At 37.8% G+C, this 57,671-nt stretch carries 54 protein-coding genes and 1 pseudogene (1 of these 55 running past the window's edge); 9 read left to right on the top strand and 46 right to left on the bottom strand.

Features of this window, described 5'->3' with window-relative positions; translation table 11 throughout:
* Nucleotides 1-5: the end of a hypothetical protein gene (locus G343_RS0103115; protein ID WP_020006650.1), read on the top strand. It extends 112 nt beyond the left edge of the window; only the last 5 of its 117 coding nucleotides appear in the window; the start codon falls outside the window, past its left edge; its stop codon occupies nucleotides 3-5.
* Between the two features lie 66 nt (nucleotides 6-71).
* On the opposite strand, the gene arsB is transcribed toward G343_RS0103115, so the two are convergent.
* The 12 genes and pseudogenes from arsB to G343_RS0103055 form a co-directional block, all read right to left on the bottom strand.
* The gene (gene arsB / locus G343_RS0103110) at nucleotides 72-1,361 is read right to left on the bottom strand and encodes an arsenite efflux transporter membrane subunit ArsB (RefSeq protein ID WP_020006649.1); all 1,290 of its coding nucleotides are present in this window, start codon (nucleotides 1,359-1,361) and stop codon (nucleotides 72-74) included.
* A 2-nt stretch (nucleotides 1,362-1,363) separates the two neighbouring features.
* A complete protein-coding gene (locus G343_RS0103105; protein ID WP_033426511.1) occupies nucleotides 1,364-1,696 on the bottom strand; it encodes an ArsR/SmtB family transcription factor in 333 nt (110 codons plus the stop codon).
* Entirely contained in the window at nucleotides 1,680-3,338 is a 1,659-nt protein-coding gene (locus tag G343_RS0103100; RefSeq protein WP_020006647.1) for an FAD-dependent oxidoreductase, read from the bottom strand. Before G343_RS0103100 ends, G343_RS0103105 begins: the two co-directional genes overlap by 17 nt.
* A 1-nt stretch (nucleotide 3,339) precedes the next feature.
* Nucleotides 3,340-5,067 carry an arsenical pump-driving ATPase gene (gene arsA, locus G343_RS0103095; RefSeq protein ID WP_020006646.1) on the bottom strand — a complete coding sequence of 576 codons (1,728 nt, stop codon included), beginning with the start codon at nucleotides 5,065-5,067 and terminating at the stop codon, nucleotides 3,340-3,342.
* Nucleotides 5,048-5,395, bottom strand: a complete 348-nt coding sequence (gene arsD, locus G343_RS0103090) for an arsenite efflux transporter metallochaperone ArsD (protein WP_020006645.1) — start codon at nucleotides 5,393-5,395, stop codon at nucleotides 5,048-5,050. Before arsD ends, arsA begins: the two co-directional genes overlap by 20 nt.
* 210 nt (nucleotides 5,396-5,605) lie before the next feature.
* Nucleotides 5,606-6,226, bottom strand: a complete 621-nt coding sequence (locus tag G343_RS0103085) for a CadD family cadmium resistance transporter (protein ID WP_020006644.1) — start codon at nucleotides 6,224-6,226, stop codon at nucleotides 5,606-5,608.
* Complete coding sequence (locus tag G343_RS0103080; protein ID WP_020006643.1) at nucleotides 6,223-8,457, bottom strand: heavy metal translocating P-type ATPase; 2,235 nt, start codon at nucleotides 8,455-8,457, stop codon at nucleotides 6,223-6,225. The genes G343_RS0103085 and G343_RS0103080 overlap by 4 nt, the downstream gene beginning before the upstream one ends.
* Nucleotides 8,450-8,818, bottom strand: coding sequence for an ArsR/SmtB family transcription factor (locus tag G343_RS0103075; protein WP_020006642.1), 369 nt, complete (start codon nucleotides 8,816-8,818; stop codon nucleotides 8,450-8,452). The genes G343_RS0103080 and G343_RS0103075 overlap by 8 nt, the downstream gene beginning before the upstream one ends.
* A gap of 291 nt (nucleotides 8,819-9,109) precedes the next feature.
* Nucleotides 9,110-10,753, bottom strand: a complete 1,644-nt coding sequence (gene merA, locus G343_RS0103070) for a mercury(II) reductase (RefSeq protein WP_020006641.1) — start codon at nucleotides 10,751-10,753, stop codon at nucleotides 9,110-9,112.
* Nucleotides 10,754-10,812: 59 nt separating this feature from the next.
* Nucleotides 10,813-11,135 (bottom strand): annotated as a pseudogene (locus G343_RS14740) (mercury transporter).
* 16 nt (nucleotides 11,136-11,151) lie between these two features.
* Complete coding sequence (gene merR, locus G343_RS0103060; RefSeq protein ID WP_020006639.1) at nucleotides 11,152-11,559, bottom strand: Hg(II)-responsive transcriptional regulator MerR; 408 nt, start codon at nucleotides 11,557-11,559, stop codon at nucleotides 11,152-11,154.
* A 296-nt stretch (nucleotides 11,560-11,855) separates the two neighbouring features.
* Nucleotides 11,856-13,202 (bottom strand): dihydrolipoyl dehydrogenase family protein, encoded by a 1,347-nt coding sequence (locus G343_RS0103055; protein WP_020006638.1) that lies wholly within the window; start codon nucleotides 13,200-13,202, stop codon nucleotides 11,856-11,858.
* Nucleotides 13,203-13,959: 757 nt separating this feature from the next.
* Between G343_RS0103055 and G343_RS0103050 the strand changes: the two genes are divergently transcribed.
* Nucleotides 13,960-14,574: a recombinase family protein gene (locus G343_RS0103050; RefSeq protein ID WP_020006637.1), complete on the top strand. Its 615-nt coding sequence runs from the start codon at nucleotides 13,960-13,962 to the stop codon at nucleotides 14,572-14,574.
* A gap of 32 nt (nucleotides 14,575-14,606) precedes the next feature.
* A complete protein-coding gene (gene coaD / locus G343_RS0103045) occupies nucleotides 14,607-15,086 on the top strand; it encodes a pantetheine-phosphate adenylyltransferase (protein ID WP_020006636.1) in 480 nt (159 codons plus the stop codon).
* A gap of 328 nt (nucleotides 15,087-15,414) precedes the next feature.
* On the opposite strand, the gene G343_RS15330 is transcribed toward coaD, so the two are convergent.
* A complete protein-coding gene (locus G343_RS15330) occupies nucleotides 15,415-15,510 on the bottom strand; it encodes a type I toxin-antitoxin system Fst family toxin (RefSeq protein ID WP_020006635.1) in 96 nt (31 codons plus the stop codon).
* 138 nt (nucleotides 15,511-15,648) lie between these two features.
* Here G343_RS15330 and G343_RS14215 point away from each other — a divergent pair, with 138 nt between their 5' ends.
* The 3 genes from G343_RS14215 to G343_RS15325 all read left to right on the top strand — a co-directional run bounded on the left by G343_RS14215 (nucleotide 15,649) and on the right by G343_RS15325 (nucleotide 17,356).
* The gene (locus G343_RS14215; RefSeq protein ID WP_020006634.1) at nucleotides 15,649-16,137 is read left to right on the top strand and encodes a recombinase family protein; all 489 of its coding nucleotides are present in this window, start codon (nucleotides 15,649-15,651) and stop codon (nucleotides 16,135-16,137) included.
* Between the two features lie 239 nt (nucleotides 16,138-16,376).
* The gene (locus G343_RS0103030) at nucleotides 16,377-16,739 is read left to right on the top strand and encodes a DUF3021 family protein (protein ID WP_020006633.1); all 363 of its coding nucleotides are present in this window, start codon (nucleotides 16,377-16,379) and stop codon (nucleotides 16,737-16,739) included.
* A 521-nt stretch (nucleotides 16,740-17,260) separates the two neighbouring features.
* Nucleotides 17,261-17,356, top strand: a complete 96-nt coding sequence (locus tag G343_RS15325) for a type I toxin-antitoxin system Fst family toxin (RefSeq protein WP_020006632.1) — start codon at nucleotides 17,261-17,263, stop codon at nucleotides 17,354-17,356.
* Nucleotides 17,357-17,652: 296 nt separating this feature from the next.
* Here the strand turns inward: G343_RS15325 and G343_RS0103020 are convergent, their stop codons facing one another.
* From G343_RS0103020 to G343_RS0102870, 29 genes are all read right to left on the bottom strand, one after another.
* Nucleotides 17,653-18,903: a DUF3991 and TOPRIM domain-containing protein gene (locus G343_RS0103020; protein ID WP_020006631.1), complete on the bottom strand. Its 1,251-nt coding sequence runs from the start codon at nucleotides 18,901-18,903 to the stop codon at nucleotides 17,653-17,655.
* Nucleotides 18,904-18,984: 81 nt separating this feature from the next.
* Complete coding sequence (locus G343_RS14210; protein WP_051087875.1) at nucleotides 18,985-20,796, bottom strand: type IA DNA topoisomerase; 1,812 nt, start codon at nucleotides 20,794-20,796, stop codon at nucleotides 18,985-18,987.
* A gap of 863 nt (nucleotides 20,797-21,659) precedes the next feature.
* Nucleotides 21,660-22,016 (bottom strand): toprim domain-containing protein, encoded by a 357-nt coding sequence (locus G343_RS0103005; protein WP_245541927.1) that lies wholly within the window; start codon nucleotides 22,014-22,016, stop codon nucleotides 21,660-21,662.
* 23 nt (nucleotides 22,017-22,039) lie between these two features.
* Entirely contained in the window at nucleotides 22,040-22,651 is a 612-nt protein-coding gene (locus G343_RS0103000; protein WP_020006630.1) for a hypothetical protein, read from the bottom strand.
* A gap of 11 nt (nucleotides 22,652-22,662) precedes the next feature.
* Entirely contained in the window at nucleotides 22,663-24,123 is a 1,461-nt protein-coding gene (locus tag G343_RS0102995; RefSeq protein WP_020006629.1) for an ArdC-like ssDNA-binding domain-containing protein, read from the bottom strand.
* Nucleotides 24,124-24,161: 38 nt separating this feature from the next.
* Nucleotides 24,162-24,347 carry a hypothetical protein gene (locus G343_RS0102990; protein WP_020006628.1) on the bottom strand — a complete coding sequence of 62 codons (186 nt, stop codon included), beginning with the start codon at nucleotides 24,345-24,347 and terminating at the stop codon, nucleotides 24,162-24,164.
* A gap of 18 nt (nucleotides 24,348-24,365) precedes the next feature.
* Complete coding sequence (gene mobP2 / locus G343_RS0102985) at nucleotides 24,366-25,601, bottom strand: MobP2 family relaxase (protein WP_020006627.1); 1,236 nt, start codon at nucleotides 25,599-25,601, stop codon at nucleotides 24,366-24,368.
* 62 nt (nucleotides 25,602-25,663) lie between these two features.
* Entirely contained in the window at nucleotides 25,664-26,158 is a 495-nt protein-coding gene (locus G343_RS0102980; RefSeq protein WP_020006626.1) for a hypothetical protein, read from the bottom strand.
* Between the two features lie 12 nt (nucleotides 26,159-26,170).
* Nucleotides 26,171-26,485, bottom strand: coding sequence for a hypothetical protein (locus tag G343_RS0102975; RefSeq protein ID WP_020006625.1), 315 nt, complete (start codon nucleotides 26,483-26,485; stop codon nucleotides 26,171-26,173).
* Nucleotides 26,486-26,693: 208 nt separating this feature from the next.
* On the bottom strand, nucleotides 26,694-27,545 hold the full coding sequence (locus G343_RS0102970; protein ID WP_020006624.1) for a hypothetical protein: 852 nt from the start codon (nucleotides 27,543-27,545) through the stop codon (nucleotides 26,694-26,696).
* A gap of 28 nt (nucleotides 27,546-27,573) precedes the next feature.
* A complete protein-coding gene (locus G343_RS0102965) occupies nucleotides 27,574-28,278 on the bottom strand; it encodes a hypothetical protein (RefSeq protein WP_020006623.1) in 705 nt (234 codons plus the stop codon).
* A gap of 11 nt (nucleotides 28,279-28,289) precedes the next feature.
* Nucleotides 28,290-29,318, bottom strand: coding sequence for a lysozyme family protein (locus G343_RS14940; protein ID WP_281167416.1), 1,029 nt, complete (start codon nucleotides 29,316-29,318; stop codon nucleotides 28,290-28,292).
* Nucleotides 29,319-29,502: 184 nt separating this feature from the next.
* On the bottom strand, nucleotides 29,503-31,434 hold the full coding sequence (locus G343_RS0102955) for a VirB4 family type IV secretion system protein (protein WP_020006621.1): 1,932 nt from the start codon (nucleotides 31,432-31,434) through the stop codon (nucleotides 29,503-29,505).
* Between the two features lie 65 nt (nucleotides 31,435-31,499).
* Entirely contained in the window at nucleotides 31,500-32,093 is a 594-nt protein-coding gene (locus tag G343_RS0102950) for a hypothetical protein (protein WP_020006620.1), read from the bottom strand.
* Nucleotides 32,077-32,442: a DUF5592 family protein gene (locus G343_RS14200; protein ID WP_020006619.1), complete on the bottom strand. Its 366-nt coding sequence runs from the start codon at nucleotides 32,440-32,442 to the stop codon at nucleotides 32,077-32,079. Before G343_RS14200 ends, G343_RS0102950 begins: the two co-directional genes overlap by 17 nt.
* A 56-nt stretch (nucleotides 32,443-32,498) precedes the next feature.
* Complete coding sequence (locus G343_RS0102940) at nucleotides 32,499-35,285, bottom strand: pLS20_p028 family conjugation system transmembrane protein (protein WP_020006618.1); 2,787 nt, start codon at nucleotides 35,283-35,285, stop codon at nucleotides 32,499-32,501.
* Nucleotides 35,286-35,308: 23 nt separating this feature from the next.
* Entirely contained in the window at nucleotides 35,309-37,948 is a 2,640-nt protein-coding gene (locus G343_RS14935; RefSeq protein WP_169336661.1) for a VirD4-like conjugal transfer protein, CD1115 family, read from the bottom strand.
* Nucleotides 37,949-38,179: 231 nt separating this feature from the next.
* The gene (locus G343_RS0102930) at nucleotides 38,180-38,923 is read right to left on the bottom strand and encodes a hypothetical protein (protein WP_020006616.1); all 744 of its coding nucleotides are present in this window, start codon (nucleotides 38,921-38,923) and stop codon (nucleotides 38,180-38,182) included.
* Nucleotides 38,920-40,905 carry a hypothetical protein gene (locus G343_RS0102925; protein WP_020006615.1) on the bottom strand — a complete coding sequence of 662 codons (1,986 nt, stop codon included), beginning with the start codon at nucleotides 40,903-40,905 and terminating at the stop codon, nucleotides 38,920-38,922. Before G343_RS0102925 ends, G343_RS0102930 begins: the two co-directional genes overlap by 4 nt.
* A gap of 105 nt (nucleotides 40,906-41,010) precedes the next feature.
* The gene (locus G343_RS14190; RefSeq protein ID WP_020006614.1) at nucleotides 41,011-41,304 is read right to left on the bottom strand and encodes a TrbC/VirB2 family protein; all 294 of its coding nucleotides are present in this window, start codon (nucleotides 41,302-41,304) and stop codon (nucleotides 41,011-41,013) included.
* Entirely contained in the window at nucleotides 41,304-41,534 is a 231-nt protein-coding gene (locus tag G343_RS0102915) for a hypothetical protein (protein WP_020006613.1), read from the bottom strand. Before G343_RS0102915 ends, G343_RS14190 begins: the two co-directional genes overlap by 1 nt.
* A gap of 581 nt (nucleotides 41,535-42,115) precedes the next feature.
* Nucleotides 42,116-42,436, bottom strand: a complete 321-nt coding sequence (locus G343_RS0102905) for a hypothetical protein (RefSeq protein ID WP_020006611.1) — start codon at nucleotides 42,434-42,436, stop codon at nucleotides 42,116-42,118.
* Nucleotides 42,437-42,701: 265 nt separating this feature from the next.
* Nucleotides 42,702-43,145, bottom strand: coding sequence for a hypothetical protein (locus G343_RS0102900; protein WP_020006610.1), 444 nt, complete (start codon nucleotides 43,143-43,145; stop codon nucleotides 42,702-42,704).
* 53 nt (nucleotides 43,146-43,198) lie between these two features.
* Nucleotides 43,199-43,456, bottom strand: a complete 258-nt coding sequence (locus tag G343_RS0102895) for a hypothetical protein (RefSeq protein WP_020006609.1) — start codon at nucleotides 43,454-43,456, stop codon at nucleotides 43,199-43,201.
* A gap of 198 nt (nucleotides 43,457-43,654) precedes the next feature.
* Complete coding sequence (locus G343_RS14930; protein WP_051087874.1) at nucleotides 43,655-44,680, bottom strand: hypothetical protein; 1,026 nt, start codon at nucleotides 44,678-44,680, stop codon at nucleotides 43,655-43,657.
* Between the two features lie 378 nt (nucleotides 44,681-45,058).
* Nucleotides 45,059-45,277, bottom strand: a complete 219-nt coding sequence (locus tag G343_RS0102885) for a hypothetical protein (protein WP_020006607.1) — start codon at nucleotides 45,275-45,277, stop codon at nucleotides 45,059-45,061.
* 70 nt (nucleotides 45,278-45,347) lie between these two features.
* On the bottom strand, nucleotides 45,348-45,590 hold the full coding sequence (locus G343_RS0102880; RefSeq protein WP_020006606.1) for a hypothetical protein: 243 nt from the start codon (nucleotides 45,588-45,590) through the stop codon (nucleotides 45,348-45,350).
* Between the two features lie 73 nt (nucleotides 45,591-45,663).
* Complete coding sequence (locus G343_RS0102875) at nucleotides 45,664-46,449, bottom strand: ParA family protein (protein WP_020006605.1); 786 nt, start codon at nucleotides 46,447-46,449, stop codon at nucleotides 45,664-45,666.
* 269 nt (nucleotides 46,450-46,718) lie between these two features.
* A complete protein-coding gene (locus tag G343_RS0102870; protein WP_020006604.1) occupies nucleotides 46,719-47,129 on the bottom strand; it encodes a hypothetical protein in 411 nt (136 codons plus the stop codon).
* A 396-nt stretch (nucleotides 47,130-47,525) separates the two neighbouring features.
* Here G343_RS0102870 and G343_RS15320 point away from each other — a divergent pair, with 396 nt between their 5' ends.
* Both G343_RS15320 and G343_RS0102860 read left to right on the top strand, forming a co-directional pair.
* Nucleotides 47,526-47,621, top strand: coding sequence for a type I toxin-antitoxin system Fst family toxin (locus G343_RS15320; protein ID WP_020006603.1), 96 nt, complete (start codon nucleotides 47,526-47,528; stop codon nucleotides 47,619-47,621).
* 711 nt (nucleotides 47,622-48,332) lie between these two features.
* Complete coding sequence (locus G343_RS0102860) at nucleotides 48,333-49,595, top strand: Y-family DNA polymerase (RefSeq protein WP_020006602.1); 1,263 nt, start codon at nucleotides 48,333-48,335, stop codon at nucleotides 49,593-49,595.
* A 325-nt stretch (nucleotides 49,596-49,920) separates the two neighbouring features.
* On the opposite strand, the gene G343_RS0102855 is transcribed toward G343_RS0102860, so the two are convergent.
* The 4 genes from G343_RS0102855 to G343_RS0102840 all read right to left on the bottom strand — a co-directional run bounded on the left by G343_RS0102855 (nucleotide 49,921) and on the right by G343_RS0102840 (nucleotide 56,834).
* On the bottom strand, nucleotides 49,921-52,497 hold the full coding sequence (locus G343_RS0102855) for a DEAD/DEAH box helicase family protein (RefSeq protein ID WP_020006601.1): 2,577 nt from the start codon (nucleotides 52,495-52,497) through the stop codon (nucleotides 49,921-49,923).
* Complete coding sequence (locus G343_RS0102850; protein WP_020006600.1) at nucleotides 52,490-54,193, bottom strand: site-specific DNA-methyltransferase; 1,704 nt, start codon at nucleotides 54,191-54,193, stop codon at nucleotides 52,490-52,492. Before G343_RS0102850 ends, G343_RS0102855 begins: the two co-directional genes overlap by 8 nt.
* A 75-nt stretch (nucleotides 54,194-54,268) precedes the next feature.
* On the bottom strand, nucleotides 54,269-56,254 hold the full coding sequence (locus G343_RS0102845; protein WP_020006599.1) for a site-specific DNA-methyltransferase: 1,986 nt from the start codon (nucleotides 56,252-56,254) through the stop codon (nucleotides 54,269-54,271).
* A gap of 4 nt (nucleotides 56,255-56,258) precedes the next feature.
* Nucleotides 56,259-56,834, bottom strand: coding sequence for a recombinase family protein (locus G343_RS0102840; protein ID WP_020006598.1), 576 nt, complete (start codon nucleotides 56,832-56,834; stop codon nucleotides 56,259-56,261).
* Nucleotides 56,835-57,179: 345 nt separating this feature from the next.
* Here G343_RS0102840 and G343_RS14180 point away from each other — a divergent pair.
* Nucleotides 57,180-57,671 (top strand): multicopper oxidase domain-containing protein (locus G343_RS14180; RefSeq protein ID WP_020006597.1); only part of this gene is annotated, 492 nt, incomplete at its 3' end.

The raw sequence follows: 57,671 nt of genomic DNA, 5'->3' as shown, positions 1-57,671 counted from the left end.
AGTAATTCATGATAATAAAAGCGTATAGCCCCCGTCGGGCTATACGCTTTTTTGGAAAATCACTCACTCATTTAAAACATTATTAGAGTGAGATAGAGACCGAGTAATGTAATGAATAAAACAGGGGGCGTGATAATAATGCCGATTTTAAAATAGGTACCCCATGAAATTTTCATATCTTTTCTGGCTAACACATGGAGCCATAACAGTGTGGCTAAAGAGCCAATGGGGGTGATCTTCGGTCCTAAATCTGAACCAATAACATTGGCATAAATCATGCCTTCTTGGATCACTGTTGTAATGTTCGCATGATCGATGGCGATCGCATTAATCATCACAGTTGGCATATTGTTCATGATCGAAGATAAAATTGCGGCAATAAAGCCCATCCCCATCACTGAAGCAAACAGTCCATACTCCCCAATATCCATTAATACACTTGCTAGAGCATCGGTTAAACCGACGTTTCTCAATCCAAAGACGACAACATACATACCGATTGAGAACAATACGATGTTCCATGGTGCCCCCTTGATGACTGCTCTTGTATTTACAGCGTGAGATCGTTTGGCCAGTATCAAAAAGATAATCGCAATGCCCCCGGCAATGAATGAGACAGGGACGTTGATAAATTCACTCGCTAAGTAGCCGATGAGTAATATTAAAAGGACCACCCAGGAATAATTGAACATTTTTTTGTCTTTTATCGCAGATTCGGGCGTTTTTAAGTGCGTTTGGTCGATTGTTTTGGGAATGGATTTTCTAAATAATAACCAGAGAACAAGAATACTCGCAATTAATGAAAAAATATTCGGAATAAACATCCGGCTTAAATACTCTAGAAATCCGATATCGAAGTAATCTGCGGACACAATATTTACTAAGTTGCTGACCACCAATGGCAGGGATGTGGTATCCGCAATAAACCCAGTGGCAATTACAAATGGAAAAATAACCTTTTCTTCTAACTTTAAATTTCTGACCATGGCAAGCACAATGGGCGTCAGTATCAATGCTGCCCCATCGTTAGCGAAAAATGCTGCGATGATTGCACCTAATAGTGCGATATATATGAACATTTTCAGGCCATTTCCGTTTGATGCTCTAACCATATGTATTGCAGCCCATTCGAAAAAGCCAATTTCATCAAGAATCAATGAAATAAGAATGACTGCAACAAACGTTAACGTCGCATTCCAGACAATACCAGTGACTTCGATTACATCACCGAATGAAACCACTCCGGTAATGATTGCAAGCAATGCCCCCGCCAAGGCAGTAATGCCGATATCTAGGTTTCTGGGTTGCCATATCACAAATATCAGTGTGACTAAAAATATACCTAGCGCAAGTAATGTCATTATTAACAGGTGCCTTTCCTGATGTCTTCACAGATACAAGGGACAGTATCCGAACTTAAAAGGGACAGCCGATCTGTCAGATTGTTGATGACTTCTGTGTTTAAACGATACATATTTTTGTTTCCATCTTTTCTCATTAAAATCAGGTTATTGTCTCTCAGTGTTTTCATATGATGACTCAATGTGGGCTGAGAGAACTCGAAGTGCTCTAATAGATCACAGGCACAGAGTTCCCCACATGAGAGTAGGTCCAATATTTCCAAACGATTACTATCAGCGATGACCTTTAGATACTGAGAGAGTGTTTGATAACTGACTTTATTTTCTTCTTTTATCAATTGAATTCACATACCTTTGATAGTTTTTATTGCCCCCTGATAGATTATAGACATTTTCAAATCCGAGGTTGATCAGCACATTTTGTGCCGCATTGCCGGTCGTGCCCTTGTTGCAATAGGTGACGATCGTTTGATCTTTGTCTACTTCTTCTGCATAGTCTCTTAAGTTTTTCAGGGGAACGTTTACGGCATCTTTTACATGATTCACTTCATATTGCTTTGGAGAACGGACATCGATGACATGGATATCCTCCTGCGCTGCTCTTTCCGTGAGTGCTTTCGGCGTGATGATGTTTCTGCCTCTTTGAATATTATGGCCAATCATTCCTGTGTAGATAATCGGATCTTTTGTAGTAGAGAAAGTTGGTGCATAGGCAAGATCCAGGTGAAATAAATCTTCTATTTTTGCGCCGAAAGTAATTGCAGTCACAAGGACATCAATCCGTTTATCGACCCCTTCATAGCCTACAATTTGTGCGCCCACGATTCTGGACGTTTCTTTATCAATGATGGCTTTAATGACCATTTCTTTGCCTTTCATATACTCCGGCTGATTCGGTTTGATGTTGTGGATGACATCTACTTTCATATTCAGTTGGTTCGCATCTTTTTCAGTCAGACCTGTCTGGGCAATGGTCATATCGAAAACCCGTACAATACCGGTACCCAGAATCCCTTTATGCTCTAAGTCCCCACCGGTTAGACGATCACCGACAATTCTGCCCATTTTATTTGCTGTCGAACCGAGGGGTCTGTATAACGGCTGACCAGAAACGATACTAAAGCTTTCTGTCACATCGCCAATCGCATAGACATGCGGGATATTCGTCTCCAAATACTGATTGACTTGAATGGCCCCGGTGATGCCGATTTTAACGCCGATTTTTTCGGCCAATGATGTATTGGGTTGCACACCGACCGCCAATATCACCATATCAGCATCTATCCGCGTGCCACTTTGCAGCACGAGCTGTTCGATCGAATCTGCTCCGACAACATGCTCAATCGTCTCCCCTGTGATGACATTTGCTTTCTTTTGAAGATATTCTTCAATCATATAACTCATATCCGGATCCAGATTACTCATAAATGTACTTCTTTGAATAATCGTGGTCTGGTATTTAGCCAATTGTTCCAACATTTCCAAACCAATGAAGCCACCGCCGATAATCGCAATCTTTTCCACATGGTTGGCTTTAATGTATTGATGAATGGCTTTGGCATCATTGATGTTTTTAACTTGAAAGGCGTTTTTGTAATCTTTGGATTCCAGTTGCGGCAGTTCTTTCGGACGTGATCCTGTGGAGAGGACAAGTTCATCATATGCCTGATCAAATATTTCACCCGTCATCAAGTTCTTGACTGAAATGGTCTTATTCTCTTTATCTATATTTAACACTTCATGTTGGGTATGGATATCGATATTGAATCTATCTTTAAACCATTTGGCATCTCTTGGTGTTAATTCATCCACTTCCTCGACTTCTCCCCCGATAAAATAGGGGATGCCACAAACAGAATACGAAATATGAGTGTCTTTATCATAGACAGTAATTTCTACATTTTCATCATTTCTTCTCGCTTTTGCCGCTACACTTGTCCCTGCAGCGACTGAGCCGATAATCACAATTTTTTTCATTCTACTTCTCCTTATAAGGGATAAGATGATATTGATTTTCACTTCGGTTTTTAATCATCTCAATCCATTTCGATTCGTCTTTTTTCTTATTGCTGAATAATTTATCCTTCTTGTCCAGGGTAACCAAGGATTGATTGATCACCCACCACTTATGTCCAATGTCTGCCCGATCCAGATCGTCAGATAGACGACTGGCTTCGTAATATGGCGTGGCTTCAGGCAAAGTCACAATAATCATTTGTGTTAAATTTTGATCCTGAATTTTCGGCAGCAATGTTTGCACTGAGTCTGTCGCATGATTCCCCTGCTTCTTCAATTCTTCATGATAACTCTCACTTGAATCCAGAAGTAATAAGGTATGACCGGTCGGTGCCGTATCGACCACTATATAATCGGCTTCGTCATTATTCTCCATCACTTTACTGAAAGCTTTAAAGAAAGCTATTTCTTCGGTACACGGCGACCGTAGATCTTCTTCAATATAATCTATATCTGCTTGTGAAATATCTGACCCTAGAGCGGAAAGGACTTCTGCTTTATAAGTTTGTAAAGATGCCTCTTCATCGATGAATGAAGTGACCAGATTAGCAAGATTCTGCGTAGAAATAATTTCTTTCGTTGGATCTGTGGTGGCCAAATGAACGCTATATCCTTTAGAAGCGAGTGTTTCAGCCAGTAAAGTGGCAACTGTCGTTTTACCGACGCCGCCTTTCCCCATTGTGAAGAGATAACGGACACCACTGGTCTCAATCTCTTCTATCAGCCCTTCAATCATTGGGTGATGCTCTTTTACAAATGTATCTGCTTCAATGTCATTGGTGTCATCAAAAAGACCACCGACATCAGCAAGCGTGCGATTGATCCGCCCGCTATAGGGTACCTGATACACTTCATTCCCATTCAACCATTCAGAAAAGCTTTCAATAACAACATCCTGTTCATATTTTTTATGCCTGGAGATCTCACCATGAACAGAATCAATATAACCATTAATGATAATCTTAAAATGACGAATAGAGAGATCTTTCAATTCATCCTGCGCTCTTTGGAGTTCTTTCATTGCAGAATGCTCCGGACGGGTGACCAACATCATGGTTGTGCTTTTTTCATCCCGCAATCTTTCCAACGCCTGTTTATATTTTTGACGATTGTCATCCAAGCCGGAAAGTTGGCCCAGACAAGAGGCCTCATGACTCGTTGTATCCAGATAATCATTCCACGCCGTCGGTAATTCCAACATTCTTAACGTATGACCCGTCGGTGCTGTATCAAAGATAATATAATCATAATAAGACGCTATCTTTTCATCGGATAAAAAGTGGGTGAACTCGTTGAATGCAGCCACTTCGACTGTACATGACCCACTGAGCTGTTCCTTCATATTATTCAAGGTCTCTTCCGGCAATATGCCTTCATACGGCTTTACAACATTCTCTTTGTAGTCCGCCGCAGCTGTCAGCGGATCAAAATTGGCAATGGCCAAATTCTCGTAGTCTGGATGTTGAAGGAGTTTATTTGTCAATTCCATATTAAAGACATCCTGCAGATTACTCGCCGGGTCTGTACTAATCAGCGCCACTTTAAAGTTTGCTTTTGCCAAATTCAAGGCCAATGCACTGGATACAGTCGTTTTACCGACGCCGCCTTTACCCGTGAAAAAAAGATATTTGGTCAGCTCGATACTTTGGGGGGTTATCTTTTGCATGTCTTTAGCAACATCCGTCTCCACCACAACACCCTCCATTCCGCAACTGATTCACCATAATAATATCGTTCACTTCTTCTTCAGTCATATACTCTTTCATTTTAACAATTTGATCGTCAATGACAGTGATGGGTAGGATTTCTACGCCCTGTTCTTTGATTTTGGATATGATATTTTTATTCCCAATAAACTCGTTGGGAGAGCTGGTCAGATTAAAGCGTTCTACATTAATATTGTTACTTTTTAATGCTTCAACCAGTTGGTTCACTTTAATAAGTGTCTCATCCGGTGACGGCCCACACACGCCTGTAGAGCAGCACATTTCTTCTTCATAAAATTTTACTTCCAACATAATAGCACGCACCTTATTAATCGAATTAATTTCATATATAGATTAACATCTATATAGATATATGTATATATATTGATTTTAATTTTTTTAATATGTAATATCTCAATGTGACTTTTGACTTTATTTTGCACTTATTTAAGTGATATTTTGCACTAAAATTAAGCCGATATCTCACATTAAAAGAGAGATATCGGCTTATAAAATTTTCTATTAAAATAGGAATGAGAACAGAGCGTTGAATGTGCCATTTTCAAATAGGATATAAATTCCTAATCCTATAAAGACGATTGGAACGATCCAACGTTCATATTTTTCGATTTTATCTGAAATAAAATCCAAGGAAGCCAATCGATAGCTGATTAGACATAGAACACCAACCATGATCATGAAAACAATGATGGCAATAACGATTTCCATCATATTTAAAGTTGTAAAGTATGGTATATAGATAGAAAAATCATCCGCACTGGAAGCCAGTACAATGAAAGTGACCGTTATAAATAATTGATTAAATCTGCCTGAAGAGAAAAGGGAGAGAATGTTATCTTCATCTTCGTCCTCTTCCCCTTTGATCCATATTTTGATACCCAGGTAAAGTGGCAGCAATCCAAGCAGGCCGATCATCCATTGTTGAGGAATAAAATTGGCTACTCCCAATGCGACCAGAAGACTTGCGCCTATAATAATGACTGTCCCTATATATTGTCCAATCCAAATATGTTTTATTTGATTACTCTTTTTGATTTGCGAAAATAGAAGAATCAATATAACGAGGTAGTCGATTCCTGTCGCTACATAAACGGCAGCAGCTGTAAATGCCGTTACAATCATAGTTCCAACTCCAATTTTTCAGCATCAGTACTTTTATTTATCTGGGAAGAACCCAAGCTTAATTCATCTTCCTTCACACGCATAAGCCTCAAACCATTCATGGCCACCACTAAAGTGGCACCCATGTCCGAGAGAATCGCAATCCATAGTGTCAGCCATCCTGGGATGACCAACAATAGAGCAATCAGTTTGATTCCAATGGCAAAAGCGATATTCGCTTTGATGATGTTCAATGTTTTGCGGCTGAGCTTGATGGTAAAAGGCAGTTTCTTCAGGTCATCGCCCATTAAGGCGACATCTGCTGTTTCAAGAGCGGTATCTGTACCGGCGCCACCCATAGCGATACCCACGGTGGAAGCTGCCAATGCTGGCGCATCATTGACCCCATCACCGACCATGCCTACATGACGATAATCAGTTTTTAGTTGCTTGATTACGTCTAGTTTATCCTGCGGGAGTAATTCAGATTGAATATCTGTGACACCGACATGTGAACCAATCGCACTGGCGGTACTATGATTATCCCCCGTAAGCATGACTGTTTTTTCGATGCCTGCCTGATGCAGCTTCTGGATTACCGCTTTACTTGATTCGCGGACTTCATCCGCGACTGCAATAATTGCCTGAACTGTATTTTTCGTTCCTGCAACCATAACGGTCTTACCTTGTTCTTGAAGTGTTTTGACATCACTTTTAATTGCATCATTGAAATTAGTTGCCTGTATCTCTTCAAATAATGCCGGACTGCCAACATAATACATTTCATTATTGATTTTACCCCGTATCCCTTTGCCTGTAATGGAAGAAAAGTCTTCGACAAAGATATCAGAATAAGGAAGGTTATAACTGTCTGCCTTCTTTATAATAGCGGATGCCAATGGATGCTGGGAACGATCTTCCAATGCTGTGATGACTGCCAGCATTTCCTTTTCATCAACTGCATTGTCGATTAAACGATAATCGGTTACAACCGGGACGCCTTTTGTGAGTGTGCCGGTCTTATCAAATGCAATGGCTTTTAATCCACCCATTTCTTCGAGGTAAACCCCCCCTTTTATAAGGATTCCCTTCTTGGCAGCATTTCCGATTGCTGAAACAATCGCTATCGGCGTGGAAATCACCAATGCGCATGGACAACCTACAACGAGGACCGCTAACCCCTGGTATACCCAAGTAGACCAACTGGCACCGAAAAATAACGGCGGTACAATCGCAACCAGCACTGCGACACCCATAATGATGGGTGTATAATATTTTGCAAATTTATCAACGAATGCCTGGGCAGGAGCACGCTCACCTTGTGCTTCTTCCACCAGATGAATGATTTTGGCAATGGTCGTATCTTCAACCAATTTAGTGATTTTAACTTCCAGTAAGCCTTCTTCGTTCAGTGTCCCTGCAAATACTTCATCATCGAGCGATTTTTCAACCGGCACTGATTCACCTGTGATTGCTGCCTGGTTGATTACAGAGTAACCATTGACAATTACGCCGTCCATAGCAATTTTCTGTCCAGGCTTAACAATCATGATATCGCCCACAGCAATATCATTGACGTGCACTGTCATTTCCTGTCCGTTGCGTCTGACAAGTGCCTCTTTAGGAGCAATATCCATCAATGAACTGATGGATTGCCTTGCTCGATCCATCGAGAAACGCTCCAACGCTTCGCTGATGGCAAACAAGATGACAACAATGGCGACCTCGGCCCATTCTCCGATGATGACACCGCCAATCACTGCGACTGTCATCAGGGTTCGCATATCAAATTCAAACCGGACTAAATTCTGGAGACCCGTTTTCAGCATTGAAGCCCCTCCGACAATCATGGAAGTGATGAATAGCAGCGGTGTAAGAATATTGTCATCACCATTCACCAACATTGAAATGAAGCCAAAAGCGATAAATAGTAGCGAATAGAGCAGAGTGCTGTGCTTTTTATAAAATGGAATGGTTACTTCCTTTTCTTTTTTGTCTTGTCCACTTTCTTCTCGGGATTTCTCAGGCACCACTTTGAGATTTTCAAATGCTCCTGCTTCTTCCAGTTCCTCAACCGTTGCAGAACCATATACAGAAATTTTTGATGCGCCAAAATTCACCTTCGCATCTTGAACTTCAGGTAGTTTCTTCACATTGCGCTCAAATTTCCCTGCACAATTCGCACAAGAAAACCCCTGAACACGGTAAATATTTTTTTCTTCTTCAGTCAGTTCTGCAATCCTTTCAGACATTGGTTATCACTTCTTTCTTATGTATTAATGCAATCGTCATGATTTCTTTAATATGCTGATCTTCCAGAGAATAGAACGCGAGTTTCCCTTCTTTCCTGAATGTAACGATGCCTTCTTTGTAGAGCGTGCGTAAATGATGAGATGCACTTGCTACAGTCACACCGAGTATATTTGCGATGTCACAGACGCATAATTCCTCTTCCTTGCATAAGGAATAGGTGATTTTTGCCCTATTCACATCGGCAATAGCCTTAAGCATCTGTGATATACCGGCAATATCGACAGTTTGTAAATTCTCTTGCATCCGGTTAACCTTTTCTTCGTCATAACAAAAAACTTCACATGTTTCTTTCTTATTCATACATACACCCCGTCATTCAAATATTTGTTTGAATATAGTATATCATCTTGTTTTTCTTTATTCAATCAGATGTTTGAATTGTGACTTTTGGTTTTATTTTGCACCTATTTTAAGTGATATTTTGCATATCCAACTTTAAAAACCTAGCTACCCCTCACATGAAAAGATTAGCTGGGTTCCTTAATTATTTACATCCAAACATTTATAGAACTATTCTGTTCCGTCTAATAAAAAAGCGACTGCTCATGTTTTAGCAATCGCACCCGTTTGAGGAAGATTAATCATATAAGTTTAACCCGCACAACAAGATAATTTCGACACATCCCTACCAAAGGTCAAGGCTGCGAGTTTTAAACCTTCGGCCATGGTTAAATAGGGGGCAAAACTATCCGTAAGATCTTCAATGGTCAGGCCGAATTTCACCGCCAAGGTCGCCGTATAAATGACATCCCCGGCATTTTCACTGACGATATGAGCTCCGATCAACTTACGGGTTTGCGCATCAACAACAAGTTTATAAACCCCGGTTGTTTCGTGATTGACCAATGCCCTGGGAACAGCATCCAACGGCAGAACCGAAGTTTTCACGTCGTAACCCTTTACCTTGGCTTGTTGTTCGGTTAGCCCGACGGTCGCAATCGATGGATTCGTGAATGTTACCCCGGGGACAAAGCGAAGATCGATTTTCCGTTTGGCCACACCGAGTGCATTGTCCGCGATAACGCCCCCTTCATAAGCCGCAACATACACGAATTGTGGACCGAGTGTCACATCGCCTGCGGCATAAATGCGGACATTTGTCGTTTGTAAAAATTCGTTGGTCAATACTTCGCCTTTTTCACCTGTTTTCACGCCTGCTGTTTCTAGGTTTAAGGACTCTGTGTTTGGCTTTCTGCCTGTTGCGACCAACACTTGATCGGCTGTGATGACTCGTTTCTCGCCGTTCACTTCAATCGTAACGCTTTTCGTATCGTCGTTTTGCTCGACTTTTTGATAGGTAACGCCAGTGATTAGGTTGATCCCCTTCTCCGTTAAGGCGTCATCAATGGCGTCAGAAATCTCTGGTTCGTACGCCTTAAACAAACGCTCACTTCTTTGCATAAGGGTCACTTCTGCTCCGAGATTGTGAAACATTTGGCCCAATTCCGCTGCGATATAACCGGAACCAATTACGGCGAGACGTTTCGGAACATCTTTTAATTCTAGTGCTGTCGTACTCGTTAAATAATCAATCTCACTCAATCCCGGAATGTCTGGAACCGCAGGATCTGCCCCCGTTGCGATTAAGAAGCTTTGAGCCGTAATGTGTTCTCCGTTGACTTGTACCGTTTTTTCGTCGACAAACGAGGCTTGACCACGAATGAGATCAAATCCGTATTCGTCGATCAAGTCGATATATTTTTCTTGGCGCATTTGACCGACCAGTTCATCTTTTTGCTCGGTCAATTTCGCAAGGTTCACAGCACCGGCACCTGTTTGTAAGCCGTTAAATGGATGGTTCTGTGCCAGTCCATTGATGACACCGGCACGAAGCATGGCTTTCGAAGGGACACATCCAATGTTGACACACGTTCCTCCAACCGTGCCCCGTTCCACCATGGCCACCTTCGCGTCGTTTTCACTGGCTTTGATTGCGGCTGAAAAGGCCGCACCGCCGGAACCAATAATCAGAAGATCGTAATCGCCATCCCGATTGAAATCTACACTGTTTTCAGAGGCCTGGCTTTCTTCCTCTCCGGGTTGATAGCCGGCTGCCGAAATATTTTTCTTAGCTTTTTCAATCCGATCCTCGCTGAGTTTAAAAAATGCTTCACCGCATCGAAAATCGGCCGAAACATCTTTAGCTCCGACTTGTTCCAATGCTTCGGTTACATGTGCTTCACAACCGGTGCATGTCATGCCTTGAATGGGTATTTTATATGAATTTTGAGTCATTTGAATCCCTCTTCCTATTTAAAGTTTGATAGACAGTTCTGTACATTTTTACCTCATATTCATCTTGTCTCATGCTCCCGATCCATGCTCTCTGGAGGCGTATAGCATTCCGTTTTATTTTTTGTTTTTCCGTTGCCTTCAGGAGAATTGTATTTATTCTTCAAGAACTTGCTAAGAATCAGAGCAATCATAACAACGGCCAATGCTGCGAAAATGCCAGTCAACCACCAATTTCTTGTCGCACCAGCAAAGAGGGTACCAATCCCTGTACCTCCTAATGCAACAAGGAGAATCGGTCCTGCACAACAAAGTAAAGGAACCAATAATATACCGAAAAGGCCCACACACCCCAGCCGTTACCTAAGGAAATGCGTCTTTTCATCCAAATCTTCCCCTATTCATTTATCAGGCTCCCTCATTAACGTTTCAATAATGGGACAGGTATACATCGCCTTTTCATCTGGACACTTTTCTTTTAATTCCTCTAATAACCGTTGGATCCGCAACAAATCGTGCACTTTCCGCTCGATTTCTTTGGTTTTTTGAACGGTAAAGACGTACATATCTTTACATCTCTCCCCATCTTGATCAACTACACCAAACAACAGGTGGATTTCTTTTAGCGAGAAGTCCAATTCCTTCATTCGTTTAATAAACCGTATCCGATCTGCTGTTTCCTCTGAATATATTCGATACCCTGATTCGTTTCTGGGAGGTCCGGCTATCAATCCTTTCCGCTCGTAATACCGAACGGTTTCTTTATTCACATTACACGCTTTAGCCAATTCACTGATTTTCATCCCCATATTGTCACCTCAATAAAAGTATAAACTCTGTACCATAGTACACGGTCAAGTCATACATTATTTTTCTTTTATAGAATAATCTTATAAAACAGATCAGATAAAAAACCTTATTTATCAATTGTTCACATAAGTTTTTTAGAAGTTTAAGAATAAAGCTATCTGCTCTTCACGCCAAGAAGCCACATTCTTCCGTTGAAAAATGCGGCTGTCAAAAAAGTTATTTTCTTTTTGATTCTAAGATCATATAACAAGATTAGACGATAAAGTGGTTTATAAACATCTCACATTACGTAAACTTACACCATGTGGGCAATGTCCGAAGCTGCCGTTGGATAGGCAAATATCATTTGTTTCAATTCTTTGGTTGAAATTCCAAAACGAATGGCTGTTGCAAAATGGTTAATTAGTTCATCGGCTTCATTACTAATCAAATGAGCACCGACAACTTGATCACTATCTTCGTCAATTAGCACTTTAAACGCAGCAAACCCTTCATTTGTCCGTTTATACGTAAACCAATCGGAAATGTTTTTATGTTTTACTTTAATATTCCGGCCAGAATTTTTGGCTTCCTCTTCGCTCATACCTACCGACGCCATTTTCGGTACGGTGAATACAGCAGATGGAATCACGGAATATTCAATTTTTTTGCTGTTCCCTTTCAATAAATTAGATGCTACAACATGAGAATCTGCACTGGCTACAGGTGTGAGGGGCAAGCCATCCGTTGCTGCAGCATCTCCAGCTGCATAGACGTTCGGACTACTTACACTTTGCAAATACTCATTAACATGGACACCATGTTTCTTCCTTTTTATATTCCCTTTTTCAAGATTTATATCTAACGCTGGAACCCGTCCGGCTCCATGGATGACGATGTCTGCTTCCAACCGAATTATATCCTCTTTTTTTCGAGCGTGCACATGAAACTTTCCTTGGTCTTTTTCAATGGATTCAACGGAATGTTGAAGATGTACCTGAATGCCAATCTCTTTCGATTTTGCTAAAAGAATATCTACAAGGTCTACATCAAAGTTCTCCAAAGGTCTTTGACCTCGATGGATAATATGAACTTCTGAGCCAGCACGTGCTGCGATATGAGCAAATTCAAACGAAATATATCCCCCACCAACAAAGACGATTCTTTTTGGTAATTTATCCAACTCCAAAAATTCATCACTATAGGTAAGATGTTCTTCCCCTTGTATAGGCAAAGGGGTAGGCTTCGCACCGCTAGCAATCAAGAAATGCTTCCCTTCGAGTATTTCTTGATCTACTTCAAGTTGATCCTCACTAATGAAAGATGCTTTGCCATGATACGTATCGATTCCCTGATTATTCAATGCTTGTTCTTTTTTTTCCGGGACATCACCTGTAAAGGTTCGTTTAAAGCTCATAAGATCTTTCCAGTTGATGGAGACCTCTGATGGTACTCCGTTCCTAATCATTCGTTTATTCCAATCGATGAGATCGGCTGCCCCATGTAGAACTTTTTTTGGGTCACATCCACGCAGCGCACACGTGCCCCCAAATGGCCTGTCATCTACCATGGCTACACTCCAGTCGGCGTTATTACATTTTGCTGCTGTGATTGACCCCGCAGAACCTGTACCAATCACAATGAGATCGTATTTCTTTGTCATCATTATCCTCCTCATAGAAATCACTCTTTAATAAGTTTTCCTTGTTTTTGTCTAATGAAACCCTGTACTTCATCCACAGTTTGAAAAAATCCAACGTCTTAACTAAACGGTGACTTCACTGTGTTTTTATCCCGCACAACATTGTTAAATATATAGCAAGACTTTCTTTTAAATCTTCTATGGTTAAGCAAATTAACGGCTAATGTCATCGTGTAAATCACATTTCATGCATTTTCGGATACAAGATGAGCCCCTAACACCTCAATATTTTTGTATCTGCCACTAACTCCATCCTTTTCATGCATTAAAAAATCGGCCCGTGTGTCAAATAAATAAGCAAGTAAACACCGGATAACAAGATGATAAATGCCACCAATGTCTGCATGATTGGCATGAATTTTCGGATTCATTTCTGGGCAAGTGTGCGCGACCCTAAAGGAAATATCGTAATGATAGTAATCGCTAACCTCATATCTATTGAGAAAAGCATAAAATTTATGACTATACTTTAGTATCTAGGCGTCTGTCATGGATTGGGAAACGACTATATAAGTTGAATTAAATATTTTACAGTACCATTAAGGTTCATAAAAGTACACTTTAACGAACGCTCTATAAAAACCGGAAAATGTATAAATTCAATCGTTCGTAAATATATAAAAAATTTTTATGAACGTTCCTTGTTTTGCATATACTTTTACGAACGTTTTTGATAAAATAGAGAGATAATTTAAACGTAGTGGAGGAATGGCTGTCTATGGAAAATCGAAGGTATGGATACATTCGGGTCAGTAGCAAAGATCAGAATGAGCATCGCCAAGTGGTGGCAATGAAAGACAACGCCATCCATGAACGAGATATTTTTATAGATAAAGGCAGTGGTCAGGATTTCCAGCGGGCCCAATACCAACTGCTCAAACGAATTCTACGACCGGGCGATGTGTTATACATTCACTCACTCGATCGATTTGGCCGAAATAAAGAAGACATTGTAGAGGAATGGAACGCCATCACGAAAGAGCTTCAAGCCGATATCGTTGTGATGGACATGCCATTATTGGATACCACCCAGTATAAGGACAGTATGGGCACTTTTATTGCGGACCTTGTGTTACAGATCCTTTCTTGGATCGCACAGGATGAACGCGAGCGCATTCGCAAACGCCAACGGGAGGGGATTGATGCCGCCAAGCGCCAGGGCAAAGCCTTTGGTCGGCCCAAAGCACAGATGACAGAGGTGTTCATGCAGGCGTATGATGAGTGGCAACAAGGGGAGATTACCGCCACACAAGCCATGCAACAGGCGGATGTTAAGAAAACCACGTTCTATAAACTGGTTAAACGGATAGAAAGCGAGACTGCGGGCGTTTGATGTTCCAATTATTGCGGAGGTGAGTTTTAGAGATGAAAGCTATATATCCTGGTAGTTTTGACCCTATTACAAATGGTCATATTGATGTTATAGAACGGGCTAGTAATTTTTTTGATGAAATCATCGTAGCTACATTATGTAACAGTAACAAGAAGTATTTATTTTCTAGTGAAGAGAGAAAAAAACTTATTGATATTGCGCTCTCACATCATTCAAAAATTAGTGTCGTCTCCTTTGAAGGGTTACTTATTGATTACATGAAGGATCAAAATATTAAAGCAATCGTTAAGGGGCTAAGGACAGTAACAGATTATGGATATGAAGCTCAAATGGCTTTAACAAACAAGAAATTATATGAAGAAGCAGAAACATTTTTTATGCATTCACAGGAAAAATATTCTTTTCTGAGCTCAAGTCTAGTTAAAGAAGTTTACTCTCACAAGGGTGATTTACTAGAATATGTGCCTGATAATGTCGATAAAGCATTAAAGGAATTGTATGGAATGACATAAAATTCTTGAACTATTCATACTTCTCAGTTGAATCGTAAATGAAGCAAAATAAAATTGTTTACTGATAAGGTGTTTATTTACATCACTATATAATTAAGAAATTGGGCTTTTTATATCTATATAGTGCAAAATCGCATTAAAAGTGCCAAATTTTATCACTGGAAGCGAGCACAGATATCGCCGAGAGTCATTTAGGTGAAAGATTTACAATCACTGCCCCACATGTTATAATATAATTAACAATTAGTACTTCAAACATGTAACACCGAACCCCCAATCTACTGTCATAGATTGGGGGTTTATTAGTGTATTGGTGTGTGTCACCTAGTTATTTCTCACGATTGTCCAACCAATAAGCGAACAATGTGATTATCACACCCACAATAATTGGTGCGATAAAAATTTCAATTAGTACTTCGCACATGTTTTCACCTCCTTCCATGCTATATGCACAGAAGTAAACTAGGTGACTTTTATCATTTTACCATATATTATTCACTGACAGAATCGCTCTATATAATAGAAGAAACGCGTTCAATTCTATATATCGCTTGTTGGGGTAGTGGCAGCAATACGCGCCCCATACCAACTGCTCAAACGGATGCTTCGACCGGGCGATATCTTATACATTCACTCGCTCGATCGCTTTGGTCGGAATAAAGAAAAAATTGTAGAGAAATGGAATGCCATTACGAAAGAACTACAAGCCGATATTGTTGTGATGGACATGCCACTGCTGGATACCACGCAGTATAAGGACAGCATGGGTACCTTTATCGCAGATCTTGTTTTACAGATCCTGTCTTGGATTGCCCAGGATGAACGCGAGCGCATTCGCAAACGGCAACGGGAGGGGATTGATGCAGCAAAAAACCAAGGAAAAGTCTTTGGCCGGCCTAAAGCCCAGATTACAGAGGCATTCATGAATGCTTATGATGAGTGGAAAAAAGGGGATGTTACAGCCACACAAGCCATGGAACAAGCGAATGTTAAAAAAACAACGTTTTATAAACTTGTTAAACAGGTGGAAAGCGATATTGAGAGCGTTTGACCGTTTTCTCATTACTCAATTCGCATATCAACAGTCTGGGGTCTGCCATCGATTTTGATTGGGCATGTGTTGAATGAGCTGAAATGTTCAGCGAGTAATATACACTACAAGAAAAGGCATACCTTCATTTACACATAATTATTGACGTCCCTCCGCTATACATATAATGGATTTATTGTTTATAATTAACTATATACTTAAGTTTCACAATATGTAGATTATTATAGGAGGGTGTAGTATTGATTATTCAGGCATTAATCCGAGCGGCTATCCCGTTCGTTATTATGACTTCGATTGCTGTGTTCCTTTATTATGATACCCAAGTTCATGATGCCAAAGGTACATTCCTGGCCGGGGCAATCATATCAATTGTGTCAGGTGCTTCGGTAATTTATGACCTGGACAATTTGTCATTGATTACACGCACTTTAATTCATTTCATCATTATGCTGGTTACCATTTACCCAATACTCATACTCAGTGGATGGTTCAGCACAACATCCTTCTTTGATTATCTATGGATATTCATTATTTTTACAATTACCGGAATCATTTTATGGTCGGTTGTTATGATAATAACTAAAGTGTTTTCCAAATCTTAATGTTGATTTTTCTATATTAGTTATCCTACCCCATATTCACAAACGGGCGATGATATTCAAGCTCCCCTTTAATTTGTGTCTTGACAATGGAGTCCACTTTAGTTCGACAATTCGATATAGAAGAGTGGCACATATTTTGACTACTTCTAATAACCCTAATGAGCTTTCTGACTTCGATAAAGTCTTAGCATCAATACAAAAACTTAAACATAGACATAACTTATAGCGTAATATAGAGAAAAAATTAGTGGCGGATTTTATAATGAACTTAGCCACTTAAGTCATAAAAAACGCCATGTGAATTTCATGTTATATTGAAGTTAACCACCACTCTCAATAAAGGAATGAAATCACATGACGCCATTTAATGATAACACGCCACATATTAAGGGCAACCAGTCTAACCGATGCGTCTACATTAAAGCATCGATCGAATCTTATTGCGGGACATAAAAAATGATACAATATCATAGTCGCCTATACTTCCTGGGCGAACATCGACCAGGAAGGAGGTGAATACCATGGAATTAATTTTTGTTAACATCATTGCCCCAATTATCGCAGGGGGTATTGTTGCGCTTTTTGTTTATTGGTTAAACCAGCGTAACAATAAATAGGCGACAATAACCACACCAATAACCCCCAATCTACTGGCATAGATTGGGGGTTCGGTGATTCCATGGAACTAATTTTTGTTATCCATATTATATCACTTTAAATAAGGAAAATCAAAGTTATTTAATGAGGCCTTCTTGATATATACAGTGTCTAAACAGTTTATTTCTGGTAGACACTTATTGATTGATATTGGTCATTTTTCCTCGATTTTTAGTGCTGACAGAGCGATTTTGATCCATTTTCATAGTAAAGGCTGTATGGTTGTGCGTTAAAAACGACTGTATGCTGTCACTTTTTAAAGGAAACTGTGAATTTCAATCTCATCATCTTTTTTCTTTGTTTTTTCCTTTGGCTTTTCATCATCTGTTTGATATTCGTATCGAGAAATTTTGTTAGCAATCCGTTTGGCTGAAACATTCTGATTTGTGTCTTTATCTTGTGATAGTTCATCCATTGCTTTACTGTATTTTTTGTCATAATTGATAGCCTTAAGATAATCGTCTTTTTCTAAAACAATGGGTTCATATTTCATTTTGACATCTGTATCGTCAATATTCGTGAGTATATCATTGAAGTCTTTGACCTGCTTCCATGATTCCAAATGTTTTGGCTCTCCGAGTTGGTTAAAATCCTGATGGCGAGGGGAAGCCACGTGGTTTTGAACAGTGACACCACTTTCATGATGTTCTATTTTATTATTGATATTTTCAAGCACAAAACTTTCTCCGGCTTCATCACTATCCATGGCAAAAACAACATTTTTCGGCGGTGTTTTGGTTTCCTCATAAATCTGCCCGATGGCATTATAGTAGGTCTGCGGTTTCAAACCGGCCATGGATACCATCCGAGCATTTGGCGGATTGTACATACTGGTGTAACTCAATAAATCGATGGAGGATTCAAAGACATACAAATTCTCCGGTTGGCCATTGGTAATGGTGAACCCTTGTTTTTCATCTGAATTTTTTGATACCTGTTTGAACCCTTTTTCAGAGTCTGTGCCTTGTTTATCCATACCGACCACTTCTTTATTCTTCGCCCACAAGAATACAACATTATCATTATGGTCTTGTTGTATGAGTTTTTTACTGATTAAGGTGTCGACTAAATCTTCATTGATGCCTCTTTCGTTCACAAGATACGATTTTGCTTTATCTGTCTGTTCCGACAACGCTTTCGGATCAAATATAAACGGTGCCTTCTCCGTATTCACGTTGACCTCATTTGTTTTGTATTCTTCATTGAGTGTCAATTCTTTCACTGCATTTCTAAAATTATAATTATGAACACTTTTTAGATAATTGATTGGATTTCCTTTTAAATCTTGAGAGTTCCAGTGAAATGAGTTATTTTGCTTATCAATGACAAAACTATCATGCTCTGCTAGCTTTGCATATTTATCTGACACATGAAGTACGACATCGCTTTGATTCTCAATCACATTCACAATATCAGCATTTTGCGCCTTTAACACCAATTCTTTAGGCACGGGCTTCTTCTCTTTAAACACTTGTTTAATTTCTTCCTGTGTATATGCTTTCGCCATCCGACCGTCTCCTTTATCTTAATAGTTCGTAAAAGAAAAAGAGAAAGCAGATAGTCGCATCCACTTTCCCCCTCGTTCCAATTAGAATTTAAATTGTGTCTTATATTCGTTATTCAGTTCGACATACGCGTCAAATTTATTCCCTTTTTTTGATTTGAAGCCTTTGACTTTATTTTTTGTCTGTCTTTGGGTAATTAATTCTTTTACGTGTGTTTGTGACAGTTTTGAGCCGGCCATATTTTCAAAAATCACAAAGTTGCAATCCGTGTGATTACAAGCGTAAAATCCAACCCCTTTTTTACTCTTCCGTTTTTCAACGCTCCCCTGCGGACATTTCGGACACTCTGCAATGCCTTTATCATTACTAACTGCTTTAATATCGTCTATGATGTTATTCTTTTCTAATTCTTCGTCGATCACACTTGTCTGATGCCTTAAATACTTTTTGATATTTGCGATAAACGTTTGAAAATCCATTTTTTCGTTTGAGATATTCTTCAAGGCTTTCTCCCATTTCGCTGTCATTTCAGCAGAAGCGAGTAACGTACCTGTGACAGCATTACAAAGGAGTATGCCTTTTTTAGTCATTGCCACTTTATTTTTCTTCACTGTAATATATTCATGCTTCTGTAACTTCTCGATCACATCTGCCCGTGTCGCTTCTGTGCCGATACCTTCAACATCTTTCAAAATATCGGCATTCTCTTTTTCTTCCACTTGCTTGCCGCACGTTTTCATTAAATTAATAAGTTGCCCCTCTGTGTAGAGTTTGGGTGGTTTTGTGATGCCTTCATGCAGATCTGTCTTTGCCGGTACAACATCGCCTTCATACAAATCCGGTAATGCTTCATTTTCTTCAGTGTCGGCTGGGGCTGCTTTTCTGAATAGTGACTGCCACCCAAAATTCACATCAATCTTTCCTTTTGAATAAAATGGGTGATTTTTGATATTCGTTGTTACTGCGGTCGTTTCATATTCATAATCCGCTAAAAACATTGCGAGTGTTGTATTGTAGATTTCTTTAAATATATTGGCTTCCGTATCATTCAGTCCATTGACCTGCGATTGGGACACCCCTTTCGTTAAAACAATCGCATAATGTTCCTGCACCTTTGAATCGTCGACAAAGCGTTTTCTTGGTTCTAAATAAGCCACCTTGGGGTTCAGATCGTAAATACCAAAGTATTGATCCAACCGCTCTTTTAAATAATTGAATTCCTGCTCTGTAATAAATCGAGAATCTGTTCTTGGATATGTGACTAACTTCTTCTCATACAAGGACTGCATTGTTTTTAATGTCTGTTTGGGGCTGTATTTCCACTTTTTATTGGCAGTGGTTTGCAATGTACTTAACGAGTGCAATTGTGGTGCAGATTGTTTCTTCCGTTCTTTCTCAACCGCCGTCACTGTCCCCTGTGTTTCATCCTTTACTTGAGACAATAAATCCAATGCGACGGATTTGTCTTTCTCTCTCAAATCCATTTTCCCCTGATAGTCGTGGCCGTCTTTATTAAATGTCGCATGGATCTCATAAAACGGTTCCGGCTTAAACTGATCGATTTCTTTTTGCCGTTGGTAAATCATATAGAGCGTCGGAGTCTGTACCCGACCAATACCAAAGACATCCCGATCTAAGCCGTGGGGCTGAAATTTTAAGGTATATAATGGACTTAAATTCATGCCGATCAGGTAATCGGAGACCATCCGAGCTTTTGCTTCATTGAACATCAAAACATCTTTTGAATTATCCATTAGGGCGTCAAAGCCCTTTTTCACTTCATCCACTTCCAGGGAGTTAATCCATAAGCGTTTGATCGGCTGATCTGTAACCCCGGCCTGCTGAAGGATTAAATAAAAAAATAACGATAGGTAAGTTTTTGATATTATCTCCAACTTTTCCCCCGCTCCACACCGTGCATGCGAGTTTCCCCGCACACGGCGTTCCATCAACTAAACAATATAACTGTTTTCCTAAGTCTTACAACGATTTATTTGAAAAATTATTTACTTAACATCTTTGCGTCGTTCGTTGTCCATAGTTCGTCACCCCCTATTTTCCTTTGGTGTGACCTTTTTGTCTTACAGGAAAGCTACGGTAATGACTTAGGTTTCTTATAGTTGTTAGTAGTTGACTCGTGGCTGTTGCTCCACTCTCATTACAAGAGCCTCATCGCTCATGCCACTACTTTCATCAAGATAAAACCAGGTTATGCCTTCTCGATTTTCTCTGGTAACGCTTCATAGTGTACGTTCACTCCACGTTCTTGATTTCACACGTTCCCTTAGTTCTATCAATGCAATAGGTTAGGTGCTGATTTTTGCCCTGCATCAGTTCAAGTGCCTGTAACACTTCACGGAGTTTCATACAAACAATTCTTACTCCACCGCATGATGCCATAGAAGCACCTCTTTTTCTTGAGGTTCTATCAGACACATTTCTATGCCTTAGGCTTTTAGGACAGTACATTCACCAGTTCGTCAGTGTTTTACCACATTCTCACCATACTATGCTTTTTACAACTTCCGGCATATCTTACACGGACAATACCTCTATTGCCTTTTCGGTTTTCCTTCAAGGATACTTCGGTATAATTCTGCCGACTTCATCGAGCTTCACACCACTTTCGATAACGCATATCTACTTGTCGCATGTCGAAGTATTAAAGGGGCGTTTCAAGGCGTTACCCTATCATTCCACCACTCGAACTAAGAGTTCTTTGCTTCGCTTTTATGCTAGGCATGTCTAGTCTTTTCAACTAGAAACGTGTCGCACTGTTGGATCCTTCTCTATCCACGTCGCAGGCATTAATGATTAATGTCGCTGATTTGAGCAACCGTTTTACAGCATTAAACTGTTCCGTTTTGCCTTTGGCTACTTTATATTCAAAGTGTTCCGGTAAATACGGCAGATTCTTTAAATCCCATGTATTGACTGCCGGCTGTGTTTCCTGTGGCAATTTCAATTCAACTAAGTGACCAATGCCCCACGTAATGAATGCCCCACTTTTGAAAGTGGCGCATGACTCAATTTCAATATGCGTTTTTGACTTGTGCTTTACGCTAAATGCTTCTGCGTACGTTTTCGCCTGTGACGGCTTTTCTGCGAGTATCACTGTGGTCAAATGGGTCTCCTCCTTTACAGAAATCGTGTATTGATACTTTCCAACAACTTCAGCTCATTCGTGTTAATTCCCACAACATCGACAAACCATCCAATATCAATGAGTTCATTATTGGCCCGTTTCAATTGATTCCCCTCCAACTTTAAGCGATGATATTCAATGCCCGCATCGTCATCATCCTTTTCTATAAACAGCAACTCTTTTTGTTGGGTATAATCGTCTAATCGTTCTTGAATTAAAAAATCAATGTAAATGATGTAATCATCAAGTACATTGAGTAACCTGCCAGTATCATATTTGTCATAGGTCTGCATCAGACAGTTCATGATTTCATCCAGTATTTCTAAAGGTTGTAATTTAATTCGTACGTCCATTGAATCAGCTTCTAAATCATCAATATCATTATTTTTTAAGCGTTGAATGTGGGTGTTTACATCTACGGAAAACCATGCACCATTAAAATGTGATTGAATATGAATCTGTGTGTCTTTATACGAGTGATAATGAAATATATAATCTGTAATCAGCATCATCTTATGATTCATCATAATTAACGGTTCATTCAATCGGTTATTATCAAAAATAGTGACTTTGTTGTTTTGAATTAATTGATCTAACTGTTCCATTCCATCACCTTTTATAATTCAATTTCTTTTTGTTTTTTCTTTTCTTTTTTTTGCTGTTTATCATCTGACGGCAGATCATTTTTCAACCCATGTTGTACATAGTCTTCAATATTACTTTCTTTTCCGTTTCTAACCCGATCGAACCTATCATTAAAAGCTCTTTTACCTGCGGTATTGTTATAAAAATCAACTGTTTCTCCGTTCTCAAACTCCACACTCAAATTGTCGGTATCATCCAATACAGTAAAGTCTTTGAGGTCATCAGTTTTCATATTCTGATAATCAAATGACATATCTCCAATCTTTAGCTTCTCAATGGTCGCAGGGTCTCTTTCTGCGACTCTCTCATTGATCTCATTAAACTGATATTCTGATTTATTATTTTCAATTTTTTCTAACATGGGATTTTTATCTCGATCCGCGTATGCTTCCTGTTCCTTTTGATCTCCATATTCTTTCTCGATGCCGTCAATCATGGATCGAGATGCTTGACTCACTCTTTCGATTACCTTGAATGTCTCTTTATCATCGAGTTTACTTAAATTATCTGTCCACGATGCCATGTATGAAATGGATTTGTCAGACGTGTCTAACCCAAAGTGTTTATTGGTTACGTATGCCGTCATTTCTGCTTCCAACTCTTTTGTTGGTTCATCGTGGATCGAGTGTCTATGCAATTGACCATGTTGCAGTTTGCCATGGGCCATTTCATGGTTCAACGTACTGATATACTCTCCATCCGACAAATTCGGTCGCATAATTATCACATCGGAATCGGGATAATACCCGCCTTTTGCATTGCCGAGCCGTTCAGTGGTTTGTTCATCTTTTAAATGAAAGCCTTGTTTTTCTGCAAACTGTTTCATTGAAACTTTCAAAGCTGGATATCTATTGTTTAACTCTCTTTCATCAAACTGAAACGGACGGTTTGGGAACAACTTCGGATAATCCTTTGCTTTGGCATCCGTTTGCCCAATATCATAGACATCGGCAAATTTATAATAAGACAGCTTCTGTTTTACTTTATATTCACCAGAATCAATCTTTTCTTGCTGTGCTTTCGTTGGACGATTTAACGGTATCCATTGATCATCCTTATCACGGGTATACTTTTTAAATACCGGAGTGAGTACCTGCAACGGTTTCTCCCCCTCACGGATATTAAAGCCCATCTCTTCAAAATGTTTCTTCCCTGCAACACCGTGCGCCCCTTTATATTGTCTTTGCAACAGCATCTGATTTCGGGGTGAATAATCGTGCATTTTTGCCATGAAATCTAAATATTCCTTTGCTCCTTCCGGGCTGTTCATGTGCCATGCCACAGATCCCATTGCCGTCTGAATGGTTTCTTTCATTTCTGCCTGCTTCTGCTTTGCGAACTCTTTTTTACTTAATCGTTTCGCCATTGTAAAACCGCCCATAAATTTATATTGATATAAAAAATGATTATCTTTCGAAAAGATAATCATCATTGAAACATACCGTGCTATTCTGTTTTCTTAAATCCTGATTAAACAATTTCTTTTGTATCTAAATCGACCTCAAATGCTACCCCGTCATCTGTCATGACATCCGAAAGAATATCATCTGTGACAGGTACTATAATATTTTCGTTATTAACGGGTGAATACACTGTCAACGTGCCCCGAGTTTCGTCCATATCCATCACAACACAAACATCCGTATTTCTTTCCATTATCATCAAACCTCCTAATTATAGTTCATGTCCATATTGCTGTCTTGCTTTTTCCTGCTCGACTTTCTGTTCTAATCGTTTATTATCCATGTCTAAACTCTGATCTTTATAACGGGTGTTGAACCCTCGCTCAATCATAAATTGTGTGCGTCGATTGATGACTGGATTATGCCTCACTCGTCTGCATTTCACAGGCGGTTTCTGCTGTGATTTCTGAAGTGCTTCTTTCTTTTTATAAAATTCATTCTGTTTCATTTCTCTTTTAAATGTTTCTTCTGCTTTTAAGTGCTTCAACAATGAATTCCCCATCCGTTCATCCAGTTCATTCAGTTTATTCGATTTTGTGTCCTTATATTTCTTATACTCCTTTGTGCCCGTCCCGTATAATCGTTTATTCATTTCTGTTTCCTGATCTAACATCTGATGATATTCTTCATACTGTTTCCCATGTCGTTTTTTTATATAGCCATGTGTATATTCATCGATCAATGGTTGCAGATCTTTGACCGCTTTTCGATTATAAGACCACTTGTTTTTGTTTTTAGGCAACCGACTTTTAATTTCTTCTAATTGCCCCTTTTGTATTTCGGATGGTTTTTCTAGAAAATCCGTTTTTACTAACCGATCTCTTTGTTTTGTCATGATATCCAAGCGCTGATCTCGATCGACCAATCGATTAATGAATTTACTTTTCATATCATTCAAGACTTTATCTGATCGGTACCCTCTTTGCACCCCATCCTTTTCTCTTTCAACATCTGGATCCATATTTACAGATGCCACATGAATATGAATGTTATCTGTATTTCGATGGATGGCGCCAGTCCAAACTAAATGATTGATGTTTTTTGACTGCTTAAATTTATCCATCGACGCTCTGACAGCATTGGTTAATGTTTTGGCATCTACCTCCTTGGTTTTAGAGTTATATAGTCCTTGGTCTTCTAAGAATGAATTGTCAAATGAGTACACATCCTGCCATAAAATTCGTTTATCTTCTTTGCCTTCATCAAATAACTTGGATTTATTCAATAATTCTTTTTGTTCTAATTTATCCCTTTTATCATCAAAACCAAACGCCCCTTTCTTTCTATCATTCATATAATCAATATATTTTGAAAAAAATCTCGGTGTATCTTCTGCTTCCTTGAGCGCATCTTCCCGATGGATATAGTCAATATACGATGAATAATCCTTCCGTGATTGCGCATTCGGTGTAATAAATTGTGCTTTGAGTACAATCGCTGGTTTCATAAACATTCCTCTATTCGATTGCTATTTTTAGTTTGTACATATTATCAACCAAGCGCCTTTATTCAAACATTTAACCAATCATCATCAATATCAAATGTTCGCTTTCTTTCCGTGTACTCACTTTTATCTTCGTCTATTTCTTTGGATTGTTCATTCACCTGCTGACCCCTTCGATTATAATTATCCCTTTCTCTAATCCGTTTTGTGATTTCCTTTTTAGCTGATGAAAAATATTCCCCCTCCAAAGTTTCTCGATCGATAATTGCTTTTGGGTGCCGTTTGATTTCAAATTCAGAAGCCAGAAATAAGTTATTGATACTCACACCGAGATCCACATGATTCATTTTACTTTTTAACCTCTTCACTTCTTTTTCTATACCATCCAACTTTTGAAACGTTTTAAACTCAATCGATTCATCCTCAATCATTTCTGATAAAGCATAATGTTCAATGGCTCGAACTAATACATCTTTTTCAGATTTAAAATCCTTAGCTGTTTTAATTGCTGTAATACGTCCTAAAGTATCGTCATCTAAATTAAATGATTTTAAAGTCATAACTTCACTCCCTTAATCTGATACATCATAATTATCTTCATCGATCTGTAATTCCTCTTTGGTGAGTAAATCAATGAAGAAACCTCTGAACCGTTTGTTTTCTTCGATGAATTGATTATATGCTTCCGTATTGGCATCTAAACTGATCTGTGTATTTCTTAAAGCAATTTCAAACTTCGTGATAGAAGAAGATAATATCCGATCCTCTACATATTTTTCTAACACTTCTCTAACTAGTTCACTGAATGTGATATCTCTTTCTTTTGCAATCATTTTTAACTGAACCATCATTTGTTCATCAAAGTCTTTTACATCAATTCTTGCCATATTCGCTCAATCTCCTGTATATATATTTATATATATTTGTATAATTACACTAAAATAAGCCCATATTTATATATAAATTCATATATATTTAGGTTTATATAGTCCGGAAAGAAAATATGTCGGCACTGCCGACATATCAAGGGTTTTGAGGTTTTGTCGGATGAAAATCCGGAAAAACCTCCTTATGCTCTTACGAGAATTAAGGAATTTAGATATTAGACTTGAGAATTGAGAGTTTTTCTTCACGTTCAGCAATCGATTCTTTAACGCTTTCTATCTCTTCCTCATAGGTTTCTATCTCTGATTTATGCGATGAAATGGTAGATTCCATGTCCCGTTTTTCGTTATCAGTCATTAAATCCATCTCAGATTCATTCTTCTCAATCTGTTCTTTTAAAGTAGCTATCTTTTCATTATAATATTCAATTTCTTCTTCCAAAGATTCAATTTGATCTTTTACCATATCTATTTCGTATTCAAATGATTGAGCTTTGTATTCTTCATTTGAAAGTGAAGAAAGCTCTGAACTCTTTTCTTCTTCAGTAATGAATGAATATAATGAGGCATCCTCTGTTGAGCTTTCATTGGATAATGATATGTTGTTTAAATTAAAATCTAATCGTAACTCAACATGATCCTTTGGAAGATTATCAACTTCAATAACAAAAAATGTTGGTGTGATTTGTTTCGCTTCAATGTTTAACTCTTGCAGGTCATTATCGTTTAATTGAGCAATGCCACTGACCTCTAATGATTCATTCGCAATCACTGGCGTATCACTATTTCGTTCTTTTATCATGAACTTGGCAACATAAAATTCTGATTCGCTATTATATTCATTCTCAACCATTTGGATCTTATTATTGTTGAGTGTGAACTCTTTATACTTTTCTTCCTTTGGAATTGTACTTGCTTCTGTCTGAAAATACGTCTTGTACGTATATAACGAACCGTATGCAATCACAACTAAGGCGATGAAAATATAAAATAAAATCGAGGTATTTCTGCGAATATACATGCCAACATCGGTTAACTTATTTTTGATATGTTTTCTATCCATGCTTTAATCACCTCCCAATTATCTAAATTTATTCATATAATTCTTCTGCATTGGGATCATTAATTGCTACAATAGAATTAATCGTATCAAACTTAATTTCACCATTCTCTTTGGTTAATGTCCCTTTCAATACATAGTTTCCAGAAAAATCTTCATCGTCTGCTACAGTGTTCGTTTGATACAGTGCGACAACTTCAATATTATTATTGTTGTACGTATAGTAAGTGTCTATCGATGCAATACTCATGTCCATTTCCAATGGTTCAAAGTCACCTTCGGCATGGGTGCCTGCTTCATCTTCTGATACCTCTTGACCATCTTCTAAAATATAATAATTTTCCTTTAGATAAGTTTGAGCCGATTCATTTGTCATATTCGTTAGCTGTTCATTCTTTGACTTTTGGTCATCATAACTCATTAAAATATCAACAAAGTCACTCACAAATGTGTCGTATGTTTCGAGTTCTGATTGAATCAGTTCACTTTGATTTTCGATATCTATTGAATCAGATGTTCCACCTTCTCCCGTTGGGTTTTCCGCATTTTCTGTATCCTCCGGATTGTCTGCATTTTGATTGCTTGATTCTTTAGCTTGCGCTTCTTCTAACTTTGACTGTAATTCCGCATTTTCATTTTCAAGCTGTTGGCTATTTGTTCGATTGAAAATAAACAAAATGATAATCGCAATAACCAAGCCAACAATAATAAAACCAATCAACCGATCTCGACTCATATACGCCCACCTTATTCAAGTTTAGCTTTCATTTCATCATAAAATTTTATGGCACTATCGATGTGATAATCTCCGCCGACCAACATTTCAACATGCAAATGCTCGCCTGTCGTTCTGCCTGAATTTCCTGAATGACCGATTACCTGCCCCTTTTCAACTTTCATTCCTTCCTCAACCATGACTCCGTTATCTTGACCTGTTAAATGGAAATAGCTTAATACAACCCCTTTATTATTATCGGGAATGATCCGTATATAATTGCCTAAATCCATCGTCAGTGCTTGACTTAACGGTATGCCTTGAGGATTATCCGGTGAACCTTCGCTCACCTCTATGACTGTGCCATCTACCATGGAAAAGGCTTTTGTACCTCTGGGAACATTCCAGTCGTAGCCGGGATGTGGTGTATCACTGCCGGCATCATAATAACAACCGATATCACACATTAAATCGTTCATAAAAGCATCTTTGGATAAGGGCAGTGCCATATCACCTATCACTTCCCCTTCAACATCTCCGGTTGCTGTACTACCCATATATTTGTTTACGTGAGAGACATACTTCGGATCGCCATAGGATGACCATCCGCTTTCATCTGCCATATAATCGGAAAATTCATTTGCTGTTTCCTGACTATAACCGCCTCGTTCTTTAGCGTAATCAATAAATCCTTCACCAAAATTGTACGATTGAAGAACAAGATCAAGACCCTCATCTGAAGCACTTTCAATGCCAACGGAGTCTGCGAGTTCCTTAAAATATTTAACGCCCTGCTCGATTGACTCTTCAGGACCGATTGAGTTCGGCGGCAACCCCAACGATTCACTAGATTGAAAAATGTCAGGTACACGTCCGCCGGATTCTTGAGAGGCAATTGCTAATAGTACAGGTGAAAATGATTCATCTAAGTTTTGATCTTCCAACTCAGATTTAATATCATCTTCATACTCCTGTACGCCTTCCGGAACAGAAACCTTTTCATAGGATTGTGACTGTTGTTCTTCAACGTTTTCACTTTCCTCAGCACCAAATGCAGATATTAAACCGATTAATATGACAATGACACCAACGACCGCAATAATGATTAAACCGGTCGTTGAAAATATAATACCGAGAACCCATAAAAGAATTTTCTTTTTTATGACCCATTTTGCGTATTTGATTGCTGTATTCAGACGTCTTCACCTCACTTATAAAAAAACAATGTACTGAATGTACATTGTTTTACATGCCTCCTTTAAATCGCTCTAGCTGTTGTTGCGTTGGTCGAGTATTAAAAACTAGGTTATTCGAACCTTGAATCGATAATAATACTTGACCTTGACTTAATTGAGGGATGAGTTCATATTCACTTTCTTTAATAATATCACCCAAAGTGTCTTTCATTTTGTCATTCACAGACTGATCGAGACGTAATAAAAACTTGTACTGAGTTAATTCAAAGACCTGCTTTAACTTTGAAATGACCTGCGAATCATTACCGTCCGGCAGGATTTCTTGGGGGGATTGGGTGGCAAACACAATGCCGGCAAAAAATTTACGCATTTCTCTTTGGAACGTTGTAATATATTCGACAAGTCTTGGATTATTGCCGTTAATCACGTTTTGACATTCATCAATCAATATCAAAAAGCGCTTGATTTCATCGGCAGTAATTTCTTGATTATAATATTTTTCTTTAACCTTTCGACCGTTCGCTAATGCCTGCGACCAAAATAAGTTAAGCGCCGTATATAACTGGCAACTAGATATATTATCTGATAGGTTCACCAATCCATCGATATTAAAGAATACAACCTGCTCTTGATCGATGTGGTCTATGGAAGTATGTCCATCAAATATTCTGCCATTTGAAGTGATTAAATCTGAAATCAATGTCAGAATCTTTTCTCTTGTTCGTTTCAATTCTCTCGATGCCCCTTTGCCGAGGTCAACAGATTGAAGATAATCTCTAAAGTCACTGAGTATTGGGTACGCACTAGAATCTAAACCGAGGATCTCGTTCTCTTCATCTTTTTTTGGATCCCATAAACCATAATGAATATAGAAATTCGTAAGCCAAATTCTTAAATTATTCTTGTCATCCTCCTTTAATTCGGGATTGAGTAGTGAGAATTGCATCGTCAATTTAGCAATGTGCTGTTGGAAACTGCCGACTTGCGAGGGTGTGAGATCCACAGCGGATAATGTCGCTGTGGCATACACTTCAAACATATTGATCTGTCCATCAGAACCATCCAATGCGATATATTGACCGCCCTGTTGCACAATCATGTCGTAAAATTCACCGGATTTGTCGAATCCTCGAATAAAGTTCCCTTTCGCAAATTGTTCTTCTTCAATCATTTTCAGCAATGTGGATTTTCCCATCCCCATTGTGCCAAAAAGTATTGCGTTAAAAGATTTTCTGATTTTATCAGAATGGAACATATCGAAAATCACCGGTCCGCCGGTCAATGTTTGACCGAAATATGCGCCGGTAGGATCGGTTAACTGGGCATGATCGAAATAATAACCGCCCCCCAATGTGCGGGAGGGCATTTGTTGCCCCAACCGTTTAACGCTCAACTGTTTCTCCTGCTTTTTAGGTGTCAGGAACAGCGCTTTATAGTAATCTTTAGATTCAAACTGCATATTAAAAGCTCGGAAGCCCATCGCATCAAGGTCTTTTCTGATTAATGCAATTTCCTTCTCCAATTCTACTTCTGTCGGTTTAGAAATATACAATCGGACTTGCACAGCTTTCGTTATTTCACCATATTTATTAATATCTTCTGCAATCTCATTCAACGACTGATACCGATTAATCGCTTCATTTCTTGAAATCACACTTGTATTATCTTCCTGTATTCTTGAAGATTGTTCAGCTACGGATCGTTTTACATTTTTAAGCACAGCGTTACGATCCATGGTTTTAACATCCACCATGCCAATAATGCCATCTCGATTAATGACACTGGTTAACCAGTTGTCATGAATCGTTTCTGGAAAGTCTGTAATGTACAACATTGCCACATAGCCATCGCCCATTCGAATATTTCGATCGGGGAACTTAATCCCGCCTTGAGGTGCGATGCGGGACAAAAAACCTAAATCATAGCCTTCTGCTTCATAGTGTTCAATCCCTTTGGCTATATTTGAACTAAATAGACTCATGCAGTCATCCTTTCTAATATAAATGTTAATATCTTAGAGTGCTATAGTACTATAATGGTATAATGCTATCTTGTTGTGTTTTGATTGTTTAATCTGAATATCAATTGCTCTTTTTTCTCAAAACTTAACGGCTGTGGTTCAATCATTCCGTTATGTGACCGGTACAGTGTTTCTACTAAATTCCGCATATCTTCTACCGTCTTTGCATTTATCACAAGAAAATGTTCTTGGTTTTTCTGTGACGGATCGTCTTCGACCCGACTCAACACCAGTAACTGTTCCATTGCGTACTTTCTTTGTTCAGTATTTTGTGCTTGATTTACTTTCTCTGTCCAATATCGTTTTTGTTTTGAATTATCGATGTGAAATAGCGTTGATATGATCTTATAATCAGCGTCCATTAACCGATTAAAATTGGCAAACCGCATCATTAAACGATTCTTCTCTTCCTGATTCGAAAGATTTAACGCATGAGTGACGATTTGAAATATTTGATAATAAGAATTATCAGTACCAACAATTAACGCCTGTGCATCGTCCATTATCTGTTTATACGGTAAAATGTCTAAAACTGTATGATCGTATCGAACGTTCTTTTTCTTTTTATCTTTAATCCGTGTTTTCTTCTGTTTCACAATCTTTTCATCGGTTAAGCCCATCTTCATCCTCCTTGGTATTCTGATTATAATAATGTTTATCGATCGCTTTATATTGATTTCTGTCCTGATCCATCAATACGGTAAACAATACTGCGATAAAGCGTCTGTCCGGATTCGTATACGGGCGATGTATACATATCACTCCGAGAATTAGATGAAACCCAATAACTACAATCGTTAAAAACACGCCTTCGACCTGCATCACGTTTGTAACAATAATCCCCAGAAACAAGAAGCCGGCTAGATAAGCAATATCAATCAATGTGATTGATCCAAAAAACTGCATGGAGGCAATCATATCCTTCGGTATGATATAAACGTTCGCTCGTTCTTCCTTATCCTTTGCCAACTCAACACCACTCCTTTCTTTCAACATACAAACAAGCGGGCGATCGGTTGGCCCGCTTATTGATTATCTTTCCTTCGATTAAAGGCTTCATGTCTCCGCTTAATATTATCCATTTGTCCGGTATCTGTCCTAAAGTTCGTTTTCATATTCCGGACAATATCTTCTGTCTGAGCAACCTGACTGCCAGAGGTTTGAGTGGTTGTGTGTTGTTGTGGTTCATTTTGAGATGCATGTTGCTGTACCACATTTTCAACCGCTGTCCGTTCTTTTGAAGTTAAGTTGTTATTTCCGGATACCACATTTTCCATTACTTGTCGTTCACCTTGAGAAATACTTTGAGGTGCCTCCATTACTTTTTCAAAGACCTGCCGTTCTTGTGCACCGATGTCAGCCGATTGTGTCACAACATTTTCAAGTACCTGTCGATCTTGTGTGCCAATGTCTGGATGATTGGTTATTACATTTTCTACAACTTCTCTTTGCTCTGACGATGCGGTTGATGGTGAATGTAGTGTATTGACCACTGCATCAGCTTCTTGAGACCCGATTGCGCTGTCATTCATCATTCTGACGACATTTTGTTGAATATCTGGTGCGGTCATCGTACCCTCATTGCTTAACGTTTGCACCATCTGCCTGCTCTGCGTATCCATTGAATCACCGGAGATCACGTCTTCCATTACTTGTCGTTCACCTTGAGAAATATTGCCGCTATCGTTTGAAATGAAATTCTCAAGCACTTGCTTTTCTCCTTGAGAAATACTGCCATTGTCATTTGAAATCAGATTTTCCATCACTTGTTTCTCATCATTAGAGATACTGCCGTTATCATTTGAGATGAGATTTTCTAAAACATTTTTATCTTGATCTACCGGACTACTGTCACCCGCCGGTATTATCGATTCAATCGCCTGTTTTTCTTGTGTACCAAGGTTGTCGCTTTGTTTGAGATTTTCCATCACTTGTTTCTCATCATCGGAAATATTTCCGCTATCATTTGAAATCAGATTTTCAAGCACTTGCTTTTCGTCTTCGGAAATATTGCCGTTGTCGTTTGAAATGAGATTCTCAAGCACTTGCTTTTCTCCATCTTCCATTAAATTGTTTCCAGCTGATTCGATATTTTCAACAACATCTCGATTACTTGTTCCATCCGGTATACTGTCGCCGGAATCCATCGTTTGAACAAGTGCTTGCTTTTCTTCTGTTCCGATATCATCATCATTCATCATTGAATTAAGGGTTTTTCTTTCATCTGAATCTAATGATGCACTGCCATCTTCGATGACTTTTTCTAATACATTTCTTTCTTTATCATCTAAATCGGCATCTGCATTTTGTACAAGATTTTCAAGTGCTTGTTGATTACTTGTGTCTGTATCCGCTATACCATTGCCTGAGTTACTGTCTGTGGACAAGCCTTCTGCTTTTGCATCCGCTAATGCCCCTTGATTTTCTGCATTATTCATATATCCGTCATTATTCATTGCTTGATTCAGTTCATTATCAATAGAGTATGCACTGCTGTCACTACTGTTTGAGCCTGTGCCGGCAAGTTTTTCAGAGTTTGTGTCTTTTTGATCTCTTCTTTCTTGTTGCTGTTCCTTCAGTTTATCTTTTTCATTACCAATATGACTGCGGACGCCGCTTGTTGCTTTCGCTCCGGCAGAGCCGAGTGCCAGTCCGGACATAAGGTTTTGATAACCATCTTTGACACCGATGTCCACGCCGAGCAGTTTTTTCGCTTGATCCGGACCATCAATGGTTGCCAAACCGAGGGCGAACATGATGACAGTGACAACGATTGGATTGACATCTAATGTACTTAAATAATTCATCATCACCATAAAAAGCTTGAAAACCAGCATCACTAATCCAACCACTGTAAAGTTGATAACAAGATCTTTCAGCAATTGTTTCGTCCGCTGTCCCGTACTTAAATCTGTGGTTGCCACAAAGGGCGCAATGATATTGGCAAACGCAATTTCAAAGAATAAACGGATGACCTTGAAACTGGTAAACAACATAACAGCGATCAAAATACCAAGTTGGGCAAACATATTGATGAAGTTACCGGTATACCGATAATAGTATTCATTCAATATCGGAATTTCGCCGATGATACTCAATTCAAACGGTTCAATTTCAGTCGTCGTTTCCTCTCCGTCTTCATTATCAACGAGCTTACTCGTGAAAGCTTCATGCTCATTTATTGATTCTCCATTTTCATCTTCTCCGTAGTCTCGATTATCGCTATCATCAGGATTCGGATGTATGACTTCTGCGAAATCAATGTTTCTGATATTTCCATCTGTGATTGTGTTGTTGATGTTATTATCAGCTTCCGTGAAATCATTGCGAGCAAGATAAACAAGATCCCGTGTATTCGTCTGAACGATTTGTGTAGATAATGAACTGACTTCAATATTATCTTCTACACCGGCGCTTTGACTGACCTCGATAAAGTCATCACTCAATTCACCGAGCTGTGACACAACCCATGGCAATAGGAGAATTACCCCAACCGCTAAAACAATGTTTAGTAAAACATTTGTTTTTTGCACTGTCTTGCCGGTGATGAGTTGAAAGGCAATGCCAATGATTGCGATTGTTAGAAATATAAAAGCGAGGGGGACCAGATAATCATATAACGTCTGCACACTCTCACTTTCCATTACACCGCCGAAAGAAAGCACTGAATCGAGCATCCCCTCCATACGGATGGCGATATCATAAAAACCGTCGATTAACAGTGACCAAATCAACGGATATAATACAAGCCATATAATTGACATTTGCTTAAAATATTCTTCATATTCCTGTAGGATTTCAATGACATCCAACGTCTTATCACCTGCCTTTTTGCTTAATGATTGCGGTAATGTTCTACAATCTCTTTATAAATAAATGATTTATCGATATTGTTCATATGATTTTTAAATGTTTGTACGGGATAGGATTTAAAATCCGAAATCTCCGCCTGATCAAAATATTTCGAAAGATAATCTAAGCACCGTTCGTACAATGGATACGGAAATTGATACGGATCTAAAAACAGTTCGTCATTTCCCGATATATCTGTTTCAGTGCTTTGCTGTGAATTGCTGTCATCGGCTTCATCATTGATAATTCGATTGACTGCCTCTAACACCTGTACTTTCGCTTTTTCTTTATCATCCATTTTCAGGTTTGCTGAAAAGTTCAATATAACGGACTCAAATGCTTCCTTTGTTTCCTTGCGTTTCAGCATTTCAAAGGCGTCATTACCGCCGCCGATACTTTGAATGTAACCTTTTAAACGTTCTAATTGATCTGGTGATAATTGAAGTTCTGACAAATAGGATGGCTGGTTCTGTGTCATTCGTCCGCTCCAGTCAATCAAGATATCTTTAATTTGAAGCATACGGTGGTTTGATGGGATATCAAAATCACTTAATGCTGTGTCATCATCAAATGTGTGAGATAAAAACTGATAGGCAAACGGCATCGACAATAATTCCGTATTTTTTATAGGATATGCTGTCACCTTATTTCCGTCTAAATCTTTGCGTTTTAAAAATCGAAGCACAACAGTGTCGCCTTCTTTCATTTGAAGAAGCTCCTGCGGCAGTATGATCGGCTCTGCTTCAACTGAGTCGGTAATGGATATGTCACCGCCGAGCTCTTTACCCGAACGGTTTGTCGATTGCACAGTTTTTTTGCCACATTTTTCAGAAATTTCATCAGCAGTCTCTTTTTCTGTAGACATGATATACACATGATTTTGACAATTATTTTTAATGGTTCTTGCTGTCTCTTTGCCATATACAGAATCAAGCTGTGAATAGCCTTGCACATACAATTCCCACAAGATGTTTCTGCCGAGGGACACGGTGATATTCGTCTCCATATCATGAATCGCCGGCAGGTTGCCGAATTCATCCAGTCGGAATTTGACTCGCTGATGACACTTGTTGTCACGGGTTAATGACGCACTTCGGGCAAGGTTTGTGTAGACCTGTGAGATGAATATCGATGCAATGGTATTTCGAGAGCTGTCATAATCCGGTATAATCATAAAAATGGCAACGGGTTTATTGCTGTAGTACAGTTTTGTTTGTGTTAAGAACGATGCGCCCTGTGCTTCTACAAATTCTAAACTCGCTTCCTCGGCATAATCCATCTGCTGAGTGTATTCATTGTACTCGGTAGCTACTTGATGGAAGATGTATGTGGCATACTGTTGATCATTCATATAAATATCAATCATATCCCCATCTTCTAACTGTTCATCAAAATTGATGGATGCAGAACCGAAGGCATCGACCTGAAACGTCTCTTTAATCGGATGAGTATCTTCAGATTTAAAAATGATTTCGCCCCGTTCAAACGCATAGCCTTCTGTAAAATACATATACATCCGCTTGTTAAACCCAATCCGATTGAAATCAATTGAATTTTTTGAAGTCATTTTGTCAATTTGAATGCGGCTGAATATCTCTAATTTACCGGTAGTCACCGCATAGATCGAACTTCGTGTATTGTTCTTAGAGAATTTCAATTGCGCAAAAGATGGCTTGGCAATATGGTCCGGCGGCAGTTTCTCAAAATATTCATCGAGTTTACTCGATTCATTTCCTTCCTCGTCTTCTTCGACTTGCCCCAATTCAAGTAGCATGCGGTAAACGTTACCCATCGTAATTTGCTCGGGACTTTTTTCTCGATAACATTTTTCAACTGTTGCTAAAATAAGGGCGTTAGTTAGGTTGGCACCCGAAGCATCCCAAAATGGATCGCCCTTATCCCCTTTTCCCATGAATAGTGAATTCGTGAGTGTGGAGCAATCGGCTTGTGCCTGTGCATAATCGCCTTTTTCATAGGACTGCTTGATAATTTCAAGTGGATTATAACTCATGCCGTTATCCGGATCGAGCAGGTTTAATGCATAGACATCATACCCACGCGCATTCAGCGGCTTATAACTTGCTGAATACAACTCACCTTTGGGATCTCCGACAAGCATACAGGGTTGCCGTTCTGCCCGTGAATCCAGATCGATTGCCGGAAACACCGCAGTCTGCCCTTTCCCTGATCGGGATGTGCCGATGATGCAGGTATTAGAAGTGGAATCATCAATAAAATAACGATCTCGATAATGAGAAATTGGAAAACCACTTTCACCTGTATAAGATTCATCTCTATGTGGCACCATCCGATAAATATCTTTCATCTCTTGAAGTGTCGTAAATCGGCTATCGCCTTTCTGTCCGATATTTAGTGTTCGATAGCGCCGATGAATTTCGTATAATTTATACGCTACATATAGTACACTCACGACTAAAGCAATGAGTAATATTGTTGTAAATTGAGATAACTGTGTGAAATGATCAAACGTCAAAATACTGGACTGCATCTGCACCGTATTAGTTTCAAAGGATTGATTAAAGTCAATAGTTTGTATGCCTGTTACTGTGGAATCAATCAGGTTCACAAACGCATTGATGACAAATAAAAAAGCGATTGTCACGAATACCCCACCCGCAATTAGAGTGTAAGGGTTTGCTACAATCGCTCGGATATTTAGTCGGTGTGTCTGTTTATTTTCAGTTTGTTTTTTAATATCGTAATTGAATTTGAACGTCTTGAATTTGAACCTCTTCCAGTCAATCGACTGCCGTATAGAACTGAACAGAGAAATCATCAGAATCGACTCCGATCATTTTCAAAAGATGTAGTGAAATCAACATTAGTTTTAAAATTATGTTTGTTCAACATATGCACCTGCCTCCTTTGATACATTTAGATTTTTAAAGCATTGAAAAATCTCTGTTTCCGATAAGTTTAACTGACTTTTTGTTGAAACTAATGTTTTGAAAAATTCTTCTTTCACATCGCTGTCTGTATCATTCATTACGGTTTTAATATTATCCGTTTGTTCTAAATCAAACCATGTCATCAATTGTTCAAAAGAGATGTCCTGTTTTAGGGCATAGCCAATCGACTGCCGGATTAACGCTTCGGTGCCAACTTTAACTGTTTGTCCATTCTTTAAATCCGCTAACGTATTCAGATATAAATAAATGGTTTCTACATTTTCTTTTACTGCTTCAGTCATGCGATCATACGTGTATTCTAGTGCATTGTATAGATGTTCATACGCATCAGCATCAAATGCACTGCCTTCTGCATTTAAAATGTGATTCACTTGTTTCACATTCCCATCATCGTTTTTTAAAATTGACTCATTATCAATGATAATGTCATTTCGTTCTGTATTATCAAAATGTTCTTCAAAGATGATGATTTCATCCCCAATTTGAATTTTTTCTAAAACAATATCCTTTTCCCTTTCATCAACTTTGATTCGGTGATGTCTTTGTTCAATTTCCACAACCACATGAAATGATAGGTCACTAGATTCAAACAAAGATGAAGGGATTGGCTCACAATCTATTAGCGTTGCTTTATTAATGTTAGCAATATATGATTGATATGTTGTCATATCTTTGCCTCCTGAATGCTTCTTATTATATTGATTTGTCCGAGTGCCTGTTCAGCTTCGTTAATCACTTCTGCTTCTGCGCCCCCGTTAAAAAACAGTTGAAACGCAAACATAATGAGAATGAACAAGACGAGGACGGCACCAGTGACTATGCCTGCAATTTTTCTCACATTCATTGGAACCATTCGTTCAGCTTCCTTTTTCTTCGCTTCAGCTTCTTTATGCTTTGCATCCACTTCAATGGCTTTCAACCGCTGTTCTTCTTTTTTATATGCCATTTCGTTTTGTTTTTGTTCCAGTTCCTGTGCCTGCAAGTGTTGAGCATTAGCTTCATGTGCCCTATCTTTTTCTTTCATCGCAAGAATGTCTGCCTGAGCCTTTTCTTTTTCTGCTTCATACTTCGCTTGTTCCATACCTTCATGCTGAGCTGTTTGATGTTTGTGTTGCTGATTCTCAACATCTGTTTTCCATGCATTAATATTTTCATCTAGCTGTCTGTATGTGTTTTCGTCATATTCAAAGATTTCATCATTTAACAATTTTATTTGTGCTTGTTTGTCTAACATCACATAATTGTAGACATCTGCTTGCACCTTTTGCTTTAATTCTTCTCTAAGTGCCTCTTTTTTTTCTTCAAACTTTTGCTCTGCTTTTGCTTTTTCAGCTTTCACTTCCTTTTGCAAACGTTCCTTGTATTCAGCAATCATTTCTTCCTGCTCATTATTTTGTCGTTCTTCAAATCGATGGCGAGCCTGTGTTTGTTCTGCCTTAAAGTCATCCATTTCATCTTGTTGCTGTTGATCCACTGTTTTAACTTTATCATCGAGTTTTGACGTCACCTGTGCCTTTAAATCATGAATATATTCTTCAACAAATGATTCACGGGAGCGTTCATATTCTTCGAGTTTTGTATCAATATCCTGCTCATTTGCAAGCAGATACTCATTATAGTTATCAACCAAAGTATGATAAATCTCGATTAATCGTTGTTCTTTATATGATGCCAATCGTGTTTCTCTGTCGAACAAAAAAGATAATCGTTTGTTTTCAACCGGATCATCACTTTGTTTCAAAAATATATCTCTCGACATGACCCTCGGTAATTGAAAATCCGGAATATCAATCAGGGCATTGAACGCATCGGCGGGAGCAATTGTCATTGCTTCTGTTTGACCTGCCTCCGATGATAACGATGACTCACTCTCTGACTCATTTTCTGCTTTATCTACTGTCGAGCCGTCATCGACTGATACTTTCTTTTCCTTCTCTGTGTCGGTATTTTCTTCTGATTCTGCATTCACGGTTTCCTCTGTATCAGAGCTCTCCCCGTTTTCATTTGCTTCAATGTTCTGCTCAACCTTCTCGTTTGTTTCCTCTGTGGATTCCTCCAATTCATCCTGTACCTTTTGTTCAATTTCTTGCTCCCCTTCTGCCCTTGTTTCTGATTCTGACGACCCGTTCGCTTCTAAATCCTCAACACTATTCTCAGACTGATGATCGGGTTCCGTTACATCGATTCGCTTACCCAACCACTTATTGACGAGTGTATCTTTTATATTGCCAATCCGTTGCTTTTTGATTGTATTCGGTGATTTTACTTCCTTCGCCTGCGCAATATTTTCTAACACTTCTTTTTTGTAGGCCTCATTAGCATTGGAACTGTTAAGATAAATTTCCTTTTCGGCAATTTGATAAAAACGATCTTCGTTTAAAAATTGGGTTGAGGGCGTTATTTCATATTCAAAGGTTCCCAGTTCAACGGTTTCTTGTTTCTTTCCGTCTTCGACATCGATATTTTCTACTAAGTGAAAACGAATTTTGACCGCTTTCTGAAACGATTGTTTGACTGCTTCCTGAATATGTTTTAAGCATTCATCAATGACTGCGATACTATAATACTTTTTATGATCAATGTTTAAATAGCCAAAATATTTTCGGTCTGCTTTAGACAGAATGATTAACCGCACCTGATAATTGGACATCCTTCCGCTCCTTTCGTTTTAGAAAATTAGGTATAAAAAAAAGACAGTACGGGACTGTCTATCATTTATACCTAGCATTTCATTGTTTTTATTTTGAAATAAGCACTAAAAACTGGCTTGACTGGCGACCCATGAAGCAAGTGCATCAGCGGCAAAAATTAAGATTAACCCGACTGCTACGCCGAGAATAAATCCTTTGGCAAGCCTTGGGCCATTCTGACCGCCCACCATCCAAACGATGCCGGCAATAACAAGCATTAACGCTCCGAGTGGTACACCAAGTGTAACGAGTCCGCTTGTGATGTTTTCAATCGTTCCGGTTGTTTGTGAGATTGCTCCAAGTGTTACATTTTGGGAATAATATGTGATGAATTGAAACATATTAAACAACATCCGCATTATTGATTTCCTCCTAGGTTATTTGATTTTTTGGCTGTTTTCTCTGCATCATCGATAATCAAATCCATCGCTTTACTTTCAATAAATTGATCTTCCCACTGTCGATATTCTTTATCTTTTTTCATCATCATCAGCATATGATTTTCCAACTGTTCCGCTTTCCATGTGTCAAAGTCCTGGTTTGTTTTCGCTTCAACAATATCTTTGATTTTTTGTTTTGTCAGTGCCATCTGTAACACTCCTTTCATAAAATAAAAACACAAATCAAAATGATAAACAGTATTGCATTTGCGCATAATATCCACTTACTTTTCTTACGCTTGGGTATTCAGCGGTAGACTGTTTGTATATGAGTGCTTCATTCCGTTGATCAGCAATGAAGGTGTAAGAAAAGCATGTCGCATACACATCACCTCCTTTAAAGTATCTGTTTCTAATTAAGTCGCATTGATTAATGAACATCATGAATCAATGATCAAATAAAATATTAAAGTGTCACACGATTAAATAATTTTTTGGCTCTGTAATTATTAAACCTTGTTTTTGAACGATGCTCATATCTTCGCATCGACTAGCACCGCTTTATTTAAAGTCTTGGCCGTATCAAAAACTGTAGTCATTAAGAAAGCAAAGGGTTTTGCTTTTGTGTGACTGACATAACATAGCGTTTTCGCTCTTACACGACAAGAATTCACTTGCTTACTACTTCATACGTATGTCTGCGTTTGAGAAGCGTGCGTATCTATATTTAATTATCAATGTGCAGAATTATTGTGAATAGATATTCACAAATCAATGCGACCTAATCCGTTTATTTTTTAACTAACTTTACACGTTTTAACTGTTCATCAATCCGATCTTTTTTGCAGATAACGTCCCCCTTTTGATTTTTGGCTCGGATGACGTTGTAAAAGTAATCCTTAATTTTGACGATGTTGTTCTCACTGATATTACTTAAATTCGATAATCGTTTCGGACGTCTCAGTGCATAGCCTTCTCCGATGTTGATAAAGAATTTTCTATCACGTGTCGTAAATGAGTAGGCCTGCTGTTCTAAATCTTGAAGCGAAAAATCTTTATGAGGCATTAACACTAACTTAAATCTTTGCGTATCATACGTTTGATTGATCATAATAAGCAACCTCTTCTCATAAAAAAATGTGGATTGCATCAACTACCTTTAACAGTTAGTTTGCAACCCACATGTCCGCTTTATATATTGATGTGTAAATGTCTATCTTGATAAGGCATCTCACTTCATATAATATAAATAAGAGGGAGTTCAATTACTAATGTGCTAGTAGTTGATGAAATATCAACAGTTGTTGGCGCAACTGTTGAATCCCTGTATAAATTTTGTATAGCGGAGTACATCGTTGATGTACTCCGTTCGTCGTTTACTCGGCTTCAACCAAAAAAATGTCTTCTTCTTCTGTCGCTGGATATCCTGGATTTTCGTATTCTTCGTCACTTTTCAAATAATTCTTTCCTTGATCATCTGTTCGATAATCTCTTAATACTACCCCATTTTCATTTTCCTCAATCAAAAAGCTATTGTCATTTGAATTACTCAAATCATATGATTCATTTGAAGGGAAATCAGCAAATGAGATTTTTTTCATTGGATCTTGGCCTTCGACTTCAACCGGTTCTTCACTAATTTCATAAGTAATGGATTCCGGATAATCTTCTCTGCCGTACCAGGCAACATCCGCGCGGCCATCTTCAAGAAACGTGATTGAATACTTTCTTTCGCCGTCTGTTTCGATATAGTGTTGATCATTTTGAATACTTTCTATCGCATTCGCATTTGATACGCTACAAGCAGAAAGAAAAATCATAGTCGTGATAGATAAAAATAGAATTCGCTTTTTACTGATAAAAAATCCCGCCTTCAGCTTGATATTTTCTTTATCTCGAAACTACGAACAGAGTCTTTTTTAACCCTCTGATATTTATTACCAAACAATAACTTTAGCATATACCAGTTTTCACCATCCTCATCGATCATTCGTGTTGTATATTCTTTTCCTCGATGATTAGTGACGATTAATGCATATTGGTTACCGTTTAATTTACTATTTAGATAATCGTAAAATAATAAGAGTTCATCTTCAGAAATAACGCCTACTCTAATTTCTTTGTTAGTCATTGATAACTTCCTCTGCTTTTATTGTAACAAATAAGTAATATACATGCAAATAAGAATAAGTAGTTCTTATAAGCAATAAACCTACGCAATAAAATGTTAGCTTCTTCTACGTAAGTTCTTTATAGCATAGCAAAGCTCTACCAATTCCGTAAAGAAAATTTTAAAAATTTGATAAGTTAATCTAAACAATGCAAACAATTAAAGTTTAAAACTCGAATTTTTCATATCTTGCTCAATAATTTCTTGTAACTCTTCTTCTGCGTAGTTTCTAAAATAATTTTGGACAGATCGTGAAATATAACGAGATAAGTAATTGATCGAGACATTATCAAACTTTGCTTTTTGAATCATGCGGTTCATAATCTTGCTGATTTCGACATTATGAGATTCATATGTAAAATCAAAATCATTTTTCATATCGTCATATTCTCTTGAAACAGCATTTTTCGCTTTATTAAATATATCCATCAACAATTTAGCATCGTCATAATGTAAACGTTGGAGTTCCAAACTTATGGATTTAGGATATTTGTTAAAGGACATTTCTTTATTATACTGATCTTCAGAAATAGTATCGTCTATCTGCTGTGAGAAATTACCTGCATAACTTGAATGACCTGCTAGATTTTCTGTGTCATCTTCTTTTTTCAAGTTATACACGTTATTCAGGTTATTATTAGTATTTTTATATTTAGTATTGTTTTCTTTAATATTATTAATGTCCTGACTTTCCGGATTAGACTTCTCCGTATCCGGAAAGTCAGGAAACGGGTTTTTCTTTTCTTTCTCTTCCGTTTCCTGATTTTCAGTATCTGGCTTTTTCTTTTCTTTATCATTGTCTATTTTATAAGAAAAAACAGCATTTAAATTTTGTTCATCTGCCAATTTTTCTATTTCTTCTAATACTTCTTTGACTTCATCTTTATTATCGCTGAAGATATATTCTTGTTTTACATAGCGTTTTGTTTTTTTATCTCTGTATTCTACTCTTGCAACATAGCCATGTTTTATAAGTTCATTAAGCATTTTATAGTGTGCGTCACGTCCATTTTTTGAGCGAGTAATTATTTCTTTCATTTGGATTTTCCAATCCTCTGTGTTAGATAAAAATATAATTAATAGTCCTTTTGCTTGAACCGTGATTTCTGAATCATTTAATAAACTATTAGAGACTTGTGTGAAAGAATGTCTTCTAGCATTACGAAACGATACTGTATCTGTCATATGAATACTCCTTAGTAACCTGATTATTTTGGTTGGTTTTTTATTCTTTTCGCTTCTGACACCTTAAAATTTTGTACAAAAAACTCCTCAAAGCCCTTTCAAAAAGGGATGGAGGAGTACACTAATTCAAAGTTTATGTATTTACATTACTGATATTGTGTTATATAATGCAATTACAAATATTAAACAAAGATTAGTGTACTCACACTGATTTAATTGAAAAGGACATTCATTGTTGAATGTGCTAAACGTCGACCAACGTTTTGAATCTCTGCACTTAACTACTGGTAATAGTTGAGTGCTTTTTTTATTTCTTGTAATCAATTATAACTATTTTTTGAATGATTACAAATAGATTTTATAGAATCATTCAAATTCTTAGTATTTTTCATTGATTAATTCAGACACAATATCCACGATGCTTCTGCCGGATTTTGCACTTTCAAACTTCAGTTTCTGATGATCATCTTTGTATAAATTAATTGTCTTATACTCTATTTTCTCTTTCTGATTTTTAAGCAGGTCTGTCATATCTCTTTTATCAGAAATCGGGGTCTGTTCATCTGTTTTCATTTTTTTATTAAAATCTTCACTCATTTTTATTCCCCCATATAATATATATAATAGTATTATAACATAATAGCATATTAACACAATAGTATTAATGTTATAAAATATTTACTTTTTGATTGAAATAAACATTTGACGTAACAATACATTTTCTTACTTCTTCTTCGTCTTCAGCAACGTACATTCTGCTAATTACATCTTCGTATACTTCTTGCAATTCTTTAGTCAGTACAACATTACTTTTGATATTAAACAAGAGATGAATAATATGCTCTTTCAGCTCAAAGAAAGAGTTTGCAATTGTAATTTCCTGTGCTTGATTGTTTAGAAGTAGATACATATCTTATTCTCCTTTTCAAAAATAATATTAATGTTATCTAGCACCTATATAAAACAACATAATAACACATATGTTATTGTTTGTTCGGCTGTCTCAGTTTATCTAATACTTCTTTCAACGCATTTTTATACATTTTCATTGTCTTTTTATCGTGAGCATATTCAGTGGTGATGCCGTGATAGCCCCATGTTTTCACACGCTCACTGGATCTTACGACGCTTTTTAGAACATCGTCTTCAAAAAGGTCTGCAAAGTCCTGCATGATTTTTCTGTCTGTGCTACCTCGTGTATTTACGAGGTATTGAATAACCCCAAGCAATTTCAGATTTTCATTGTACTGTGCCATTTCAGATAGATATTTATAATAACGCTGTGAAGATGTAAAGCTATCCTGTTCAGTTTTTGCTACAATGAGCACATAGTCTGACATAGAAACAGCATTGTTCGTCATAATGTCCGTTGACGGTCGAGTATCAATCAACACATAATCATAATTCTTCACTAAATCTTTAGTGAGTGTATACAACAGATAAAATTGTGCCTGCTTTGGCAGATTGCTAACATGCTGATGAAATTTCTCAATCTGCCAATCTCCGACAAGCAAATCGATATTATCATTGATTGTTACGAGAGCATCTTCAATTGTTTGATCTTCTATTGCCTGCATTAGCTGTTTCTTTGGTTTTGCTTCCGCCTTAAATGTTCTTCTCACTTTATCGCTTAAATTCATCTGGGGATCGGTATCCACCAACAATACTTTTTTGTTGTGTTCTTTATCGAGTAGAAATGCAAATATCTCTGTAATACTCGATTTTCCTACGCCACCTTTATAATTTCCTACTGTAATAATTTCTGTCATCTTGTTTATCCTCCTATATGCAATATTGATATTATTAGTATTGTATAATTAGAGCGTATCACATTTATACTAATATATAAAATAACATAATAACATTAATGTGTAATAAAATATAATTTTTCTTAAAGCCTAATCAATAAAGTAGAGTAGGGAGTGTCTCTAGGATGGATATAAAATTACTGACTTTCATATATTAATTTGTACAATCTAAATATGTCACACTTATGCTACTATATAAAATAACATAATAACATAAATGTGTATTTAGCTTAATAAAGGATGGCAATTTCCTTTTGTTCTTTATCAAAGAATACTGTTTCCCAAATTTCATCATCTTCCAAAATATCTTCTGAATACTTAATTTCGTTGTATCGAATACTTTTTGCGATATCAAGCGGTTCGTGAATACCTTCACTGTATAATTTCTTGAATAATATCATTTCGTCATCAATCATATCTTTAAGTACATTTACTGTTTCCACCATGTCATCTAATGATGTGTTACCATCAAATCTTGCCCAATCTGTTTTAATATCAGTGATAATATAATCTTTGTCATTTGCATAAATGTCATCTAAGTGTTGATACGCATCTTTTGTACCTGCTTTTGTCATCAAATCATGCCATTTCCCATTTTTATCAATAGAGTGAATGTAAGCTTCAATTTTTACTTTCAACATGTTTATCATCCTTTTCTTTGTTTTTTCTAACACTCGCTTTTAGAAAGCAGTGAAAGAATGATGCTGTTGTTTACAATGCACGTAAAATCAACAAAGCGATCAGATTGTCAACGATACGAAGTACACGCTAGTGCTTGTCGTTGCGATCTTATCGAGCAGTTGATAGTGTATGTCTGTAAACACAGGAGCTTTCACTGCTTCATGAAAGTGGGGGAGCCACTTGAAATTTAATTAAGCAATCGAACATCAGATACGTGAGATTGCTTCATCAATACTTGCTCAAATAAAAAAGGATTCCGTATTGAAATCCTACAGGAGCATTGTATTTTGATGTGTTAGAATAATTATTGTCATCTAGTATACTTCTGTGCGAATAGCATGGAAGGAGGTGACACCATGTTAGACAGCTTTTTTGAATACCTTATCGCACCAATCACTGTGGGTGTGATAATTGCTTTGTTCAATTATTGGCTGAACAATAGTGAAAAATGACTAGATGACATCCAATAACACCAAAAAATCCCCAATCTATGCTAGTAGATTGGGGATCCGGTGTACCATGTTAGAAACTTTTTTGAGTACTTTAATAATAACATTTTTAAGCCTTTAAATCAAAATGTATAAACTGTTATTTTAGCGTTTATTAATTTGAATTTGTAAGCATGACATCCTCAACTCACAGAGGATGAATAACTAAAGTACTTTTTAGTATTTCCATCGATATGAACGCTAAACATATTTATCCATCGTTTCCTGTTAACGCCTGCACCGATGCGCTACGTTAGCGACAGACAGTGACGAAATGTACTGTTAATTAATATAAATGCTAGAATGTTTAAATGTTAATATGTTATGCGAAACAATCATGCTCCACATTTTTGACTATTAGCTCCTGAAAGCTATTAAATGTATCCGACTGTTTTATACATACATCTCAATCAATCAATTGCAGTGTATCATCCATAGTCATAATCAAAAATGCACTGAATCAAAATAGGGTAGGGACAATAAACCATAACGGTCAAAATATTTTCAAAAAAATTTAAATGATTGGCACACCATTGACAGTCAATGTCCGTGAAAATAATCGGCATGTGCCAAGGTTTGATGGCTGTTGAATATGAAGAAAGCTGTTTTGTTCAATGATAAGGGATGTGCTATACTGAATACGAACGTTTGTTCTTATTAGTGAGGTGAATTTCGATGTATAACTATTATTTGTGTACGCGTCGAGACATCCTTTGTGTCGATCAAAAAAGCTTTTTTGCCAGTGTCTCATGTATTTTAAACGGGCTAGATCCATTGACAACAAAACTGGCTGTCGTCGGGGACACCAAACGGAAAGGCGCTGTGGTGCTCGCAGCCACCCCCGAGTTGAAAACGCTAGGCATTAAAACGGGGTCCCGTTTGTTTGAGATACCGAACCGCCGGGATATATATATTATTAATCCATCAATGAAGATGTACTTAGATTACTCGCAAAGCATTACAGAGATTGCGCTGCAATTTGTGCCGCCAGAAGATTTCCACCAGTATTCTGTTGATGAATTTTTTATGGACATCACGGACAGCTATCATTTATTTGCACCGACACCGAAAGCATTTGCATTACGTTTAAAGACAGAGATTTATGAAGCGACGAAAATACAGTGCGCCATCGGTATTGGTGAGAATCTATTGTTAAGTAAAGTGGCATTGGATCTGGAAGCTAAAGAACGGCCGGATGGGGTTACTGAATGGCGGTATGAGGATGTCGAAGAAAAATTATGGAGCATCAAACCCTTATCAAAATTTTGGGGGATCAATGAGAAAAGTGCGGTTAAATTAAACCAGAGAGGCATTTTTAGCATTGGTGATTTAGCCAAGTATCCATCAAAATATTTAAAACGGGACTTTGGGATTGTGGGTGTGGACTGGCATCTGCATGCCAACGGCATTGATGCGAGCCAGATCCGTGACAAACATGTGGCCCATTCGCCGTCAATCGCGAAAAGCCAAATACTACTGAGAGATTATGGATTTGACGAGATATACGTCGTACTGTTTGAACAGATTGATGAGCTGGTCCATCGATTGAGAGTATCCCACCGGTTCACACGCACAATACACTTTTCTGTCGGCACCAAAGATGGAGTGATCTACCGCAAACAATTTTCCATTCAAGCCGGGACGAATAACGAGAATGAGATAATGAAGCATGTATGGACCCACTTAAAAAGATTGGCGGCCCCTGATGTGCTGTATCGCACAATCAGTGTGTCACTCACAAATTTTATACCGGACAGCCTAAGGCAAGGTTCATTATTTGAGGATCCGGATACAGTATTGAAAGAAGAATCGTTGAGGGACACCATTGATGCATTGAAAATAAAATATGGCCAATTGTCTGTAATGCGCGCATTCAGCAAGACAAACGCCTCAACATTGCAGTTGAGAGAGGGGCTCATCGCAGGCCATAAACGATAAATTAATCTGATGCACGCGGTGATGAAATGAAATGCACATATGAAAGGCTGGCCAACAGCGATGGGCCAGGGCATATGCGAGACAACAACAGCTCTCACGGTAGGATGATTCAATGGGCGCCGTATGAAGCCGTGGATCGAATGAGGGTCGCACCAGCCAAAATGCCAAAGCCGGCATTCAATCGGGCACAGGGACACGTTAGACATCGATTTGAGAAATCACATTGTTTGCTTATTGGTTGGACAATCGTGAGAAATGACTAGACCAATAACAATCGATTAGGAGGGGATGACTAACCCCCTCCTAATCGATTTAATTATTAAGTTTATAAAAGTTTGTCTTTAAAATCTTCTCGAAATTCCTTCCTTTTATCACCTTCATTTGAGAAGAATTTTATCCCCAACAATCTAACGTCCTCATTCTCAGAAAGCACTTCTATATTCTCATTTTCACTTAATGCCATTAAGAAGTCTTCTTTCCATCGATCTTCCAGTTGCAAATGGCCCCCTTTGGGTTCCAAAAAGACCTGATAAGTGTAGGCTTCATCTTGTAGATAGAGCAGGAAGTCAGGCATGAACCCCCGTGTGCCATTGATTTCAACGATTTTTACTTTCCGTTCATTTCTGATGAGATATACCTCTTGATACTTCTCTTTTAACTGTTCCACATAATCATTGATGAAATCAATAAATGCGCTCTCTAAACCGTTGACGATGGCCTTATCGTAGACATACCAATGATTATCCCGCATATTCCGTTTCTGTAGGGTCTCACTCATAGTCGATACCTTAGAATTGACCGTATTCAATTCAATATAATAGTCATCGATCATTTCAGACATGGCCACACCTTCGAATACAGGGGTGCCTCGTTCTTTCATATAGTTTGCCTTTATCTTCTTCTCTACATAATCCAGATATTTCTCTACCATTTTGAGTTTGCTTATTGGACTTAAATGGTGCAATTTCAACCCCTGTGGTAGGGTGACATAGAACGTTAAGTTCCCAAGGAAGTCGGGACTTTCAATGAAGTCCTTCATGCTCGATAGGGCAGGGATGTATGCCTTGAAGTGACTGAAGTGAAAGAAGGGCTTTCTCTGTAGCGCCTTTCGGATATAGATACGGTCTACATGCCAAGTCGCTTCATGGGTTTGCCCGCCACCGGTCTGGGCCATCCGTTTGCCATAGTGCTGCTCAACGGTGGTTTCAAACGGAATTTCATAATCCGTGGTCACATTATAATGAGAGATGGTCTGGTAATCATCTGCAGTGGTTCTCACCAGTTTATTAATATAAATCTTGCCGTTTTTGAATACGGAACTCTTTTTAAAGGCCGGTTTGAGCCTTGCTTCCAATCGATCGTATTCATCTTCTTTCACCTGTATGCTTGCAGATTCGAGTGATTTTTCCAGATTCTTAATATAGGCATTTTCATTAATCGTATGATAATGCAGGCTTTCAATAACTTTGAGATCCGTCTGTACCAAATCGAACCGTCTTGTATAGGAACGCTCTTCTTGGTACTCAAAGGGGTAGTACCGAGCGCCACGCCCAATCAGCTGGGCTTCACTGTCTGTCGTGGTTTTCGTTGAAGTGGCGCCTTCACTGATTCTCACTATATCGAACAGGTTCAATACATCCCAACCTTCATTCAGCTTTGCGACGGCAAAGATGGCCCGAATCGGGTTGTTGTCTTCCTCCAATGTATTCAACAGTAGGGCATTATCTTCCGAAAGGAAGGCTTTATCATTGGCATTTAGAATGGTTTCTGCTGTGAAATCCCACTGCAGGTCACGAATGACTTCAGGCAGGGGTTGATCTTTATAATACTCGAACATCTTGCTCCATATACTGTGCTCATGCTTGTAGGTGGCATGGCCCAGGGTGATGATATGTGACAGGCTTTCCACGTTCAGTGTCTGCACGGTGTTTAATAAGCGTTCATTGGCGGATAGGGAAGTCGCAACCTTGTTGGACTTGAACAGAATGATTGGCTTTAATGAGATGTCATTCGCTTGGGCAATGTATTTACGGTACTGGCTCAAGAGAATGGCGTTCAGCATCTTGTTTTCATCTGCTTCATCGGCACGCAGCAGGACCACATTCTTCGAGTAGCCATCATTCATGAAGCGTCTCAGATCATATTGATAGACGATTTTGTCTTTATACTTCTCGAACAGGACATCCTGATTCAAGTTGATGGTTGCGGTATATTCCAATAGGCGATTGGCAGGGTTGAGCTGAAGCAGGGTGTTAACGGTATTCTCCCATGTTCTTTCTTCATACTCTTTGGTATTCAATTTCCGTTTGTCCCGCCGTGTCCATGCGTTGATATGGTGCGCTTCATCGGCCAACAACACAAGGCGCGTATTTTCCAACGATTCATAGGTCAATGCATTTTCTTTGGGTTCTGTGAGATCAGTATGGAGCTTTTGGATGGTGGTCAACTTCAAATAGATTGTATTGGCGTCTGGAAACGCCGGGAATACATCGACCACTTGAATGGAAATTCGCTGTCCATCTATCACAATGCCTTCTTTTTGGAATAGATACTTACTGGAACTTTCATTTGTAAGGTTGTCATAAGTCTTTTTAATGATGGCATCACTGTTCACAAAGAAGATGAAGTTCTGTTGACTCTGTTCTTTAAATAGATACAAGATGGTGGATGCAAGGACAAGTGTCTTCCCTGATCCCGTTGCCATATGGAACAACAGATGATTGAATGAAAGATCTGCATTGTCTAGTTCTTGTGTGTAAATGAGCTGTTTCAATGCTTGTGACTGGTATTCACGCAGTGGATGACTCAGGTTATCCCGAATATAATCCGGCACTTCAGGTGGCGCTACGAACAGGGAATTGAACTGTTCTTCGATTCTTCTATGAAGGATTTCATTACTCATCGTGGTCACCTTCCTTTTGATAGAAGGAATGGTTAAAGTCTTTTACTGAATCAGATATATCATATTGGCTATCTTCAATCTCAGAGTAATTAAGATACAGTTGGTTCATATCAAGCACTTGAATAAGTACATCTTTTTGTTCCTTTAAAGATAGTGATTTAAAATCTTCATTGTTAGTAGTAACTTTCTCTAAGTCCACTTTAAAATTCAAATAAGCAGACTGCTTCATTTGATTAATAATGTGTTCTAATTCCTCATTGCTTGAGCAACCTTGAATAGCCTGGAGATATTCTTCATTCAGACTGTACAATTCTGCATAGACAAAACTGCCGCTTCCTTGCCAATCAACATCTTTCGAAATACCTCCTTGTTCTCCCTCAATCACTTTTTGTAAACGTGGAACAGAAACTTCGTTTACGTAGTTCATTTGCTCAATTCCAATATATTGCCGATTCATTTTATGAGCTACAGCAGCAGTTGTCCCTGATCCTAATACAAAATCTAAAACAATATCTTCTTCAGAAGTTGAAGATTCTATAATTCTTTTAATCAAGCTTTCTGGTTTTTGGGTAGAGAACCCAACAAGTTCACTTGATGTAGATGCTTGTTGGAAAGACATAATATCTCCCCATACATCACCCATTGGTATGCCTTTTAACTCATCTAGATATTGTTTTTTATGACCTGGTCTATCATCCCTATAACGCCTTCCTTCATCATCAACCTTAGAAAACCTTTCTTTGTATTTATCAGGATAATCAGTATATAACTTATTAAAATAGAAGTTTTTATTCTTTGTATAAAAAAGAATGGTATCATGGGTCCTAACCCAGTTATTTGATGTTGTTTTATAACCTGAAGAAGTTTTCATGTCCCAAATTATTTCTCTTTGGAAGTTCTCGGGTCCAAATATTTCATCCATTAAGCATTTTAAATAATGCACTTCATTGTAATCCAACTGTATATATATACTTCCATCTTCAGTAAGCAGTTCTTTTGCTATGCTCAACCTGTTTTTCATAAAGGTTAGCCAAGTAGATCTATTAAAGTGATCATTGTATTTAAAACTATCATTACCTGTGTTATAAGGAGGGTCTATATATATAAGTTTTACGCTACTTTCATATCGTTCTTTGAGAGAATGTAAGGCAATTAAGTTATTCCCTTTTAGAATAAGGTTATCAGTATCATTTATATGTGTAACCCTATGTTCGCCGTCTGTATTATATTTTTTAACTTTTTGTAAAATCTTGGGCGAGAGCAAAGTATCGATTTCTTCTTTTGCTATTACATTGTGATAATAAATTTCTCTTTTTCCTATCTCTTCTCTGCTCATTCCTCCTTCTAGAATTCCATCTTTATGAGGGAAGTCCAGGACTACATCTGTATTATATTTTAAATACTTATTTTCACTGGTAAGGCCGATCTCATTAGTATACTTTGTGTAGCTATTATCCCAATAATTTTTGAAACGCAACATACTGATGAAATCTTCAATCTTAAATATTGTGCCTGATTGGAATTGAATAGAATATGTACCTCTTATCAATTCATTCGATAAGAGAGCTTCGATTATTTTTTCGTTGTATAGTCTTATTTCTTCAATTAGTTTATTTTTCAATAGTGTGTCTTCATGCCAATATTCAGGAAATGTCTTTAAAACTTTGTTGATTTCTTGTTGGAGTTTTGTTTCCATAAAATCACTTCTCTCGATTCTTATTTTCAAACTTATTGTTAGCTATATTATATTGTTCTTCATTCAAGGATGTCATTACTCATTCTTGCCACCTTCCTTTTGATAGAAGGAATGGTTGAAGGCTTTTACCGAATCAGATATATCATATTGGCTGTCTTCTATTTCTGAATAATTAAGATAAAGCTGGTTCATATCAAGCACCTGGATAAGCACTTCTTTCTGTTCTTCTAATGATAACTCTGAGAATATAGAATTATCATATATTGCTTTCTCTAACTGCACTTTAAAATTTAAATAAGCTCTATTTTTTATTTCTTCAAGAGCATCCTCAAGTTCTTCTTTATTTTGAGACGACTGAATAAGATACAAAAACTCTTCATTCAAACTGTACAACTCCGCATAGATAAAACTTCCTCCACCTTGCCAGTTTTCTATCTTACTTATTGAATTAGAGTCCCCTTTTATAACATTCTTTAACCTGGTTACACTATCATTTTCACCATAAAATAATTGTTCAATACCAATAAATTGACGCTCCATTTTATGTGCAACGGCAGCTGTTGTCCCACTCCCAAGAAAAAAGTCCATTACAATATCATTTTTTTCTGTAGATATTTCTATGATTCTATGTAATAATTTTTCTGGCTTTTTACCATTCTTCAGAGATACGCCCCCCTCCTTGGAAAGGCCATTATATGGTATATCTGCCCACAAATTTGTAAGAGGCTTTGCAGGAACTTGCTCACCATATATTTCCTTAACTTTAGAAGAATAAAAATACATTTGTCGGCCATTTAATATATATATATCTTCATAATCTTTTCTTGGTATATGATAAACGATTCCTTTATTCTCTTTGGATTCATTTTTAACCTGGATAATTTCTTTCCCTGCATCTTTACTGATTGCAGTAGATTGATAAACACTTTCCTTATTATCTAATGCAAAATCTGCAACTAACTGTACAAAAACAGTTTCTCCCAGATTGATTTTAGCTTCTCTGACATTCCCATAGCCCTCTTTTTTAGCTATAAATTCAGATAATGAAACAACTTCCCAATTCTCAAAACCTTCTGTGTAATTTACTATGTATTTGTTATATGCAGTATCATACTCTGCTTCAACGTATTTTATTTCATACTTATATTTACTTTTATCCTTCGCGTACATTAAGAGATATTCTGTCTGTGAATATGGGGAAGGATTAACTACTTTATGGCCTGAGGGGTCTGAAGTTTTTACTACCATAGTATTTAAGAAGTTCGTTCTACCAAATACTTCATCACATAGCACCTTTAAGTAATGCAATTCTTTGTCGTCAATTTGAATGAATATGACTCCATCATTGCTCAAAAAATCTTTTGCTACCTCTAATCTATTCTTCATGAAAGTTAACCAAGTAGAATGATTGAACCTATCATTGTATTTAAAGCTATCATTACCAGTGTTATAAGGTGGATCTATATAAATTAGCTTAACTTTATTAGCATATCTTTTTTTCAATGAATATAATGCTAATAAATTATTGCCTTTCACAATAAGATTGTCAGTGTCATCTATATATGTGACTTCATGCTCACCTTCTTTATTATATTTCTTGATATTTGTTAGTGCTTTAGGAGACAACAAAGTATCGATTTCTTCTTTAGCAATTACACTGTGGTAATAAATTTCTCTTTTTCCTTTCTCCTCTCTACTCATTCCTCCTTCTAAAATCCCATCTTTATGAGGAAAATCCAAAATTACATCTGTATTATATTTTAAAAATTTATTTTCGCTGGTCAGACCGATTTCGTTTGTATACTTTGTAAAGCTGTTATCCCAATAGTTTTTGAAACGTAGCATACTGATAAAATCTTCTACTTTAAAAATTGTACCTGATGGTAATTGAAGAGCGTATGTCTCTTTAATTAAATGATTAGATAAAAGAGCTTCTATTATTTCTTTATTGTACGAACGTATATCCTCAATCAGTTTATTCTTCAATAATGTATCTTCATTCCAATACTCAGGAAACACCTTTAAAACATTCTTTATCTCTTGCTGGAGCTTTGTTTCCATAAACTCATTTCTCTCCAATCTTTTTCTCAGACTTGTTGTTAACCATGTTATAGATAGTACCCCTTGATACACCAGTCATTCTTATGATTTCATTTATCGTGTATTTCTCACTCTCATACAAGGAAATGACCGTTTCTCTCTTATCTTTTGGAAATTTAGGTCTACCCCCCATTCTACCCCTTGAACGGGCTGATTCTAACCCTTTTCTTGTTCTTTCACTCAAAAGATTCGCTTCGAGTTCCGCAAAGGCACTCATCATAGTAAAAAACATCTTGCCCATTGCATCTTTAGTATTGATATTCATATCTATTATTTCCAAATCTATGTTCTTTTCATCGAGGTGCTGGGATAGTTCTATTAATTGTTTCGTTGTACGTCCTAGCCGGTCTAATTTAGTGATTACTAAAGTGTCTCCTTCCCGTAAATAGTCTAGACATTTATCCAGTTCTGTTCTTTTATACTTCTTACCACTTACCTTTTCGGAAAAGATACGATTACAACCATATTTACTTAGAACATCAATTTGACTATTTAAATTCTGACCTCTCGTACTGACCCTGGCATAACCAATCTTACTCATAATTTTTCCTCCTTATGTTTCTCTTAGTGAGGGAGTATATGTATTCTATCCTCTAATTAGCACTCATAAGCTTTAGCTATCGTACAAAAACTCAATAAGTTTTTAAAATATTGTACAAAGATAATTGTACGGGTTTTTGTACTTACAATCTATAGTGAAATCAACTATATTTCATTTCCTACCAATATTCCAATAAACGGTCGTTTTTTAAACTTAATTTTACATGTAGTTTTTGTCATATTAAATACTCAATTTATGCACGAATTCTCGAAAATTATAATCTAGTCTAATACATAAAGGAATGACAAGTTCTTTATTAAAAGTAGAAAGAAGGGATTGTAAAGTATGAGAAAAAAGAACCTATTGATAAGCTTGTTTTCTCTGATGATGGTCATTGTTTTATCAGCTTGTACAAGCAATGACGGAGAAGCATCTGTAGAAGATACTAGCAATGAAAAGAATTTAAATGAAGAGATGAACATGAATGAGGACAATGAAAGTTCTATGGAAGAAAATATGAATGGCTCCTCCAGTTCAGGAGAAATGAATAATGGTTCCATGGGTATGGGTAATGACCATATGGATCATGATGATGTGGTAAGTCTAATTGATTCGACAGGAGAGAACGAACTGAGTATCCCACCTGTACTCAAAAGCGACAGCAACAAAGGAACTGAGTATACAATACGCGCGCAAAAAGGAGAAACAGAAATATTTGATGGCGTTCAAACAAAAACATATGGCTATAATGACTCGTTTCTAGGTCCCATGCTTCAATTTGAAAAAGGAGATACTGTGAAAATAAACTTAATCAATGAACTCAATGAAAATACCACT

The organism is Salinicoccus albus DSM 19776 (genome assembly GCF_000385175.1).
GTDB classification, from domain to species: domain Bacteria; phylum Bacillota; class Bacilli; order Staphylococcales; family Salinicoccaceae; genus Salinicoccus; species Salinicoccus albus.
Note: the sequence above shows the minus strand (reverse complement) of the source record. Positions and strands in the feature narration are given on the sequence as shown.

Bases quoted from the DNA above. Each gene is read 5' to 3' on its own strand.
- G343_RS0102915 (WP_020006613.1), bottom strand. From the start codon at position 41,534: ATGGCACTGACAAAACAAAAAATCAAAGATATTGTTGAAGCGAAAACA.
- G343_RS0102875 (WP_020006605.1), bottom strand. From the start codon at position 46,449: ATGACAGAAATTATTACAGTAGGAAATTATAAAGGTGGCGTAGGAAAA.
- G343_RS0102850 (WP_020006600.1), bottom strand. From the start codon at position 54,193: ATGGAAACAAAACTCCAACAAGAAATCAACAAAGTTTTAAAGACATTT.
- G343_RS0102990 (WP_020006628.1), bottom strand. From the start codon at position 24,347: ATGGAAAGAAATACGGATGTTTGTGTTGTGATGGATATGGACGAAACT.
- G343_RS15325 (WP_020006632.1), top strand. From the start codon at position 17,261: ATGGAATTAATTTTTGTTAACATCATTGCCCCAATTATCGCAGGGGGT.
- G343_RS0103100 (WP_020006647.1), bottom strand. From the start codon at position 3,338: ATGAAAAAAATTGTGATTATCGGCTCAGTCGCTGCAGGGACAAGTGTA.
- G343_RS0102930 (WP_020006616.1), bottom strand. From the start codon at position 38,923: ATGACAACATATCAATCATATATTGCTAACATTAATAAAGCAACGCTA.
- G343_RS0102975 (WP_020006625.1), bottom strand. From the start codon at position 26,485: ATGGCAAGAATTGATGTAAAAGACTTTGATGAACAAATGATGGTTCAG.
- coaD (WP_020006636.1), top strand. From the start codon at position 14,607: ATGAAAGCTATATATCCTGGTAGTTTTGACCCTATTACAAATGGTCAT.
- G343_RS0102905 (WP_020006611.1), bottom strand. From the start codon at position 42,436: ATGATCAATCAAACGTATGATACGCAAAGATTTAAGTTAGTGTTAATG.
- G343_RS0103050 (WP_020006637.1), top strand. From the start codon at position 13,960: ATGGAAAATCGAAGGTATGGATACATTCGGGTCAGTAGCAAAGATCAG.
- merA (WP_020006641.1), bottom strand. From the start codon at position 10,753: ATGACTCAAAATTCATATAAAATACCCATTCAAGGCATGACATGCACC.
- arsB (WP_020006649.1), bottom strand. From the start codon at position 1,361: ATGACATTACTTGCGCTAGGTATATTTTTAGTCACACTGATATTTGTG.
- G343_RS14930 (WP_051087874.1), bottom strand. From the start codon at position 44,680: ATGACAGATACAGTATCGTTTCGTAATGCTAGAAGACATTCTTTCACA.
- G343_RS0102950 (WP_020006620.1), bottom strand. From the start codon at position 32,093: ATGGGCTTAACCGATGAAAAGATTGTGAAACAGAAGAAAACACGGATT.
- G343_RS0102980 (WP_020006626.1), bottom strand. From the start codon at position 26,158: ATGACTTTAAAATCATTTAATTTAGATGACGATACTTTAGGACGTATT.
- G343_RS15320 (WP_020006603.1), top strand. From the start codon at position 47,526: ATGTTAGACAGCTTTTTTGAATACCTTATCGCACCAATCACTGTGGGT.
- G343_RS0102955 (WP_020006621.1), bottom strand. From the start codon at position 31,434: ATGAGTCTATTTAGTTCAAATATAGCCAAAGGGATTGAACACTATGAA.
- G343_RS0103055 (WP_020006638.1), bottom strand. From the start codon at position 13,202: ATGACAAAGAAATACGATCTCATTGTGATTGGTACAGGTTCTGCGGGG.
- G343_RS14190 (WP_020006614.1), bottom strand. From the start codon at position 41,304: ATGCGGATGTTGTTTAATATGTTTCAATTCATCACATATTATTCCCAA.
- G343_RS0103000 (WP_020006630.1), bottom strand. From the start codon at position 22,651: ATGGAACAGTTAGATCAATTAATTCAAAACAACAAAGTCACTATTTTT.
- G343_RS0102995 (WP_020006629.1), bottom strand. From the start codon at position 24,123: ATGATGATTATCTTTTCGAAAGATAATCATTTTTTATATCAATATAAA.
- arsD (WP_020006645.1), bottom strand. From the start codon at position 5,395: ATGTTGGAAGTAAAATTTTATGAAGAAGAAATGTGCTGCTCTACAGGC.
- G343_RS0102855 (WP_020006601.1), bottom strand. From the start codon at position 52,497: ATGAGTAATGAAATCCTTCATAGAAGAATCGAAGAACAGTTCAATTCC.
- G343_RS0103085 (WP_020006644.1), bottom strand. From the start codon at position 6,226: ATGATTGTAACGGCATTTACAGCTGCTGCCGTTTATGTAGCGACAGGA.
- G343_RS0103075 (WP_020006642.1), bottom strand. From the start codon at position 8,818: ATGAATAAGAAAGAAACATGTGAAGTTTTTTGTTATGACGAAGAAAAG.
- G343_RS0103080 (WP_020006643.1), bottom strand. From the start codon at position 8,457: ATGTCTGAAAGGATTGCAGAACTGACTGAAGAAGAAAAAAATATTTAC.
- G343_RS0102900 (WP_020006610.1), bottom strand. From the start codon at position 43,145: ATGATTTTTCTTTCTGCTTGTAGCGTATCAAATGCGAATGCGATAGAA.
- G343_RS0102840 (WP_020006598.1), bottom strand. From the start codon at position 56,834: ATGAGTAAGATTGGTTATGCCAGGGTCAGTACGAGAGGTCAGAATTTA.
- G343_RS0102880 (WP_020006606.1), bottom strand. From the start codon at position 45,590: ATGTATCTACTTCTAAACAATCAAGCACAGGAAATTACAATTGCAAAC.
- G343_RS0102965 (WP_020006623.1), bottom strand. From the start codon at position 28,278: ATGAGTCGAGATCGGTTGATTGGTTTTATTATTGTTGGCTTGGTTATT.
- G343_RS0102970 (WP_020006624.1), bottom strand. From the start codon at position 27,545: ATGGATAGAAAACATATCAAAAATAAGTTAACCGATGTTGGCATGTAT.
- G343_RS0102845 (WP_020006599.1), bottom strand. From the start codon at position 56,254: ATGGAAACAAAGCTCCAGCAAGAGATAAAGAATGTTTTAAAGGTGTTT.
- G343_RS0102870 (WP_020006604.1), bottom strand. From the start codon at position 47,129: ATGTTGAAAGTAAAAATTGAAGCTTACATTCACTCTATTGATAAAAAT.
- mobP2 (WP_020006627.1), bottom strand. From the start codon at position 25,601: ATGAAACCAGCGATTGTACTCAAAGCACAATTTATTACACCGAATGCG.
- G343_RS0102885 (WP_020006607.1), bottom strand. From the start codon at position 45,277: ATGAGTGAAGATTTTAATAAAAAAATGAAAACAGATGAACAGACCCCG.
- G343_RS0102895 (WP_020006609.1), bottom strand. From the start codon at position 43,456: ATGACTAACAAAGAAATTAGAGTAGGCGTTATTTCTGAAGATGAACTC.
- G343_RS15330 (WP_020006635.1), bottom strand. From the start codon at position 15,510: ATGTGCGAAGTACTAATTGAAATTTTTATCGCACCAATTATTGTGGGT.
- G343_RS0102925 (WP_020006615.1), bottom strand. From the start codon at position 40,905: ATGTCCAATTATCAGGTGCGGTTAATCATTCTGTCTAAAGCAGACCGA.
- merR (WP_020006639.1), bottom strand. From the start codon at position 11,559: ATGGGGATGAAAATCAGTGAATTGGCTAAAGCGTGTAATGTGAATAAA.
- G343_RS0103020 (WP_020006631.1), bottom strand. From the start codon at position 18,903: ATGGCGAAAGCATATACACAGGAAGAAATTAAACAAGTGTTTAAAGAG.
- G343_RS0102860 (WP_020006602.1), top strand. From the start codon at position 48,333: ATGTATAACTATTATTTGTGTACGCGTCGAGACATCCTTTGTGTCGAT.